Annotated in this window: 44 protein-coding genes and 1 pseudogene (1 of these 45 running past the window's edge); 14 read left to right on the forward strand and 31 right to left on the reverse strand. The window is 55.6% G+C overall.

Annotated elements, in window-relative coordinates; genetic code table 11:
• Positions 1-201 (reverse strand): hypothetical protein (locus F8N96_RS35595; RefSeq protein ID WP_224794153.1); only part of this gene is annotated, 201 nt, incomplete at its 3' end.
• Between the two features lie 174 nt (positions 202-375).
• Positions 376-1,584, reverse strand: a complete 1,209-nt coding sequence (locus F8N96_RS30830; RefSeq protein WP_150801017.1) for an MFS transporter — start codon at positions 1,582-1,584, stop codon at positions 376-378.
• Positions 1,585-1,678: 94 nt separating this feature from the next.
• On the opposite strand from F8N96_RS30830, the gene F8N96_RS30835 reads away from it, so the two are divergent.
• Positions 1,679-2,125: a winged helix-turn-helix transcriptional regulator gene (locus F8N96_RS30835; protein WP_150801018.1), complete on the forward strand. Its 447-nt coding sequence runs from the start codon at positions 1,679-1,681 to the stop codon at positions 2,123-2,125.
• Between the two features lie 179 nt (positions 2,126-2,304).
• Here the strand turns inward: F8N96_RS30835 and F8N96_RS30840 are convergent, their stop codons facing one another.
• Together F8N96_RS30840 and F8N96_RS30845 are read right to left on the reverse strand one after the other, a co-directional pair.
• Positions 2,305-3,456 (reverse strand): M14-type cytosolic carboxypeptidase, encoded by a 1,152-nt coding sequence (locus F8N96_RS30840; protein ID WP_150801019.1) that lies wholly within the window; start codon positions 3,454-3,456, stop codon positions 2,305-2,307.
• 485 nt (positions 3,457-3,941) lie between these two features.
• Positions 3,942-4,283 carry a DUF6124 family protein gene (locus F8N96_RS30845; protein ID WP_150801090.1) on the reverse strand — a complete coding sequence of 114 codons (342 nt, stop codon included), beginning with the start codon at positions 4,281-4,283 and terminating at the stop codon, positions 3,942-3,944.
• A 129-nt stretch (positions 4,284-4,412) separates the two neighbouring features.
• On the opposite strand from F8N96_RS30845, the gene F8N96_RS30850 reads away from it, so the two are divergent.
• Complete coding sequence (locus tag F8N96_RS30850) at positions 4,413-5,060, forward strand: LexA family protein (RefSeq protein ID WP_150801020.1); 648 nt, start codon at positions 4,413-4,415, stop codon at positions 5,058-5,060.
• A gap of 57 nt (positions 5,061-5,117) precedes the next feature.
• On the opposite strand, the gene F8N96_RS30855 is transcribed toward F8N96_RS30850, so the two are convergent.
• The 4 genes from F8N96_RS30855 to F8N96_RS30870 form a co-directional block, all read right to left on the reverse strand.
• The gene (locus tag F8N96_RS30855; RefSeq protein WP_150801021.1) at positions 5,118-7,073 is read right to left on the reverse strand and encodes an acetyl/propionyl/methylcrotonyl-CoA carboxylase subunit alpha; all 1,956 of its coding nucleotides are present in this window, start codon (positions 7,071-7,073) and stop codon (positions 5,118-5,120) included.
• The gene (locus tag F8N96_RS30860; RefSeq protein WP_150801022.1) at positions 7,073-7,888 is read right to left on the reverse strand and encodes a gamma-carboxygeranoyl-CoA hydratase; all 816 of its coding nucleotides are present in this window, start codon (positions 7,886-7,888) and stop codon (positions 7,073-7,075) included. The genes F8N96_RS30855 and F8N96_RS30860 overlap by 1 nt, the downstream gene beginning before the upstream one ends.
• 258 nt (positions 7,889-8,146) lie before the next feature.
• Positions 8,147-9,751, reverse strand: a complete 1,605-nt coding sequence (locus tag F8N96_RS30865; protein WP_064676707.1) for a carboxyl transferase domain-containing protein — start codon at positions 9,749-9,751, stop codon at positions 8,147-8,149.
• Between the two features lie 99 nt (positions 9,752-9,850).
• Positions 9,851-11,014 carry an isovaleryl-CoA dehydrogenase gene (locus F8N96_RS30870; protein WP_150765059.1) on the reverse strand — a complete coding sequence of 388 codons (1,164 nt, stop codon included), beginning with the start codon at positions 11,012-11,014 and terminating at the stop codon, positions 9,851-9,853.
• A 635-nt stretch (positions 11,015-11,649) separates the two neighbouring features.
• On the opposite strand from F8N96_RS30870, the gene F8N96_RS30880 reads away from it, so the two are divergent.
• A complete protein-coding gene (locus F8N96_RS30880; RefSeq protein WP_150801023.1) occupies positions 11,650-13,347 on the forward strand; it encodes an AMP-binding protein in 1,698 nt (565 codons plus the stop codon).
• A 938-nt stretch (positions 13,348-14,285) separates the two neighbouring features.
• Here the strand turns inward: F8N96_RS30880 and F8N96_RS30895 are convergent.
• From F8N96_RS30895 to F8N96_RS30920, 5 genes are all read right to left on the reverse strand, one after another.
• Positions 14,286-15,185, reverse strand: coding sequence for a hydroxymethylglutaryl-CoA lyase (locus F8N96_RS30895; protein WP_150801025.1), 900 nt, complete (start codon positions 15,183-15,185; stop codon positions 14,286-14,288).
• Positions 15,186-15,434: 249 nt separating this feature from the next.
• Positions 15,435-15,836: a MerR family transcriptional regulator gene (locus F8N96_RS30905; protein WP_150765062.1), complete on the reverse strand. Its 402-nt coding sequence runs from the start codon at positions 15,834-15,836 to the stop codon at positions 15,435-15,437.
• Positions 15,837-16,191: 355 nt separating this feature from the next.
• Positions 16,192-17,757 carry a methyl-accepting chemotaxis protein gene (locus tag F8N96_RS30915; RefSeq protein WP_150801027.1) on the reverse strand — a complete coding sequence of 522 codons (1,566 nt, stop codon included), beginning with the start codon at positions 17,755-17,757 and terminating at the stop codon, positions 16,192-16,194.
• Between the two features lie 828 nt (positions 17,758-18,585).
• Entirely contained in the window at positions 18,586-18,753 is a 168-nt protein-coding gene (locus F8N96_RS35170; protein WP_191635394.1) for a hypothetical protein, read from the reverse strand.
• 92 nt (positions 18,754-18,845) lie between these two features.
• Complete coding sequence (locus F8N96_RS30920; RefSeq protein ID WP_150801028.1) at positions 18,846-19,175, reverse strand: hypothetical protein; 330 nt, start codon at positions 19,173-19,175, stop codon at positions 18,846-18,848.
• Between the two features lie 716 nt (positions 19,176-19,891).
• Between F8N96_RS30920 and F8N96_RS30925 the strand changes: the two are divergent.
• The 8 genes and pseudogenes from F8N96_RS30925 to F8N96_RS30960 all read left to right on the forward strand — a co-directional run.
• Positions 19,892-22,159, forward strand: a pseudogene (locus tag F8N96_RS30925) (type VI secretion system Vgr family protein); the annotation flags it as partial.
• Positions 22,160-23,322: 1,163 nt separating this feature from the next.
• Positions 23,323-23,862, forward strand: coding sequence for a hypothetical protein (locus tag F8N96_RS30930; protein ID WP_150801030.1), 540 nt, complete (start codon positions 23,323-23,325; stop codon positions 23,860-23,862).
• 118 nt (positions 23,863-23,980) lie between these two features.
• Entirely contained in the window at positions 23,981-25,438 is a 1,458-nt protein-coding gene (locus tag F8N96_RS30935) for a hypothetical protein (protein WP_150801031.1), read from the forward strand.
• A gap of 1 nt (position 25,439) precedes the next feature.
• A complete protein-coding gene (locus tag F8N96_RS30940; RefSeq protein ID WP_191635395.1) occupies positions 25,440-26,495 on the forward strand; it encodes a type VI secretion protein ImpA in 1,056 nt (351 codons plus the stop codon).
• 1 nt (position 26,496) lies between these two features.
• A complete protein-coding gene (locus F8N96_RS30945; protein WP_150801032.1) occupies positions 26,497-27,543 on the forward strand; it encodes a type VI secretion protein ImpA in 1,047 nt (348 codons plus the stop codon).
• Positions 27,540-27,797: a PAAR domain-containing protein gene (locus tag F8N96_RS30950; protein ID WP_150801033.1), complete on the forward strand. Its 258-nt coding sequence runs from the start codon at positions 27,540-27,542 to the stop codon at positions 27,795-27,797. The genes F8N96_RS30945 and F8N96_RS30950 overlap by 4 nt, the downstream gene beginning before the upstream one ends.
• Positions 27,798-27,801: 4 nt before the next feature.
• Positions 27,802-29,040, forward strand: a complete 1,239-nt coding sequence (locus tag F8N96_RS30955; protein ID WP_150801034.1) for a hypothetical protein — start codon at positions 27,802-27,804, stop codon at positions 29,038-29,040.
• A gap of 7 nt (positions 29,041-29,047) precedes the next feature.
• Positions 29,048-32,416, forward strand: coding sequence for an ImcF-related family protein (locus tag F8N96_RS30960; RefSeq protein WP_150801035.1), 3,369 nt, complete (start codon positions 29,048-29,050; stop codon positions 32,414-32,416).
• 321 nt (positions 32,417-32,737) lie between these two features.
• On the opposite strand, the gene F8N96_RS30970 is transcribed toward F8N96_RS30960, so the two are convergent.
• From F8N96_RS30970 to F8N96_RS31060, 18 genes are all read right to left on the reverse strand, one after another.
• Positions 32,738-33,619: a MinD/ParA family protein gene (locus tag F8N96_RS30970; RefSeq protein WP_150801037.1), complete on the reverse strand. Its 882-nt coding sequence runs from the start codon at positions 33,617-33,619 to the stop codon at positions 32,738-32,740.
• A 426-nt stretch (positions 33,620-34,045) separates the two neighbouring features.
• Positions 34,046-34,885 (reverse strand): UTP--glucose-1-phosphate uridylyltransferase GalU, encoded by an 840-nt coding sequence (gene galU / locus F8N96_RS30975; protein WP_150765076.1) that lies wholly within the window; start codon positions 34,883-34,885, stop codon positions 34,046-34,048.
• A gap of 179 nt (positions 34,886-35,064) precedes the next feature.
• Positions 35,065-35,460, reverse strand: coding sequence for a VanZ family protein (locus tag F8N96_RS30980; RefSeq protein ID WP_150801038.1), 396 nt, complete (start codon positions 35,458-35,460; stop codon positions 35,065-35,067).
• Positions 35,457-37,556: a YjbH domain-containing protein gene (locus F8N96_RS30985; RefSeq protein WP_150801039.1), complete on the reverse strand. Its 2,100-nt coding sequence runs from the start codon at positions 37,554-37,556 to the stop codon at positions 35,457-35,459. The genes F8N96_RS30980 and F8N96_RS30985 overlap by 4 nt, the downstream gene beginning before the upstream one ends.
• On the reverse strand, positions 37,553-38,326 hold the full coding sequence (locus tag F8N96_RS30990; RefSeq protein ID WP_150801040.1) for a capsule biosynthesis GfcC family protein: 774 nt from the start codon (positions 38,324-38,326) through the stop codon (positions 37,553-37,555). Before F8N96_RS30990 ends, F8N96_RS30985 begins: the two co-directional genes overlap by 4 nt.
• Entirely contained in the window at positions 38,323-38,982 is a 660-nt protein-coding gene (locus tag F8N96_RS30995) for a YjbF family lipoprotein (RefSeq protein WP_150801041.1), read from the reverse strand. The genes F8N96_RS30990 and F8N96_RS30995 overlap by 4 nt, the downstream gene beginning before the upstream one ends.
• Positions 38,983-38,995: 13 nt before the next feature.
• Entirely contained in the window at positions 38,996-40,102 is a 1,107-nt protein-coding gene (locus tag F8N96_RS31000; RefSeq protein WP_150801091.1) for a polysaccharide biosynthesis/export family protein, read from the reverse strand.
• 1,682 nt (positions 40,103-41,784) lie between these two features.
• Positions 41,785-42,942 carry a glycosyltransferase family 4 protein gene (locus F8N96_RS31010; protein WP_150801043.1) on the reverse strand — a complete coding sequence of 386 codons (1,158 nt, stop codon included), beginning with the start codon at positions 42,940-42,942 and terminating at the stop codon, positions 41,785-41,787.
• A 12-nt stretch (positions 42,943-42,954) separates the two neighbouring features.
• Entirely contained in the window at positions 42,955-43,758 is an 804-nt protein-coding gene (locus tag F8N96_RS31015) for a glycosyltransferase (protein ID WP_150801044.1), read from the reverse strand.
• Positions 43,740-45,059 (reverse strand): O-antigen ligase family protein, encoded by a 1,320-nt coding sequence (locus F8N96_RS31020; RefSeq protein ID WP_150801045.1) that lies wholly within the window; start codon positions 45,057-45,059, stop codon positions 43,740-43,742. Before F8N96_RS31020 ends, F8N96_RS31015 begins: the two co-directional genes overlap by 19 nt.
• Complete coding sequence (locus F8N96_RS31025; RefSeq protein WP_150801046.1) at positions 45,046-46,152, reverse strand: CDP-glycerol glycerophosphotransferase family protein; 1,107 nt, start codon at positions 46,150-46,152, stop codon at positions 45,046-45,048. Before F8N96_RS31025 ends, F8N96_RS31020 begins: the two co-directional genes overlap by 14 nt.
• The gene (locus tag F8N96_RS31030) at positions 46,145-47,410 is read right to left on the reverse strand and encodes an oligosaccharide flippase family protein (RefSeq protein WP_150801047.1); all 1,266 of its coding nucleotides are present in this window, start codon (positions 47,408-47,410) and stop codon (positions 46,145-46,147) included. Before F8N96_RS31030 ends, F8N96_RS31025 begins: the two co-directional genes overlap by 8 nt.
• A gap of 1 nt (position 47,411) precedes the next feature.
• The gene (locus tag F8N96_RS31035) at positions 47,412-47,876 is read right to left on the reverse strand and encodes an adenylyltransferase/cytidyltransferase family protein (RefSeq protein ID WP_150801048.1); all 465 of its coding nucleotides are present in this window, start codon (positions 47,874-47,876) and stop codon (positions 47,412-47,414) included.
• A 314-nt stretch (positions 47,877-48,190) separates the two neighbouring features.
• Positions 48,191-49,558, reverse strand: coding sequence for an undecaprenyl-phosphate glucose phosphotransferase (locus F8N96_RS31040; RefSeq protein WP_150801092.1), 1,368 nt, complete (start codon positions 49,556-49,558; stop codon positions 48,191-48,193).
• 847 nt (positions 49,559-50,405) lie between these two features.
• Entirely contained in the window at positions 50,406-50,930 is a 525-nt protein-coding gene (rfaH, locus tag F8N96_RS31045) for a transcription/translation regulatory transformer protein RfaH (RefSeq protein WP_150801049.1), read from the reverse strand.
• Between the two features lie 54 nt (positions 50,931-50,984).
• Positions 50,985-53,219 carry a polysaccharide biosynthesis tyrosine autokinase gene (locus F8N96_RS31050; protein ID WP_150801050.1) on the reverse strand — a complete coding sequence of 745 codons (2,235 nt, stop codon included), beginning with the start codon at positions 53,217-53,219 and terminating at the stop codon, positions 50,985-50,987.
• Positions 53,220-53,243: 24 nt separating this feature from the next.
• On the reverse strand, positions 53,244-53,678 hold the full coding sequence (locus F8N96_RS31055) for a low molecular weight protein-tyrosine-phosphatase (protein WP_150801051.1): 435 nt from the start codon (positions 53,676-53,678) through the stop codon (positions 53,244-53,246).
• A 217-nt stretch (positions 53,679-53,895) separates the two neighbouring features.
• Positions 53,896-54,684 (reverse strand): CPBP family intramembrane glutamic endopeptidase, encoded by a 789-nt coding sequence (locus tag F8N96_RS31060; protein WP_150801052.1) that lies wholly within the window; start codon positions 54,682-54,684, stop codon positions 53,896-53,898.
• A 771-nt stretch (positions 54,685-55,455) separates the two neighbouring features.
• Between F8N96_RS31060 and rfbB the strand changes: the two genes are divergently transcribed.
• The 3 genes in view from rfbB to rfbA are tightly spaced (at most 1 nt apart) and all read left to right on the forward strand, a layout consistent with a single transcriptional unit that may run on beyond the window.
• A complete protein-coding gene (gene rfbB, locus F8N96_RS31065; RefSeq protein WP_191635398.1) occupies positions 55,456-56,526 on the forward strand; it encodes a dTDP-glucose 4,6-dehydratase in 1,071 nt (356 codons plus the stop codon).
• A 1-nt stretch (position 56,527) separates the two neighbouring features.
• Entirely contained in the window at positions 56,528-57,421 is an 894-nt protein-coding gene (rfbD, locus tag F8N96_RS31070; RefSeq protein ID WP_150801054.1) for a dTDP-4-dehydrorhamnose reductase, read from the forward strand.
• Positions 57,418-57,671, forward strand: partial view of a glucose-1-phosphate thymidylyltransferase RfbA gene (rfbA, locus tag F8N96_RS31075; RefSeq protein WP_150801055.1) — the 5' end (the start) only. It continues 640 nt past the right edge of the window; only the first 254 of its 894 coding nucleotides appear in the window; its start codon is at positions 57,418-57,420; its stop codon lies off the right edge, out of view. The genes rfbD and rfbA overlap by 4 nt, the downstream gene beginning before the upstream one ends.

A 57,671-nucleotide genomic window follows, 5' to 3' on the forward strand; every position in this document is an offset into this window, starting at 1 on the left:
TTTTCGAAACCCATCGTCGCCGTTGATGTAGGCCTCAACGGCTGTGATTTTGAACTGCACGGAATACTTGCCCATTGGAAACACCCCAAAAGTCAGGATCTGTGTCCAACTTTTGGGGGTCAGTTCATCATGTAGGAGCTGGCTTGCCAGCGAAAGCGGCCTCAAGTCATGCATCGCCCATGCAGACGCCTTCGCCGGCAAGCCGGCTCCTACAGGGTTTGGCGTTTTTCGCAATCCTTCTGTAGGCAGGTGACGGGGGGTGGCGTTGACCGCAATCCATCTGCACACGCTGATCATGTAGGAGCTGGCTTGCCAGCGAAAGCGGCCTCAAGTCATGCAGCGCCCATGCAGACGCCTTCGCCGGCAAGCCGGCTCCTACAGGGTTTGGCGTGACGCCACTTCCAGCGGTTGGTTTTTGGTGGCGAGGGTTCGCCACCAATAGATCAACGCCACGGCATTGATGCTTGCGCCCAGCAGGCACACGCCAAGCCATCCGCCCCAGGCGTACATCGCCGTCGAACCGATCGAGCCCAATGCACTGCCGATCGAATAAAACACCATATAGCCGGCAGTCAGTCGGCTCTGGGCTTCGGGGCGTATGCCGTAGATCATGCTTTGGCTGGTGACATGCACCGCCTGCAAACCCAGGTCCAGGGTAATCACCCCAAGCAGCAACGCCCACAACGAGGATTGGGTGAGGGCGATCGGCAGCCACGAGACCAGCATCAACAGCAGGGACAATCCGCTGGTCCATTGCCCCAGGCCACGATCAGCCAGGTGCCCGGCACGGGCGGCGGCCAGCGCGCCGGCGGCACCTGCCAGGCCGAACAAGCCGATTTGAGTATGGGACAACGACAGCGGCGGGGCACTCAGCGGCAGCACCATGGGCGTCCACAGCACCATGGCGCTGGCGAACGTCAGCAGCGCCAGCACCGCCCGTTGGCGCAGCACCGGTTCTTCCTTGAACAATGTAAACACCGAGCCGATCAACGCGCCGTAGGAACTGGCGGCTTGCGCCTGTTCCTGCCTGGGCAGCACGCGCAATAGCAGCAGCGCCATCACCAGGGTCAAACCGGCCGACAACAGATAAATCGAACGCCAACCGGCCAGATCAGCCATGCCCCCGGCCACCGTTCGGGCCAGCAGAATGCCGACCACGATGCCGCTGGTGACCACACCCACCACCCGTCCTCGCTGCGCCGGGATCGCCAGCGTGGCGGCATAGGCCACCAGCACTTGCGTGATAACGGCCAGCAGTCCGGTCAGGGTCATTCCCAGCAGCAGCCAGACGCTGTTCGGCGCCAACGCGATCATCAACAGTGCCAGCGCCGACAACAGCGTTTGCGTGACGATCAAGCGCCGGCGATTGAGCAGGTCCCCCAGCGGCACCAGCAGCAACAGACCGACGCCGTAACCGATCTGGGTTAGGGTCACGATGACGCCGAGGGTGGCAGGCTCCATGGCGAACGCCTCTCCCATCGCATCCAGCAGCGGTTGTGCGTAGTAGACATTACCGACGGCCAGGCCGCAGGCGAAGGCAAACAGCAACACCACGGCACTGCTCAATGGCTGGTCATGCTTCATCACAGATCTCCTTAAGTGGTTTCAAATTGAAACCAGTTGTACGGTAAGGAAACCAGTTTTATATTGCAACTACATAATTTGGGTGAACGCGAACATGGCCAAACGAACAAGCATGGAAGGCGTCGAATGCCCGGTTGCCCGCTCTGTGGAGGCCATTGGCGATGGCTGGTCGCTGCTGATCGTGCGCGATGCCTTTGACGGCATTCGCCGGTTCGGTGAGTTCCAGCGCAACCTGGGGATGGCCAGGAACATCCTGTCGGCGCGCTTGCGCATGCTGGTGGCCAACGGGATTCTCGATTTGGTGCCGGCGTCGGATGGCAGCGCGTATCAGGAGTACGTGCTGACCGAGAAGGGTAAGGGCCTGTTCCCGCTGATCATCGGATTGCGGCAATGGGGCGAGGCGTTTTTCTTCGAGGAGGGGGAGGCGCACTCGCGGTTGGTTGACCGCGAGCACGGTCAACCGCTGCGGACCCTGGAACCGCGTGCCGAGGACGGGCGTTTGTTGGGGCCAGAGGATTGCGTACGGATTGCGGCCCGATAAAAGTCAGTACTAATGTGGGAGCAAGCTTGCTCCCACATCTTTGATCAGCATTGATTACAGGTTTTGTGTCCGACATAAACCCTGGTAGGAGCTGGCTTGCCAGCGAAGGCGGCCTCAAGCCTTGCATCGCCCATGAAGACCCCTTCGCCAGCAAGCCGGCTCCTACAGGGTTCGGCGTTTCAGCGCAAGCTATCAACCATATCAGCCACGGTCGTCAGCACATCCTTGCCCAACTGCTTCGACCGTTTCCCCGACCACCCCGTCAGCGCATTCGGCGCATCATTGTTGTCCTTGAACGGCATTTCCAGCGTCAGCGACAAACAATCGTATTTCTCCCCGACGGCATTGCACGCCAAGGTCATATTGGCCTTGCCCGGCAGATCGCGGGTATAGCCATGCCTGGTCTGAAAATCCTTGGTCAGGTGCTTCAGATGGCTGCGGAAATGCTCTTCAAGTTTTTCGAGCCGCGGCGTGTAACCCGGGTTGCCTTCGCAACCGGCGGTGAACACATAGGGGATCTCTTCATCGCCATGAATGTCGAGGAACAGGTCGACCCCGTACTGCTCCATCTGCTGTTGCACGAACAACACTTCCGGGCTCAGTTCCTGGCTGGCGCTCTGCCAGGCGCGGTTCAGGTCCTGGCCCATGGCGTTGGTGCGCAAGTGACCGTGGAAGGCGCCATCCGGGTTCATGTTGGGCACCAGGTACAGGTCGGCGCTGGCGAGCAATTTCTGCAGCACCGGATCGTCCTGCCTTTCGAGGCGTTCGATCACGCCTTCCATGAACCACTCGGCCATGTGTTCGCCAGGGTGTTGCTGGGCAATGATCCACACCTTGCGCCGGCCTTCGGCGCCCGTGCCTTTGCGCAGTAGCTGGATGTCCCGCCCTTCGACGCTTTTGCCGGTAGCCAGCAGCTCGGTGCCGGCCTTGGTCAGCGCCTGCTCGATCAGCCAGTCATGGCGACCGCGGCTGTAGGGTTCGAAGTAGGCAAACCAGGCGTGGGTGGCGGTGGTTTCGAGGCTGAAACGCAGGCAATCGCCCTCGAAGATGGTCGGCACGCGGAACCAGTTGACGTGGTCATAGGACGCCACCGCCTGATAACCGTCCCAGGCCTTGTTGTAGGAAGATTTGCTGGCGTTGTTCAGGCGAAACCAGTGCTCCTGGCCGACATGCAGGCCGCTGGCCTTGAAGTGAAACCACTGGAAGTGCTGGCTGCGGGTGTCCGGGCGGATGGCCAGCAACGCGTGGAGCGGATTGCTGATATCGAGCACTTCAATGTTGCCGCTGTCGAAGTTGGCGCTGATGTCGAGAGAGGATTTGGCCACGGTCATAATCGATTCCTGAATATGATTTTTATGGCAAGTACTTTACACGCTGGGAAGGGAAAAACCGGGGGAAATTGCGGGCTGGAAGGGGGGGCGTCGTCCTTGACGCCGAGGCAGCTTAGAGACTGTGCGATTGATTCTCAAGTGCTATTTTTGATTAGTTTGGGCCAATGGTGCCGGGCTTCTCTTGCCAACGGATATTCTTTTGATATCATCCGCGCCATTCGGATTTGTAACACCAAAAGACTTCATTAGCCTGAAGATAAAGCCAGAAAAACTGGCAAAAAAAAGACCCGGCAAAAAGCCGGGTCAAAAACCGTGATTAGCCTGATGAGGAGAGTGTTCAGGAGACCGACCTAAGGTCCCTTGGACATTCGACTGATCTCGCGACCAGCTGCATGCAATAATAATCATTCTCGTTTGCAAGTCAAATGATTTTTGCTGCGCGATTGGAAAATTCTTTCCGGTCCTCCTCGAAAGCCTCCTCGTTTTCAACCGTTCTGAGCACACTCCAGGGACCGGTCCACCAGCGCCCTGGCCATGTCGATCATGTGCACCGTCGAAAAAGCCAGGTGCCGGTTGGTGCCCTGAAGGTTGTTGCCCGACTCGTAAGCGGTGGCGGCGGCACATCGCAGCAGGTCCGAGGCATGGACCAGCGCCTCTTCGCTGCTGATATTGCGGTTCACGTCAAAGAAGCGTTCTTCAACCACCTCCTCTGCAACAGCAGGTTTCAAGTAATAGTCCAACGCTCGCTGCGCGGCCGCAAAGCCTTCGGGCGAGGTGAGGGAGGTGTCGATCGGCAGGTCTGGCAGTTCATTGCCGGGGTGGGTCATGGTCATGGCTAGCTCCGTGATGGGTTCATATCCGTGAAACAATCCTAGTACAAAGTGTATTTGTGACGAGAATTTAAATACTACAAGTTGTGTTTTGATGACCGGAGGCACCCACGTATCGTGCCGCACATGGATAAATGGATTGAATTGGTCAAGGCCAAGATGAGTGAACTCAAAATCACTCAAGAGATACTCGCCGAGCGCGTCGGGATGTCCCAGGGGGGCATTGGCCATTGGCTGAACAAACGTCGCCAGCCCGGCGTCGATGACATGAACCGGGTGCTGCAGGCGCTGGGCCTGGACTTTCTCGAGGTGGCGCTGGTGATCCGCGAGCCGGACGCCTCGCAGGCCGACGGCCAGGACCTGGCGCAAAAGTACAACCCGTACTTCCGTTACCCGGTCAGTGGCTGGCGCGCCACCGCAGAGGTGCGCGACGGCGAGCCGGCGGTGTACGGCCAGCAACGTTTCGAACTGTCCGATTACCCGGCCCTGGGCGCGGCGTTCTGGCTACAGGTGACAGGCGATGCGATGACGGCACCCTCCGGCATCAGCATTGCCGAGGGCATGTTGATCCTGGTGGACCCGGCCGTGGAGGCGCTGCCCGGCAAGCTGGTGATCGCCCAGTGGCCCAACAGCGCCGAAGCCACGTTTCGCAAGCTGATCGAAGAGGGCGGGCAGCGTTACCTGGTCCCGCTCAATCCGACCTACCCCAAAGCCCTGTACACCCCGCAATGCCGCATCATCGGCGTCGTGGTCCAGGCGACCATCAGGTTCTGATCAGAGCGGTCCGCGCCAGGCCCAGGCCCAGGCCCAGGCGCAGCACCGATCTTCAGTTCAGGCTTCTTCCAGTTCCACCAGCGCACTGCCTTCGCTGACCATCTCGCCTTCCTGGCAATACAGCGCCTTGATCACCCCGGCATGGGGCGCACGGATGCTGTGTTCCATCTTCATCGCTTCCAGCACCACCAGTTGCGCCCCGGCTTCGACCGATTGCCCGGCCTCCACCAGCACCCGCACGATGCTGCCATTCATGGGCGCGGCAAGCCCGCCCTGATGGCTGTGGCTGGCTTCGACGGCACTGATCGGGTCGTAGGCCTCGATGCGGCGCAATTCGCCGGCCCATTGCAGGTACAGGCTGTCGCCCCGACGGATCGCCCGGTGCTGGCGGCGCACGCCGTTGTGCTCGGTCAGCAGCTGCTCGCCCTTGAGCTGCGCCGTGTGGGCATCGGCGCGGCCCAGGGTCAGGGCGCGGTCCTGGCCTTCGCAGCTCAGGTGCAGGGTGATCTCGGACGGCAAGCCGCAACGCAGACCGCTGTTGATCGCCCAAGGCGAAGCCGGGTCATCGGCGCGCGGAGCACCCGGCTGGCTTTGAGCCACGGCCTGGGCGGCGGCTTGCCAGAACTCCTCGCCAAGGTCCGCAGGGGCCGGCAGCAATTGCTCCTGATACCGCGGAATGAACCCGGTATCCAGTTCCGCCGCGGCAAACGCCGGATGGCCGACGATCCGGCGCAGGAAGTTGATGTTGGTCTTGAGCCCACCGATCGCAAACTCATCGAGCATGCTCAATAACCGCAGACGCGCCTGTTCACGGTCCTCGCCCCAGGCAATCAGCTTGCCGAGCATCGGATCATAGAACGGCGAGATTTCATCGCCTTCTTCCACACCACTGTCCACCCGACGTCCCGGACCGGGTGCGGATTCGCGGTACAGCTCCAGGCGCCCGGTGGCCGGCAGAAAATCATGGCTCGGGTCTTCGGCGTACAGCCGCACCTCAATCGCATGACCGAGCAGCGGCACCTGCTCCTGGGTCATCGGCAGCGCTTCGCCGCGCGCCACGCGAATCTGCCAGGCCACCAGGTCGAGGCCGGTGATGGCTTCGGTGACCGGGTGTTCGACTTGCAGGCGGGTGTTCATCTCCATAAAGAAGAACTCGCCGCGGGCATCCAGCAGGAACTCCACGGTGCCGGCACCGACATAGCCGATGGCCTGGGCCGAACGCACCGCGGCTTCGCCCATGGCGCGCCGCAGTTCCGGGCTCAGGCCCGGGGCGGGGGCTTCCTCGACGACTTTCTGGTGCCGACGTTGAATCGAGCAGTCCCGTTCATTGAGGTACAGGCAGTGGCCATGTTGATCGGCGAACACCTGGATTTCCACATGGCGTGGTTTGAGCAGGTATTTCTCCACCAGCATCCGCGAATCGCCGAACGACGATTGCGCTTCACGCTGGGCCGAGGCCAGCGCTTCGGCGAGCTGGCTGACGTCTTCGACCACCTTCATGCCTTTGCCGCCGCCGCCCGCCGTGGCCTTGAGCAGCACCGGGTAGCCGATGCGTTCGCAAGCGTCGCGGAAGGTCTCGAGGTCCTGGGCTTCGCCGTGATAACCCGGCACCAGCGGCACGCCCGCGGTTTCCATCAAGGCCTTGGCCGCGGATTTACTGCCCATGGCGTCGATGGCCGAGGCGGGTGGGCCGAGGAAGATCAAGCCGGCGGCTTCGATGGCGCGGGCGAACCCGGCGTTTTCGGACAGGAAGCCATACCCCGGATGGATCGCCTGGGCGCCACTGGCCTTGGCCGCGGCGATCAGTTTGTCGATCTGCAGGTAGCTGTCGGCGGCTTTGCTGCCGCCGAGGTCGACGCGGATATCCGCTTCGCGGCTATGGCGCGCGTCGCGGTCAGTGGCGCTGTGCACGGCGACGGTGGTCAGGCCCAGGGCCTTGGCGGTACGCATCACCCGGCAAGCGATCTCGCCGCGGTTGGCCACCAGCAGGGTGGTGAGGACAGGTGCGCTCATCAACGCGACTCCTTGGGGGTGGTGGCGGCTTGCCAGTTCGGCGCACGCTTTTGCAGAAAGGCCCGCAAGCCCTCCTGGCCTTCAGGGCTGACGCGGATGCGCGCGATCGCGTTTTCGGTGTAGCGGCGCAGCGCCGGGGTCAGCGCGCCGTTGCCGACTTCACGCAGCAAGTCCTTGCTGACGCGCATGGCCGCCGGGCTGTTGAGCAACAGGTTGTCGATCCACTGCTCAACGCTGTGTTCCAGCTCGGTGGCCGGATAGCTCTCCGACAACAAGCCGATCTCCCGCGCCCGTTGTCCGCCGAAGCGCTCGGCGGTCAGCGCATAACGGCGTGCCGCCCGTTCGCCGATGGCTTGCACCACGAACGGGCTGATCACCGCCGGGGCCAGGCCGATGCGCACTTCCGACAGGCAGAATTGCGCGTCATCGGCACCGATGGCCATGTCGCAGCAGCTGATCAGGCCCAACGCGCCGCCAAAGGCCGCGCCTTGCACCACCGCCAGGGTCGGGATTTTCAGCTTGGCCAGGTTGTACATCAACTCCGCCAGTTCCCGGGCGTCGTCGAGGTTGGTGTGGTAATCGAGCTCGGCCGATTGCTGCATCCAGGCCAGGTCGGCGCCGGCACTGAAGTGCTTGCCGCGCGCGCGCACCAGCAGAAAGCGCAGGCTGGCATCGCCCGAGACTTTGTCCAGGGCGAGGATCAGTTCGCGGATCATCTCGGCGTTGAAGGCGTTGTTCTTTTCTTCACGGCTGAGCCACAGGGTCGCAAAACCCCGCGGGTCGGTCAGCAGTTCCAGCGTATTGAAGTCGCTCATATTCGTCCGTCTCCACGGCACTTTGTAGGAGCTGGCTTGCCAGCGAAAGCGGTCTTAAGCCTTGCATCGCCCATGAAGACGCCTTCGCCGGCAAGCCGGCTCCTACAGGATCTCTGTAGGAGCGAGCTTGCTCGCGAAGGTCTCAAGGGCAACGCGTTCATTCAGAAAGCACGCGTTATCGTTAACGTCCATCGCGAGCAAGCTCGCTCCTACATAAGGTTCACATCATGATCAGATCAGATCAGAATCAGATCCAGATCACATCCGGAACACGCCGAAGCGGCTCGGTTCGATTGGCGCGTTCAACGACGCCGACAAGGCCAGGGCCAACACATCCCGGGTCTGCGCCGGGTCGATGACACCGTCGTCCCACAGTCGCGCGCTGGAATAGTAGGGATGCCCCTGTTCCTCATACTGATCGAGAATCGGCTGCTTGATCTCCGCTTCCTGCTCGGCACTGAAACCCTGGCCACTGCGCTCGGCCTGTTCGCGTTTCACCTGCACCAAAACACCCGCCGCTTGCTCGGCACCCATCACCCCGATCCGCGCATTCGGCCACATCCACAAAAAGCGCGGATCATAAGCCCGGCCACACATGCCGTAGTTACCGGCACCAAAACTGCCGCCAATGATCACCGTGAACTTCGGCACCTTGGCGCAGGCGACCGCGGTCACCAGTTTCGCGCCGTGCTTGGCAATGCCGCCGGCTTCGTATTTCTGCCCGACCATGAACCCGGTGATGTTCTGCAGGAACAGCAACGGAATTCCGCGCTGACACGCCAGCTCGATAAAGTGCGCGCCTTTCTGCGCGGCTTCGGCGAACAGGATGCCGTTGTTGGCGAGGATCGCGATCGGGTAACCGTGCAAGTGCGCAAAACCACACACCAGCGTCGTGCCGAACAGCGCCTTGAATTCATCGAACACCGAACCGTCCACCAGCCGCGCGATCACTTCACGCACATCGAACGGCTGCTTGGCGTCCGCCGACACCACGCCATACAACTCGTCGCTGGCGTAGAGCGGGGCGATCGGCGTGCGTTGCTGCACTTCGCCAAGCTTGCGCCAGTTGAGGTTGGCGATGCTGCGCCGGGCAATGGCCAGGGCGTGCTCGTCGCTCTCGGCGTAATGGTCGGCCACCCCGGAAATCTTGCAGTGCACATCGGCCCCGCCCAGGTCCTCGGCGCTGACCACTTCACCGGTCGCGGCTTTCACCAGCGGCGGCCCGGCGAGGAAAATCGTCGCCTGCTGACGCACCATGATCGCTTCGTCGGCCATCGCCGGCACATAGGCGCCACCGGCGGTGCACGAGCCCATCACCACCGCGATCTGCGGAATGCCCATGGCGCTCATGTTGGCCTGGTTGAAGAAGATCCGGCCGAAGTGCTCACGGTCGGGGAACACTTCATCCTGGCGCGGCAGGTTGGCGCCACCGGAGTCCACCAGGTAGATGCACGGCAGGCGGTTCTGCTGGGCGATGGTCTGGGCGCGCAGGTGTTTTTTCACGGTCAGCGGGTAATACGAGCCACCCTTCACCGTGGCATCGTTGGCGACGATCATGCATTCGACGCCTTCCACCCGGCCGATCCCGGCAATTACACCGGCAGCCGGCACGTCTTCGCCATACACCGCGTAGGCCGCCAGTTGGCTGATCTCGAGAAACGGCGAGCCCGGATCGAGCAGGCGATTGATCCGCTCACGGGGCAGCAATTTGCCCCGGGAGGTGTGGCGCTCCTGCGCCTTCGGGCCGCCACCTTGCTGCACCTGGGCGAGCAGGGTGTGCAGGGCGTCGACCTGTTTGAGCATGGCCGCGCTGTTGGCGGCGAACTCCGCCGAACGAGGGTTGAGCTGGGTATGCAAAATCATCGGGCTACTCCGTAGCAGCTTCAAGTTGCAAGCCACAAGTCAGAAGCAAGCGTGCAGTGCTCTTGCCGCTTGAAACTTGCCGCTTGCCGCTAACGAAATTTATTTCGTTTCGTTGAACAGTTCGCGACCGATCAGCATGCGCCGGATCTCACTGGTGCCCGCACCGATTTCGTACAGCTTGGCGTCGCGCAGCAGGCGCCCGGCAGGGAATTCGTTGATGTAGCCATTGCCACCGAGAATCTGGATCGCATCCAGGGCCATTCGGGTCGCGCATTCGGCGCTGTAGAGGATGACTCCGGCGGCGTCCTTGCGGGCGGTTTCGCCACGCTCGCACGCCTGGGCCACCGCATACAGGTAGGCGCGGCTGGCGTTGAGCTGGGTGTACATGTCGGCGACCTTGCCCTGGATCAGCTGGAACTCGCCGATGCTCTGGCCGAACTGCTTGCGGTCGTGGATGTACGGCACGATCAGGTCCATGCAGGCCTGCATGATCCCGGTCGGGCCGCCGGACAGCACCACGCGTTCGTAGTCGAGGCCGCTCATCAACACTTTCACGCCACCGTTGAGCACGCCGAGGATGTTCTCTTCCGGCACTTCCACGTCATCGAAGAACAGCTCGCAGGTGTTGGAACCGCGCATGCCCAGCTTGTCGAATTTGTTGCTGCGGCTGAAGCCTTTGGAATCACGCTCGACGATGAACGCAGTGATGCCATGCGGGCCCTTTTCCAGGTCGGTCTTGGCGTAGATCACGTAGGTGTTGGCGTCCGGACCGTTGGTGATCCAGGTCTTGCTGCCGTTGAGCACATAGTGATCGCCGCGCTTGTCGGCGCGCAGCTTCATCGACACCACGTCGGAGCCGGCATTCGGCTCGCTCATGGCCAGGGCGCCGATGTGCTCGCCGCTGATCAGCTTGGGCAGGTACTTGGTTTTCTGCTCGTGATTGCCGTTGCGGTTGATCTGGTTCACGCACAGGTTGGAGTGCGCGCCATAGGACAGCGCCACTGAGGCCGAGCCGCGGCTGATCTCTTCCATGATCACCACGTGCGCCAGGTAACCCAGGCCGGCGCCGCCGTACTCTTCCGGCACGGTGACCCCCAGCAGGCCCATGTCGCCGAACTTGCGCCACAGGTCCGCCGGGAACAGGTTGTCGATGTCGATCTGAGCGGCGCGCGGGGCGATCTCTTTGGCAACGAAGGCCTGAACCTGATCGCGCAGCATGTCGATGGTTTCACCGAGGGCAAAATTCAGGGATGGGTAGCTCATGGGTCACCTTTTGGCTTTTTTGTAGGGTAGGGGAGGGCCGTGATCCGGTTCTCACCTTTACGTTAACGTAAACCTGAGACGAATGGCTGTCAATCACCCTTTACGTTAACGTCAACTTAGGCGACATTATAGCCAGTTCAAGATGTAACCACGGACCACCCTGTAGGAGCTGGCTTGCCAGCGAAGGCGTCAGATCAGTCAACATCGATGTTGAATTTGCCGGCCTCTTCGCTGGCAAGCCAGCTCCTACAAGGGACGGTCCGCAGCTAAACCCTGTAGGAGCTGGCTTGCCAGCGAAGGCGTCAGATCAGTCAACATCGATGTTGAATTTGCCGGCCTCTTCGCTGGCAAGCCAGCTCCTACAAGGGACCGTCCGCAGCTGAACCCTGTAGGAGCTGGCTTGCCAGCGAAGGCGTTAGATCAGTCAACATCGATGTTGAACGTGCCGGCCATCTTCGCTGGCAAGCCAGCTCCTACAAGGGACCGTCCGCAGCTGAACCCTGTAGGAGCTGGCTTGCCAGCGAAGGCGTCCGATCAGTCGACATTGATGTTGGATTTGATGGCCTCTTCGCTGGCAAGCCAGCTCCTACAAGGGGACCGTAGCCAACCCATAAATAAAGACAATAGGGGTCGTCATGGATCAACCCACCGCAAGCCCGCAGCGCAGCTACACCCGCGGTTCCCAGGACAAAGCCTTGCTGGCGATGACCATCGGCCAGGCGTTCGACAACACCGTCGCGCAGTACCCGACCGGGGAGGCGCTGGTCGTGCGCCACCAGCAACTGCGCTACACCTGGCAGCAATTGGCCGACGCCGTGGACCTGCACGCCAGGGCGCTACTGGCCCTGGGCCTGCAAACCGGCGATCGCCTCGGCATCTGCGCCCCCAACTGCGCCCAATGGTGCATCAGCCAGTTCGCCAGCGCGAAAATCGGCGTGATCCTGGTCAACATCAACCCGGCGTACCGCAGTTCCGAACTGGAATACGTACTCAAGCAATCCGGCTGTCAATGGCTGGTCTGCGCCGGCGCCTTCAAAACCTCCAACTACCACGGCATGCTGCAAGGCCTGGTGCCGGAACTGGCGCAGCACGCCACCGGCCAATTGCACAGCGAACGCCTGCCGGACCTGCGCGGCGTGATCAGCCTCGACGCCCAGCCGCCAGCGGGTTTCCTGCCCTGGTCGCAGCTGACCGATCTGGCCGGCAGCGTATCCGCCGACCAGTTGCAAGAACGCCAGGACAGCCTGCATTTCGACCAGGCGGTGAACATCCAGTACACCTCCGGCACCACCGGCTTCCCCAAGGGCGCGACCCTCAGCCACTACAACATTCTCAACAACGGCTACATGGTCGGCGAAAGCCTCGGCCTGACCCACGCAGACCGGCTGGTGATCCCGGTGCCGCTGTATCACTGCTTCGGCATGGTCATGGGCAACCTGGGCTGCATGACTCACGGCAGCACCATGATCTACCCCAACGATGCCTTCGATCCGCTGCTGACCCTGACCACCGTCGCCGAAGAACAGGCCACCGCGCTCTACGGCGTCCCGACCATGTTCATCGCCCTGCTGGACCAACCCCAGCGTGCGGAATTCGACCTGTCGAGCCTGCGCACCGGAATCATGGCCGGGGCCACCTGCCCGATCGAAGTGATGCGCCGGGTCATCACCGACATGCACATGAGCGAAGTGCAGATCGCCTACGGCATGACGGAAACCAGCCCGGTGTCGTTGCAGACCGGCCCCTCGGACGACCTGGAGCTGCGCGTCACCACCGTCGGCCGCACCCAGCCGCAACTGGAAAGCAAAATCATCGACGAGGCGGGCAACCTGGTGCCCCGCGGCACCATCGGCGAACTCTGCACCCGCGGCTACAGCGTGATGCTCGGCTACTGGAACAACCCGCAAGGCACCGCGGAAGCCATCGACCAGGCCGGCTGGATGCACACCGGCGACCTGGCGAGCATGAACGACGAGGGCTACGTGTGCATCGCCGGCCGCAACAAGGACATGATCATCCGCGGCGGTGAAAACATTTACCCCCGGGAGCTGGAAGAATTTTTCTTCACCCACCCGGCCGTGGCCGACGTGCAAGTGATCGGCATCCCGTGCTCGCGCTACGGCGAAGAAATCGTCGCCTGGATCAAATTCCACCCCGGCCACAGCGCCACCGAGCAAGAACTCCAGGCCTGGTGCAAAGAACGCATCGCCCACTTCAAGACGCCGCGTCACTTCAAATTCGTCGAGGAGTTCCCAATGACCGTGACCGGCAAGATCCAGAAATTCCGCATGCGCGAAATCAGCATCGAAGAACTAAACATCAACAAAACCTGACACCCCCCTTGTAGGAGCCGGCTTGCCGGCGAAAGCGGTCTATCAGCCAACAACAACGTCGACTGACCCACCGCCTTCGCCAGCAAGCCGGCTCCTACAGTTGACCGAGGCTGCCCGGGAATCCACTGACCGCCGCAGCCCCCCTGTAGGAGCTGGCTTGCCAGCGAAGAGGCCGGCACATCCAACCACTAACCTGACAGACACACCGCTCCCGCCAGCAACCGGCTCCTGCAGGCTATCCCAGGATTCAGTGACTGTAGGAGCGAGCTTGCTCGCGATGGACGTTAACGATAACGAGTGCTGCCTGGGTAAACGCGGTGCGCTGACGTCCATCGCGAGCAAGCTCGCTCCTACAGTGGGGAAGGGGGGAAATCACAAACACCAGAAAGCACAAAGGGGAGCCGAAGCTCCCCTTTAATTTTGTCGTTACGTGCTCTTTTTTTATTATTGAGGGGCGGTCTGTTTTTGTTTTTAGCAACCGTGACCCTTTACCGCTGTTTTTATCGACCCCCATCCGGGATCAAGAGCAAACGTATTTTTTTGAGCGCTGATCTACTTTCTCGCCAAGCGATCCAACCAGTTCGGGAGCTACCTGAAGGTAGTTTTATTATTCTCTGCCCGGTTGCGGGTCACTCCGAAAAGCACCCTGAAAAGCACATCCTCTCCAAAAAAATCTGTTAGCTGCGTCTCTGCCGTGTTGTTTTTGTTATGTCAGAGTCGTTACGTCTTATTTTTATTAGGGTTGGAACGTTTTTTTTTGTTCTTGTTATGCCATAGAGATAGCAGGAGCCGTGCCAACTTTTAAAAATCCTTTAAAATCAATGAGTTAATATTTTTCGGGGATTTTCCCCTCGCCAAAATCCCCTGATTTGTTTCCGTGTTACTCGCTTGTCCCCCACATTCGGACGTTGCGGTAACACCCCGACACATCCGCCCACTCACTGCGCGCTACGCGCCCTGGCCACACGCGAACCGCTGGCGCGTCCCAGCACCGTGCTGATGTGCTGGCCTGCCACAATCAAAGCCTCGAGGTCGATACCGCTGTCGATGCCCAGGCCGTTGAGCAGGTACACCACGTCTTCGGTGGCCACGTTACCGCTGGCGCCCTTGGCATAGGGGCAGCCGCCAAGGCCGGCGATCGAGCTGTCGAACACCGCGACCCCTTCCAGCAGACTGGCGTAGATATTCGCCATGGCCTGGCCATAGGTGTCATGGAAGTGCCCGGCCAGTTTCTCCCGCGGCACATCGGCCGCCACCACCTCAATCAGCTTGCGGGTGGCACCGGCCGTCCCGGTGCCGATGGTGTCGCCCAGGGACACTTCATAGCAGCCCATGTCATACAGCTCGCGCGCGACCAGCGCCACTTGCTCCGGCGCGACGTTACCCTCATAAGGGCAGCCCAGCACACAGGACACATAACCCCGCACACTCACCCCGTGCTGCTTCGCCGCCTCCATGATCGGCACAAAACGCGCCAGGCTTTCACTGATCGAGCAATTGATATTGCGCTGGGAAAACGCCTCGGACGCCGCGGCAAACACCGCAACCTCCTTGACCCCGGCAGCCACCGCATCCTCAAACCCGCGAAGATTGGGCGCGAGCGCGGCATAGGTCACCCCGGGCTTGCGCTGGATCTGCGCAAAGACCTCGGCAGACCCGGCCATCTGCGGCACCCACTTGGGCGAAACAAAACTGCCGACCTCGATATAGCTCACCCCGGCGGCAGTCAGCGCGTCGACCAACCGCACCTTGTCCGCGACACTGATGGGCTGGGCTTCATTTTGCAGACCGTCGCGAGGGCCGACTTCGACCAGGCGTACGTGAGTAGGTAGAGACATAAGAAATGTACCTGTCAGTAAGGGATCGTTCCCATGCTCTGCGTGGGAATGCCTCAATGGACGCTCTGCGTCCGCTCTTGATGTGTGACGCGCAGCGTCACGGGCTGCGTTCCCACGCGGAACGTGGGAACAATCAAAAAATCCTGTAGGAGCCGGCTTGCCGGCGAAGGCGTCAGGTCAGTCGACATCAATGTTGAATGTGCCGGCCTATTCGCTGGCAAGCCAGCTCCTACAGGGGATTGTGTGGACCTATTGAACGGCCCGCTGACTCTCGATCGTCTGCTCCAACGCCTGGATACATCGTTCCTGCGCCGTATCCAACTCCAGCTTCATCTGCTCGATGTCCAGCATCTGCTGCTCAAGCTGCTCCCGACGCTCAGCGATTTTGTTCAGCATCGTCTGCAGCTGTTTCTGATTGCCACCGGTAGGATCGTAAAGCTCAATCAACTCACGGCATTCCGCCAGCGAAAAACCAATCCGCTTGCCCCGCAAAATCAGCTTCAAGCTGACCTTGTCCCGCGGCGAATAGATACGTTCCTGCCCACGCCGCTCAGGGCTGAGCAGCCCTTGCTCTTCATAAAAGCGAATGGCCCGGGTGGTGATGTCGAGCTCGCGGGCGAGGTCGGAGATGCTATAGGTCTGGCTGCTCATGGAAGCGCTCGAAAAAGGTCATGGCGCTAAGCTAATGGCAGGTTGACGTTTACGTCAAGGGGCGCATGCCTTTCAACACATCACACCCAGGCATCCACCGACCTGCGGCGCAAGAACCCGCCTGCGTGCCCCCCTGTAGGAGCTGGCTTGCCAGCGAAGAGGCCAGCACATTCAACATTGATGTCGACTGACCTGACGCCTTCGCTGCGGTGCGGCGATCCGACAAGCCAGCTCCTACAGGGGGGTAAGCCCACACCGCAGCATTTGGCAGCCGCTGAAAGATGTATAGATACCAATGCGCATCAAAAACAAACCCGGGCGCATCAGCGCCCGGGTTTTTACCTAGAGAAGACGATCAGCGATTAAACCGCTCCACCAACGAATACTGAGTATTCGCCGTCTTCGTCAGCTCTTCACTCAACAACGCCGAATGCTGCGCCTGCACCGAAGTCTGGTCCGCCAAATGCGAGATGTTACTGATGTTACGGCTGATCTCTTCAGCCACCGCACTTTGCTCTTCCGTCGCCGCCGCAATCTGCGTGGCCATGTCGGTGATATGGGCCACCGCCTCACTGATCCCCACCAACGCCTGGTCCGCTTCCAGCACCCGCGCCACACCTTCCTCAGCCTGGCGATGCCCGGCCTCCATGGTCTGCACCGCAGCGCTCGCAGTCTGCTGCAGCTTGGCGATCAGCGCATGAATCTGCCCAGTAGACTCACTGGTACGCTGCGCCAATTGCCGCACTTCATCCGCCACCACCGCAAACCCGCGACCCATCTCACCGGCACGCGCCGCTTCAATAGCCGCGTTCAACGCCAACAGGTTGGTCTGGTCGGCAATGCCTTTGATCACATCCACCACACCGCCAATTTCGGTGCTGTCCTTGGCCAGCTGAGTCACGGTCAACCCAGTCTCACCGACCACCGTCGACAGACGCTGAATGGCTTCGCGAGTTTCCCCAGCGATATCCCGCCCACGACCGGTCAAGCGATTGGCCTCCTGAGTCGCATCCGCCGTGCGCTGTACATGGCTGGCAACTTCCTGCGTGGTGGCAGCCATCTGGTTGACCGCCGTCGCCACCTGCTCGGTTTCCACCCGCTGACGTTCCAGACCGGTGGAGCTGTTATGCGCCAGGGTGTCGGACTGTTTCGCTTGCTCGGTCAGGTGCTCGGCAGTGTCCTGCAGACGGGTCAGGCAGGTTTTCAGGCGAGCTTCCTGACTCAGAATCGACATCTCCAACCGCGCCTGAGCGCCGCGACTGTCGGTGTACATCTGCGCAATCAACGGGTCCGACGTGGTCTGCTCGGCCAGGCGCAACAACCGCTTGAGCCCACGCTGCTGCCAGCGCAACCCCATCAGCCCCAACGGCACCGACAGCCCGGCAGCAAGGGCAAAGCCCCATTGCGAATTCAGCGACGCACCGATCAGGAAACTCAACTGGCTGACCAGAATGAACGGCAACCAATCCTGCAGCACCGGCAGCCATTTATCCGAGGAAGGCACGGCCGACTTGCCCTGGTTGAGGCGCTGGTAAAGCGCTTCGGCACGGCGAATCTGCTCAGCCGTAGGCTTGACCCGCACCGACTCGTAACCAATCACCTGCCGGCCTTCGGAAACCGGCGTGACATAAGCGTTGACCCAGTAATGGTCACCGCTCTTGCAGCGATTCTTGATAATGCCCATCCAGGGCAAACCTTGTTTCAGCGTGGCCCACATGTGCGCGAATACCGCAGCAGGCACGTCGGGGTGACGCACCTGATTATGCGGCGCATGGATCAGCTCCTCACGAGTAAACCCGCTGATCTCGACGAAGGCGTCGTTGCAGTAGGTAATCACGCCCTTGGCATCGGTGGTGGAAATCAACCGTTGCTGAGCCGGGAAGGTCCGTTCGCGTTGAGTAATGGGCTGGTTGTTACGCATGGCTATATTCAGTCCGTGAGGCTTTGACAGGGTGTCGGCGGGGGCGCGGATTTGTTGAGCTTTTATTTTTCAACAGAAGATGGGGACACCGATCGCTCATGTTCTGCATGGCAAGCTGATCGCCGCCCCGACTCCCACAGACATACCCCGATCTAATGTAGGAGCTGGCTTGCCAGCGAAGGCGGCGCCAAAGCCAACCCAATTCCCGCAGACGTACCCCGATCAAAATGTAGGAGCTGGCTTGCCAGCGAAAGCGACGCCCCAGCCAACCCAATTCCCGCAGACGTACCCCGATCAAATGTAGGAGCTGGCTTGCCAGCGAAAGCGGCGCCAAAGCCAACCCAATTCCCGCAGACGTACCCCGATCAAAATGTAGGAGCTGGCTTGCCAGCGAAAGCGACGCCCCAGCCAACCCAATTCCCGCAGACGTACCCCGATCAAATGTAGGAGCTGGCTTGCCAGCGAAAGCGGCGCCAAAGCCAACCCAATTCCCGCAGACGTACCCCGATCAAAATGTAGGAGCTGGCTTGCCAGCGAAAGCGACGCCCCAGCCAACCCAATTCCCGCAGACGTACCCCGATCAAATGTAGGAGCTGGCTTGCCAGCGAAAGCGGCGCCACAGCCAACCCAATTCCCGCAGATGTACCCCGATCAAATGTAGGAGCTGGCTTGCCAGCGAAAGCGGCGCCACAGCCAACCCAATTCCCGCAGACGTACCCCGATCAAATGTAGGAGCTGGCTTGCCAGCGAAAGCGGCGCCACAGCCAACCCAATTCCCGCAGATGTACCCCAATCTAATGGTAGGTCGGCTCTCTTCAGAATGATGCTTCAAGCGCAGGCGCCAGCCATGACGCCTACAGGCTCCATATCCTTGCCTTTCAGCACTGCGGCTTTCATGAACCGACGCTGATTAGCAGATGTCGAGCCACCCAGACGCATAGCGTCGGCGGTAAATTTAGCTACCTGCAAAGGTTTTGCGTTCTGCGTCTTTTGCATGGAGTGGACACCTGTAAAGGCTACTTGATTGCGCGCTGGCGTCGCTTCGCAAGGCAATGAAGAGGAAAGAATGAAGGGAGCAACCCCCCATTCTAAACACCCGCCGAAGCCCGCGGCCGCAACCGCCGCCCAATCACCTCCAGCACATCACACCCATCCCGCAATGGAACGGCGCAGAGCAAGGCGAAGTCACTGAGAATGAACGACTCGCACTCGATCGAACCGCGCATGGACAGGTTTTCCAGCACCTGGGTCACGGCCTGAATCCGATGGTTAGCCGCGTCGACCAAGACATCCAATGGCGCCTGGGTATCGACGAAGAGGGTGGGCATGTCGCTGCAATTATTGGTGAGCGCCTTGAAGCGATTTTCGGGGTGAGGGGTTGGTTTTATGTAGGGTGAGTCTGAAGCACTTGATGTCATTTTTTAACGGCCCTGGAGAGTGAGTTCAGCTGCCAACGACTTTTCCTGAAGGGTAGGGTGGCAGCCGTACGCGGGAGTAGGAAACTGAGGAAATACACCAAACCCAGCCACGTCGAAACGTGCCCCGCGCACGGCCGCCGCGACGATTTACAGACACGAATCAAGTGCCGAAATCAAACGACAGCGCCGGTGCGCGGTGTATTTCCAAGGGTTCCTACACCCTGCCACCACATTGGCGGCGACAGCGAAAAGACTACCCATGCAGCACACGTCGCACCAGTTCATGCAAACCGCTAAAACTTGAAGGAAATCTCCGACGACGACGTCCAGAAATTTCACTTGGCCATAGGCCCCTCTACACGAACAAATCTCGCTCTCACAAATCGATGCAGCCCTTTAGAAACAAGGCTTCCCCACGATTGAGGGCAAAGCGGTCACAAATTTCATCAGGTTCAACCCTGACGATTTCGAACCAACCTCCACACGCAAAACAAGGCGCGGGGCACTGTACGTAGAATCAGTGAGAAAAGAAGTCAGGAAAGGTCGGCGTAGCGAGTAGGAAAATTCGCTCAAGTTTAAAACCGACGCTTCCTACGCACTCATCAGAAGTGTCTTATTTCCAACTAAGTCAACTTCACCAAAGCTTCCATCCCCCAGGATCAGGGTGGAAGCAAAGCCCTTCCTCTCGTCAACATTCAGACCAGGAAGGCCTGACCATGCCCAACCCTATACGCACTTTCTTCGACCACAGCCGCCACAAACTCAGCGTCTACAACTTCGACGCGACCCTCGACGTCCTGGCCTTCCACGGCGAAGAACAACTGAGCCAGCCGTTCCACTACGTCATCGAATTCACCTGCAGCGAACAGGACATCGCCGCCGACCAGCTGCTCAACCGCGACGCCCGGTTCAGCCTGCACGCCCCGCCGCGCCAGCACAGCTTTCTGACCCGGGACCTCCCGATCAAACCGCTGCGCACCCTGCACGGCGTGGTCACCGGGTTCAAACGCCTGTCCGGCTCCGTCAACGAAGCCCGCTACGAAATCACCCTGCAACCGCGCCTGGCCTTGCTCGCCCGTGGCCAGCAGTTCCGCCTCTATCAACACCAGTCCGTGCCGGAAATCGTCGAACACATCCTGCGCAGCCGCCACGATTTTCGCGGCGAGGATTTTTTCTTCAAGCTCACGCGCAAGTACCCGAAACGCCTGCAAGTCATGCAATACGGTGAAAGCGACCTGGCCTTCATCGCCCGCCTGCTGGCCGAGGTCGGCATCTGGTACCGCTTCACCGGCGACGAGCGCCTGCACCTCGACGTCGTCGAATTCCACGACGACCAGCTGCATTACCAGTCCGGCATCCAGCTGCCTTGCCACTCACCGGCCGGCCTGAGCAGCAGCGAGCAGGACGGCGTGTGGGCCTTGCAAACCCAACACCAGGTAGTCGAACGCCAGGTCAATATCCGCACCTACCAGCACCGCGACGCCTACGCCCACCTGGACGGCGAGATCGATCATACTCGCGGCGCGACCACCACCTACGGCGAGGCCTATCACTACGCCGAACCCTACACCGCCCTCGGCGACCGCTACCAATTCTACGAAGACCTGCCACCGGAAACCGGCTACTTCTACGCCCGCCTGCAACACGAACGCTACCTCAACGACCAGACCCGCCTCAGCGGCACCAGCAGCAGCGCGACCCTGGCCCCCGGCCAAGTGCTGGAAATCACCGGCGACGCGCCCCAGGCCTTCGCCCGCGGCACGGTGATCACCCACCTCAGCACCCGCGCCGCCCGCGATGCCAGCTTCGAGGCCCGGTTCCAGGCCATCCCCTATTCGGAAAGCGTGTGCTTCCGTCCACCGCTGCTGGCCAAACCGCAGATCGCCGGCACCCTCCCGGCCCGGGTCAGCAACCCGCAAAAAAACGACCCCTACGCCGAAATCGACGTCGAAGGGCGCTACTGCGTGCAGTTCCTGTTCGACCGCGACACCTGGAAACCCGGCCAGGAAAGCATGTGGCTACGCCTGGCCCGGCCCTACGCCGGCGACACCCACGGCCTGCATTTGCCACTGATCGCCGGCACCGAAGTCGCGGTGGCCTTCGAACAGGGCGACCCGGACCGTCCCTACATCGCCCACGCCCTGCACGACAGCGAACACCGGGACCACGTGACCCTGCGTGCACGCAATTACAAGCGCAACGTGCTGCGAACGCCGGCCAATAACAAGCTGCGGATGGAGGACACAAGGGGCAAAGAGCACGTCAAGCTGAGTACCGAGCACAGTGGCAAAAGCCAGCTGAATCTTGGGCATTTGGTCGATGCCGAGCAGCAGAGGCGGGGTGAAGGGTTTGAGTTGCGCACCGATGGCTGGGGTGCGATTCGGGCGGGGAAGGGGTTGTTGATCAGTGCTGATGAACAGCCGAAAGCGCAGGGCGAAACGCTCGGCATGAATGAAGCTCTGGCGCAACTGGAAGAGGCATTACAACGTGTGCAAAGGTTGGCCCGTAACGCCGTAGTGGCAGGGGGGCTGGAGGCGGATGAGACCGTGCCCAAGCAGCTGAAGGCCGCGTTGGGGCAATTGAAAGAGGCCGGCTTGCTTGTCTCGGCCCCTGCCGGCGTGGCGCTGGTTACGCCAGCGCATATGCAGTTGGCGGCTGGTCAGACCCTTAGCGCAGTGAGCAACAACACTGACTTTAGTGCGCTCAAGCGTTTTACGGTGACGGCGGGTCAAGCCATTGGCCTGTTCGCGCAAAAGCTCGGGTTGAAGTTAATTGCCAACCAAGGCGCTGTGTCGATCCAGGCACAGAACGACCGCCTTGAACTGTTGGCCAGGCAAGGTCTGGACATCAGCAGCACCGAGGACGAAATCCGCATCACTGCGAAAAAGAAAATCACCCTCAACGTTGGCAGCAACTACATCACCCTCGATCCCTATCGCATCGAGATAGGGTCACCGGGTGAAGTCGAGATCAAGTCTCCACACTTCGATTACGTCCCGTCGGCGGGCAGATTGAAAACTGCGCTCTCCCCGCTGGCTGAACCGTTGGCCGACGTGCCTAACAAACTTCTGTTGAACTTTTACGATGCCGCGGCCAAGCCCATTACAGATGTGCCTTATACCCTGACGTTTGACAATGGCCTGGTGCTGCAAGGGACACTGGACGAGCACGGCCATGCCCAGCACAGCCCTGTTCCGGATAAACCGGCGCGTGTGCAGTACCAACTTCCTGAACCTGAACCGGATCAGCCTTGGCCTTCCTATGACTTGTTACTGCAACAGTGTCCGATTGGAGAGCATGACGAGCAACTTCGTTTGGTCGGTCCGGATGGTGAGTCGGCAAGTCATCTTAAATATTCGGCCACTTTGGCTGACGGCCGTATTATTGAGGGTATGACTGATGTCCGAGGGTATACGCAGCGTTTTGTGACCTTGCAGCCAATTCAATTTACTTCCTTGACACTCCTTCCACCGGAGGGGGGCGAGGTATTCTGTTGCGCCGCGAAGAATGCCCAAGCCCCACTGGTGATTGATCTGACATCCAGCAACATCGCCACTAATGCCACCGATGTGGGCACATCATCTCGAACTGTACCGCTTCCCAAAGGAAAAAAGCGTTCCTTGACCGCAGACGAAATATCCATGGCCAGAACTGTGTTTAAAAATGCTGTCGATTATAGCAAGGTCAAAGTGCATCGCGGCGGCTGGTGGTTATTCTTTGGTCAACAAAATACAGCCGTCACGCCTAATGGTGAAATGTATTACCCGGAAAGCACGAAGTACTATAGAGATGATTTTGCCAATACTAACGATGATAGGGATAAAGCCTTGTTCATGCATGAGATAACTCATGTGTGGCAGTACCAGCTTGGTTATCCAGTGAAGAAGTATGGGCTGACGGTGAGTGCTCAGGGGGCGGCGGCATACGAATACACCTTGAAGAGTAATGGGGAGTTGTCCGATTACAATATGGAACAGCAAGCTGAAATTGTTTCGGATTACTTTATTATTTGTGTGCTCGGAAATCCTCGTGGGGTGTGGAATCAACGTAACTATACCCAAAGCCCTCAGCTTCTGGTCTCGACACTTCAGGACTTTCTGGAGAATCCTGCCAGCAAAGCAAATCTTCCTGCTTGAAGGAAAAGTCTATGAAGATCTTAGCTTTTTTATTGATTGGGTTGAATTTTATATTTTTGGAGTCTGCTGAGGCGACGTCATTTGGACGCAGGGAAAGTGCGACTATTTCTTCGGTTAATAGTAGGCCGGCCATTTGTCTGCCAAATGATACAGGGGAAGTATTTTTGGTCGGCTGGATATCATTGATGCAAAGTTATGTGCGAAATGCCGGCGCTTGGGGGGTTGCACTTAAATCGGGTGCTAAACCATTAGAGCTGTTGCCGGGTGGATGTGTAGTGTTTGGCGTCGTGCCAGAGGGGTACGAGCTGGATGACTATAAAGTAAAGACTCATCCATTGAAGCTTGAAGTAAATAACACCTATATATTTAGTTTGATTGACGCTTCTCGGCCAAGGGATAGCTATACAGCTGTTTTTTGTATCGGTAACACTGCGAGTGGAACTGTGGAGTACCTTCAATATACTCGTTTGGCAGATGGTAGTGAGCTTGTCCCCCCTTGCGATGGTAGGCGTAATGGAAATGCTGCGAAACATTTTTCACCTGATAATTAACAACGAGTGGTACATGCAAGATATGTAGTTTGAGTCGTGCTCGAAAGCACGTGCCATCCCGGAACAGTTACGTACACCTTGTATTGGTAATTTTCTTATCGTTAAACATGGATGCCGCATGAATTCGGAACTGCAAAACGCCTTGGCGTTCTACGAGCCTGCTCCACAGGACGCTTACTCAGGCGTCGAGGGGAAATGGCTCTGGCTGTGGGAAGTGCTACAGGGGGATTTCCACGAGAATCCGACCACCGCACAAACTGTCACGGGAACGTTGATTTTCATGATTCCTTTGGTCGATCAGATTGGTGATGTGCGCGACCTGATTGCCAATTGCCAAAAAATCAACAAGGACAGCAGTGATGCTTGGGGTTGGGTATCGTTGATATTAACGCTTATCGGGTTGTTTCCTACAGTGGGGTCGTTGCTGAAAGGCTGTCTTAAAATTATCGTTTTTTCTGTTCGGAAATACCTTTTCAAAGCCCTGAAGCCTGCGCCGCGTATAGATGGGGCTGTGCTTGATCAGGCGATGCTTTTATTAAATCGTTACTTAGATTACCCAGCAGTAAGGAAAGTCCTTGCTTCAATGAAGGTTTACAATCCATGTCATTATTTAGCTGGAAAATTGACTGAGTTAAACAGGAGTCTGTCTGTACAGGGACTGCTGGCACGACTGGATGAACTAATGCAGGTCACGCGTCAGTTGTTTGATTCCGTCATGAGTTTCGGGCCGAATGCATTGGGGGCCCGGATAGAACGACTCTGGACAATCATAGTGGATGTCAGAAACAAGGCTGATGAAGGCCTGGCAAAGGCATTGCGCCCGGCGCAGGACTATCTGGACCAGATCATCAATCGGCTACGGGTCGAAGGGGACAATGCCTACCGCGCGCGACCAGGAAACAATTCACATGTGTTGGGACAGCGCGAGGTCGCTGAGTTGGAGTTGATTAAACAGAAAAAAGTGGATTGGGTTGATGAAGTAGAGAGTTTAAGATATCCGGCTTTGCAACAATTTCCACCAGATGCTTTCAAGGATATTGCCAAGGGCTGGCCAGATATCAGCGATACCTCTAAGAACAAAGCATTGGTGGGTAGGTTTGAAACCTTCGATATATCAATGCAAGCATCTACTGTTTCGCCGGGTGAACGACTTTTTCGAGTGGTGGATCCCAGTTCCGGTGATAACAGTATTTTCTGGCTTCGCGAAGCGGAATTTGACGCGCTGAAGTCGAAAAGCCAATGGCGAAGTGAACTAGCGGTTTGGAAACAATGGAATGAGAACGGTGAATTTGTGGTCTATACCGTGCCGCCGGGGCAACCGCTCAAAGTCTGGGAGGGGCGCGCGGGGACCCAGGAGTTTCCACGCGAACCGAAATACAAACTGCAGGGAGGTCGGCAGCAGATAGCTCTGAATCCTGATGATCTTACTCCTAAATATATCTCTCCCAGGCAGAAAACCAATTGGGGATATGACGATGGTACTGGCGATACGAACCTTGATCCTTTCAAGCCATACCTGGGCTTGCCGGAATTAACCCATAAATGGTTTGTACCGAACGTAAAAAAGGAGCTTTGAAATGGCAGTTTTACATCCACTTGAATGTTATCTGCTGGAAAGCTTCAGCGCCCCCGAGCACTTCGCGGCCACCCGCGATGCCATCATCGACTGGATTGACGCCCACGAAGCGGCCTACGCCCGCTTGCAATTCCAACTCGATCCACGCCAGCGCAACAAACCGCAATGGCAGCAAGGTGATGTGGTCTGGGGCAGCCGCGTGTTGCCCAATATCCGTCCTGATAGAGACTTCTACATCAAAGCCTATATTCATCGGGTGAACAATGACCCGCTGGCATTCAAGGCCGGCCGCTCCATGAAGTCCAATAATCGAGGCATGAGTGAGTTCTGGGATGGTTGGATGTTGGAGCAAGAACGACAGTGCATATCGCTTTTACGAGACGAGGCGACTAAGTTGGATAAACGATTAGGGGCCACTGTCGGGGGACATTGGGATGAAGGTCATTTGACTTATAACGGACAAGACCGGGTCTTTCGATTGACTGAGTTGCCTCAGCGTATTCCGCGCTACGAACTGGATTTAAGCGTGCGTATTGAAAAGGATGAGCGCCCCAAACATATTGGTATTTATTTGCCGGATGTGGATTTTGCAGCTGCACACTTACTGTATCCCACCGAATGGACTGAGGGAGGACAACAAGTTCGGCGTGGGGTAAGGCGTAGTACATGGGTCAATCCTGATACTGGCAAGCGTGATTACGACTGGAATGAAAGTGAGTTGGTCGAAACTGGTTGGACACTGATCCGCCGCGTAGAAGACGAATTCATCGACGTACCTGAACGAGGCTTCTTCCCCAAGGGTGAACCGGACGAACTGTACACCTGGCCCGAGCGCGAAGCGCAGTTCATCAGACAGGATAATGTTTTTATCACGGCGCTGTCGGGAGAGCCTGCAAGCCACACCGGTAAATGGTCGATTTTCGGCCGTAAGGGCTTTGAATACCTTGACCTGAAAAAAGGCCAGCGCTTGCCGCATAAGGACGAGCAGTCGGTGAAGTGGACTCTGATCGCACGAGCTGATGGCGGGTCGTGTACCGAGCCTAAGGGGAAGTCTTGAAATGGCCGTTTTGCATCCGCTTGAATGCTATCTGCTGGAAAGCTACAGCTCCCCCGAGCACTTCGCGGCTACCCGCGATGCAATCATCGACTGGATTGACGCCCACGGAAAGGCCTACGCTCGCTCGCAACACCAACTCGACCCGCGCCAGCGCAACAAACCGCAATGGCAGCAAGGCGATGTCGTCTGGGGAAGCCGCGTGCTGCCCAATATCCGTCCAGATCGGGATTTTTACATCAAAGCCTATATTCAGCGGGTCAACAATGACCCGCTGGCATTCAAGGCAGGTCACGCCATGAACTCCAACAACCATGGAATTAGAGAGCTCTGGGACGGGTGGATGACCGAGGAAGAACAACAGCGCATCTCGCTAACGCAAGATCGGGCTACGAAGCTGGACTCTCGGTTAGGAGCAACAACCCAGGGGGAGTGGCGTGAAGGTAACTTGACCTATACCGGCCAAGGCGGTCTGTATGAGGTGGCAGAACTACCCCGACGCATCCCTCGCTATGAATTGGATACCAGTGTACGGATCGAGAAAGACGAGGCAGCTACGCAGATAGGGATCTATCTACCGGATGTGGATTTCGCAGCAGCTCGCCTGTTATATCCCATCAAATTCGAGGGTGGTGTCAGGGTCTTTCAAGGAATCAGACGTCACGAATATGTCTGCGAGACCACAGGCAAGCGTGATTATAGCTGGAAGGAAAACCAATGGACTGAAACCGGTTGGACACTGATCCGCCGCGTAGAAGACGAATTCATCGATGTACCCGAACGAGGCTTCTTCCCCAAAGGTGAACCGGACGAACTGTACACCTGGCCCGAGCGCGAAGCGCAGTTCATCAGACGGGATAGTGTCTTTATCACGGCTATGTCGGGAGAGCCCGCAAGCCACACCGGCAAATGGTCGATCTTCGGCCGTAAGGGCTTTGAATATCTCGACCTGAAAAAAGGCCAGCGCCTTCCGCACAAGGACGAGCAGTCCGTGAAGTGGACGTTGATCCAGCGTGCCGATGGTGGCTCATGCACGGAGGCACATCCATGAAAGGAATTATCAGAATCGGCGACAGCACCACCAACGGCGGTGCTGTGCTATCAGGCGCCACGGGGATGCGCTTTGGCGGTATCGGCGTGGCCCGTCAAGGTGATCCGGTCCGGTGCGGTAAACACGGTCCGACAATAATTAGCGAGGGGCATCCTACCTTTCGTAACAACGGCATCCCCGTCGCCTTTCATGGGCATGTGTGCGCCTGTGGCTGTGCCTTGGTTTCGTCCTTGCCCAACGCGACGGCGAGCTGATTTTATGCCGGTCAAATTGTACGAGGTACCGCCTGAACTGACCCCGCCACCGGCCCCCCGTGTATGGCGTTGGCTGGTTTTGCTGCCGGTGTTACTGCTGCTGGGTCTCGGGCTGACGTTGTGGTTGGGAGGTGACGCCTTGACTCAGCGTCCGCGCCTGCTTTGGCAGATCGGGCTTGGGGCACCCATGGCGATCTGGTTTGTCCTGGGCTTGATCCGTGCATTGGTGTATCTCGGCCAATTGAGCGTGACTGACGGCTGGAACGACGAGCGTGAAGCGGACCTGGTTCAGAAAATGCGTCAGGGGCGTCGCTCGCAGCAAGTGCTGGCGGTGAGTTTGCATACCGCATTGCGGGAACCGGGAGCGCACGATGGCGAGGCGCAGCGGGAAGTTTTGCTCGACGCGCACAAGGCCTTACGTGTCCAGGCTGCCTGGCAACCCTGTGAAGAGGGCATTCGCCACAGTCGCTTGGCGGTCGAACAGGGCGAAATGCCTGAGGCGGTGCTGCGCAGGGTATTGCGGCAAGTATTAAGTGATCTCGCCCGGGTGCTGCAAGCGCTGCCCGAGGACAAGCCGCTGGCTTTGTTGCTGGAAATGGACACCATCGTTTCCGAGGAAAACCTCAACGGACTGTGGCAGGACGTCTGGTCCGAGTCCGGTATACGCCAGACGGTCACACGACTTGAAGGCCGCGGGCTGGCAGCGGTGGATGGCTGGCTGGATCAGCGTATCCGCGAACAGACGCTGTTGCTGGTGGTGGCGTTTCAGGTTGCGCCGGCGCAAGCGGAAGATACAGCCGAAGCGGTGGTGGGTTTGCTCTTGGGTAACCGCCTGACGCAAACCACGCTGGAGCCGCTGGCTTATCTGCATCGTCCGGAACCGGTGCGCACGCCGACCTCCGAAGGTGTGCTCTATGCCACTCACCAAGCCCTCGACTGGGTCCCGGTGGAGGCGGCGTCGATTCGGCATGCCTGGTGCGTCGGAAGCGATGCCCAGCGTGCTTCGGCGATCACCACGGCGATCAGCGACGTCGCGATGCCGTTGAAGGTTGAACAGGGGTTGCACGACCTCGACTCCATTCTGGGCAATCCAGGTTGCGCGACACCCTGGGTAGCGATTGCTGCCGCAGTGGAGTCGATCCGCGACGAGGGGGAGCCACACTTCATTTTCAGTGGGGATAGCACCGCCGACGCATGGTTGTGGTGCTCGGCCGTCATGCCCCCCTCTCCGAATCAGGAATAAATAGCTGATGCGCAATAGTCGTTCGATAGGGTTGTGGATAGCGCTCGTGGTCATTGTGTTCGGAGTGAGCCTGTGTCTGCTGATCGGGTGGCGACCCGAGTGGTTGGGGATCCAGCCGGAGACGACAGAGCAAACGCTGGGGTGGTGGGGCACGATCAGTCTGATCTTGCTGGTGTTGGCACTGGCCGGTGGTTACTTGTTGATGGGCCTGAAGATGGGACGCGTCTCTTTTCGGCAGCAGAAAGGAGATGACCGCGCCATTTCGGCTCCTGCGCCTGCCACTGAAAACAAGGCGGACTCCTTTTCGGAATCGACGCTACGAGATCATCTCTACCGCAATCACGGTCCCTTCTGGCGCCGCAGAGTCCGCCTACTGCTAGTCGTCGGCGAACCTGACCAGATCCGGGCCATCGCACCGGAACTTACCCAAAAAAACTGGATGGAAGGCCAAGACACCGTCCTGATCTGGGGCGGCAGCGTGCAGGGCAATGTGGAGGACGCGCCCTTTGCCCAGTACCGCCGCCTGAACCGCTGGCGGGGCCTCGACGGCGTGATCTGGGCCCTCAACAAAGACCAGTCCAGCGACGCCGCCGCAATGGGCGCCGGCGTGCGCTACCTGCAATCCCTGGCCCGCCACCTGCACTGGCAGCTGCCGCTGTACCTGTGGCAGGTTTGCTACAGTGAGTGGCCGCAGCCCAAGCGCACGACCCAGCCGGTCGGTTGCCTGCTGCCCGCCCGCGCCACCGCCGTGGACCTGGAAACCGCCCTTGACCAGCTGATCCTGCCCTTGCGCCAATCAGGCTGGGCGCAAATCAAAACCGACATGAAACACGACTTCCTGCTGCGCCTGTCGCGCGATCTGCAGGCCGAAGGCATTGCCCGCTGGCGCCAGGCGCTCGCGCCGCTGTTCGGCGAATTCGCCCGCGGTCTGCCGCTGCGCGGGCTGTGGTTCAGCCTGCCATTGCCTGAACACCAGGACCACGCGGCGCACCATTGGCCGATCGACCCGGCCTGGCAGGGCGTGCTCGAGGACAAGGCCGTGCACAGTCACCGTTTGCGCCGGCACCCCCTGCGCATCGGCTCGGCGGTGGTGATAGGCCTGGCGCTGGTGTGGGGCGCCGGCCTGCTGCTGTCCTTCGCCACCCAGCGCGTGCAGATTGCCCAGGTGCAAAGCGCGCTGGTAGCCCTCGAACAAGCCGGGCAGGGCGACGCCCAACTGCTGGCCCTCAACGACCTGATGCGCGAACTGGCGCGCCTGGACTACCGCGCCGAACACGGCGCCCCCTGGTACCAGCGCTTCGGCCTGAACCAGAACCAGAACCTGCTGGAAAAAGTCCAACCGATCTATGTCGAAGCCAACCAGCGCCTGCTGCGCGACCCGGCCGTCGCCAACCTGCAGGCCAAACTCACCGCCCTGATCAAACTGCCCCCGGGCAGCCCCGAACGCGCCCAACGCGCGCGGCAGGCCTACGACCAGCTCAAGGCCTACCTGATGCTGGCGCACCCGGAAAAAACCGATGCGGCGTTCCTGACCAAGACGCTGATCGACGCCGAACCCACCCGCGCCGGAATAGCGCCAGGTGTATGGCAAGGCCTGTCACCAAACCTGTGGCAGTTCTACACCGAGCACCTGGCGGCGCACCCCGAGTGGCGCATCGAGGCCAACCCCAAGCTGGTCGCCCAAGCCCGGCAAGTACTGCTCGGCCAGCTGGGCCAGCGCAATGCCGAAACCAGCCTCTATCAACAGGTGTTAGCGGGGGCGGCCAACCATGCCCCGGCCTTGAGCCTGGCGCAGATGGTCGGCGACACCGAGGCCGGCGCGCTGTTCAGCAGCAAGGCCAGCGTCCCCGGCGTGTTCACCCGCCAGGCCTGGGAAGGGCAGGTGCGCCAGGCCATCGATGCCATCGCCGACGCGCGGCGCGAGGAAATCGACTGGGTGCTCAGCGACCACCCCGCCGAGCTCGATGCCGACCTGACCCCGGACGTGCTGCGGGCGCGCCTCACGCAACGCTACTTCGAGGACTACGCCAGCGCCTGGCTGGATTTTCTCAACCGCCTGCGCTGGCAGCCGGCCGCTAGCCTGGGCGAAGTGATCGATCAACTGACGCTGATGAGCGACGTGCGCCAGTCGCCGCTGATCGCGCTGATGAACACCCTGGCCTACCAGGGCCAGGCCGGCGTGCGCGGCCAGGCGTTGGCCGAGTCGCTGATGCAGTCCGCGCAGAAGCTGGTCGGCCAGGCCCCGGTGCCGGCGATCGACCAGCAGCTGCAGGGGCCAAGCGGTCCACTGGACGCCACCTTCGGCCCGTTGCTGGCGCTGCTGGGCAAAGACGCTGAAGGCAGCGGCGACAGTGACCGCTTGAGCCTGCAGGCCTTCCTCAACCGTGTCACCCGGGTGCGCCTGAAACTGCAGCAAGTGCACAACGCGCCCGACCCGCAGGCCATGACCCAGGCCTTGGCGCAGAGCGTGTTCCAGGGCAAGAACGTCGAACTCACCGACACCCAGGCCTACGGCAGCCTGCTCGCCGCGAGCCTCGGCGCGGAGTGGGGCCAGGTCGGCGAAACGCTGTTGGTGCAGCCGCTGGACCAGGCCTGGCAGCGGGTGCTGCAACCCTCGGCGGCGGGCCTCAACCGCCAGTGGCAACGCGCGATCGTCAGCGACTGGCACAGCGCCTTCGCCGGCCGTTTCCCCTTCGCCGCCACCAGCAGCGACGCCTCCTTGCCGATGCTGGGGCAGATGATCCGCGCCGACTCCGGGCGCATCGACCAGTTCCTGCAGCAGCAACTGGGTGGCGTATTGCGCCGGGAAGGCAGCCGCTGGGTGGCCGATCCGCGGCACAGCCAGGGCTTGCGGTTCAACCCGCAATTCCTCAGCGCGATCAACCAGCTCAGCCACCTGGCCGACGTGCTCTACACCGACGGCGGCATGGGCCTGAGTTTCGAACTGCGCGGCAAAGCGGTGCGCGACGTGGTGCAAACCACCTTCGTGCTCAATGGCGAGAAACACGAATACTTCAACCAGAAGGAAAGCTGGCAGCGCTTCAGCTGGCCCGGCTTCAGCAGCCACCCGGGTACCAGCCTGACCTGGACCAGCGTGCAGGCCAGTGAACGGCTGTTCGGTGACTACGAAGGCACCTGGGGCCTGATCCGCCTGCTGGAAAAAGCCCGGGTCACCCCGCTGAACGACAGCGACAGCCTGCACCGCCTGCAGCTCAAGGCCCCGGACGGCCTGGAGCTGACCTGGAACCTGCGCACGGAGCTGGGCGCGGGGCCGTTGGCGCTGCTGAAGTTGCGGGGGTTCACCTTGCCCCAGCAGATCTTTCTCAGTGAAAGCGAGGGGGCGGTGCCTGGTGCGCAGAAGAGGAGGGGCAAATGAATGTTCCGCCAGAAAAAACCAGCGCAGCACTGATCAACTTCTATCCTGAACGTGTCTAGTCCTGAAATAGATTTACACCTGTTTCACCGCATCGGGCGTTTTGTATTTCAAGGACAAGTGCGGGCGCTCCTGGTTGTAGATCAGGATCGCCTGGCCCAGGCCTTTCATGTCGGTCCCCGATCGGCATTAATAAAATGGAGATCGAATTGCTTGAGCACCCGTTTGTCTTGGCATGCCTATTCGTCGCTGGAATGTCGTGGATCGCTGTTACGGTCCTGGTGGTGCATCCATGAGGGCGGTGTCCCTATGAGCTATTCCAGGTTACCAGCCATAAGCTGATGTCCCCATCGCACCGCTCATACTGTCTAGCGAGGGCTGTCTACTTCTCGAACTTTTTATGCGCAGCTCAAGGAAGAACTCCACATGCCCTCTGGGACTGCCCGGCAATGGCCAAGCGTCGACCTTTAGGGCGATTGCCTGAAAGGCTTGAGCACACTTGGAGCGAGGAAAATTTTCGTAGATGGCCCGCTGCTTCTGCACGGCCTTGCGCACGTTCTCGTCGTATGGCACCGCACCGACGTATTGCAAGGTGACATCGTCGAGGAAGTGCTCAGTGACTTTGCTCAACTTGGCAAACAAGTTGCGTCCTTCCTGCGGGCTCTGCGCCATATTTGCCAGTACCCGGAAGTGGTTCATTCCGTAATCACGATTAAACAGTTTGATCAGCGCGTAGGCATCAGTGATCGAGGTCGGCTCGTCACAGACCACCAGCAACACTTCCTGCGCCGCCCGGACAAAGCTGACCACTGAACTACCGATGCCCGCAGCGGTATCAATCACCAGCACATCGAGACTGTCACCGATTTCACTGAAGGCCTGTATCAGGCCTGCGTGCTGCGCTGGAGACAAATTTACCATGCTCTGGAGGCCTGAAGCCGCGGGGACGATTCGCACCCCGCCCGGCCCCCGCATCAGTACGTCGGATAGAGTACAGCGGCCTTCGATTAAATCGGCAAGCGTGTACCGCGGTAAAAGTCCCAATAGGGCATCGATATTCGCCAGGCCAAGATCGCCATCCAGCAATACGACTCGCCTTCCAAGTTCCGCCAACGCCAATGACAGATTCACAGCCACAGTTGTCTTGCCAACGCCACCCTTACCACCGGTTACGGCGATAACCTGTACAGCATGCACACCATCCATGTTATTGACTTCCTTCCCTGTGCAACGTGTGCGAGTAGTCGCTAACTAGTCCCTGGTACGCGATGGTAACTGAAAAGTGCAGGCACATGGCCCCTAGCTATCACAGGGCCATCGGCTCGATGTGACACGCTCAGGTCGGCCAATTGTTTTCCTGTAGCGCCAGGCGTCGACTTCAGGGCTTCCGCCTCGTCTGGGCATACGCTGTTCCCGATCAGCCGCACCGGGTCGGTCTTGCTGGTGTGGAGTCGGTTGAGGTTTGTCTTGGCCAACCGCTGATCTGGCTTAGCGAGTGCGCGGTGTTGCCAACACGATGAGCCGGGGGGACGATCTTGCGCTTGCCGGCGGCGGAACCGTTCTTTTTTTCTGAACGCACATAAAAAAGCCACCTGCGAAGGTGGCTTTTCAATACAAGCAGCTCAGGACCTATCAGTAAGCCTTGCCAGTCTTGTAGAAGTTCTCGAAGCAGAAGTTAGTCGCGTCGATATAGCCTTCGGCGCCACCGCAGTCAAAGCGCTTGCCCTTGAACTTGTAGGCCATCACGCAGCCGTTTTGCGCCTGCTTCATCAGGGCGTCGGTGATCTGGATTTCGCCGCCCTTGCCTGGTTCGGTATCTTCGAGCAGGTCGAAGATGTCCGGGGTCAGGATGTAGCGACCGATGATCGCCAGGTTCGACGGCGCGTCTTCCGGCTTTGGCTTCTCGACCATGCTGTGCACACGATAGATGTCGTCGCGGATCATTTCGCCGGCGATCACGCCGTACTTGTGGGTTTCCTGCGGATCGACTTCCTGGATGGCGACGATCGAGCAGCGGAACTGCTTGTACAGCTTGACCATCTGGGTCAGTACGCCGTCACCGTCGAGGTTGACGCACAAGTCATCCGCCAGGACCACGGCGAAAGCTTCGTCGCCAATCAGTGGGCGGCCGGTCAGGATCGCATGGCCCAGGCCTTTCATTTCGGTCTGGCGCGTGTAGGAGAACGAGCAGTTGTCGAGCAGCTTGCGGATGCCGACCAGGTATTTTTCCTTGTCGGTGCCCTGGATCTGGTGTTCCAGCTCGTAGCTGATGTCGAAGTGATCTTCCAGCGCGCGCTTACCGCGACCGGTGACGATGGAGATTTCGGTCAGCCCGGCGTCCAGTGCTTCTTCGACGCCGTACTGGATCAGTGGCTTGTTTACCACCGGCAGCATTTCCTTGGGCATGGCTTTGGTCGCTGGGAGGAAGCGAGTGCCGTAACCGGCTGCTGGGAACAGGCATTTTTTGATCATGTGAATCCTTGATTGGGTGGTGCATCCATATTTTCGGCGCAGTCTAAGCAGGCAGAGGACTTCTTAACAACGCCCGTTTCTTGCTCGCCGCCGCTTACCGTTAGCAAAAATGCCATGCTTGATACATGACTTTTTTTGAGGGCGCAGAGCGACCAAGCCTTGGGCGTTGGCTTACCTAATCAGCTAACGCCCGGCGACGTCATCTGAGAAGCTTTCTTGAGCTTCCTACGCTGATATCCACGACACGCCAGAATAACCACCATCCCACACAAAACCCCCAGCGCATTAGCCTCCATGTCACCCAGGGACGCAGTGCGTAGCGGCAGCAAACTCTGCTCCAGCTCAATTAACATCGAACCCACCAGCGGCAAAAGCAGCAACCAGATCAGCCGAGTCCTGGGGAACGCCAAAAAGGCGCTCACCGTCAGACAAAAGAACCCCGCCCAGTGATGCAGCTTGTCCTGATTCTCAAACACCTGCGGCACCGGCTCACCGCGCATACCGGCGAAACACAACACCAGCAGGATCACGAAAAACGCCAGCTTGGGCAGGATACGCAGAATTCGCTGCTTCATTCGGTGACCTTGTAGAAGTTGTTGTGGAACAGGTCGATGTTGCGCCGCTCCGTCAGAGAATACAGCGAGTAGCTGCGAGCCATGGCAGCGCCACCGTCTCGGGTCAGCGGTGACCAGGCCAGCGAGGCTCGGCGGGTGGTGGAACTTGACATCAATTCATCGAAGGGAATCGAGAAGTAAATGCCCTTGCCGAAACTACCCTCGCCATATTCTTCCTTGGTCGCGTCGGTAACCGTCACCCAACCACCGAACCGCACACCATTGCTGAACTCACGGGACAGGTCCAGAGTGACCCCCAAATCCTTGGCCAGGTAGCGCCCGACACTGAGCGCGCCGAGGATGTCCTGGAACGAACTGCGGTAGTAAAGAGTGGCATGCCCGGTGATTGTACTGTAATCACGCAGTCCGAAGCCTTGATCGAAATCGCGCTGCTTGACCCAGTTCATGTCCACGCCTACGGCCCAGCGCTCGCCCATCGGACGATACAGCGCTTCACCGCCGACACCGGCGTACATCGACTCCAGATAACCGCCGTAGAGCATGCCGTAGAGATCCTGGTCCAGCTGTTTGACCTTATTCACTTGGAAGGTCGGCATCGTGACTTCCGAGGTCGTCATGTACTGACGCAGGTCGGTACGCACACGGGGCAGGCCGCTGGGGGCGTCGTACTTGAACTTGTCGAAGTTGTTCGCCAGGTTGGCGCTCAGAGTGCCGCTCCACCATAAATCAGGCTGGAATCGATACTCCGCATTCAGGTCTGCACTGAACTGGTACAACAGGAACCCGTCGGGGCCACCGACGTTCTGTTTGTAACCCAGGCCCAGGCCATAGGTGAACGGATCCGGTTTCTGCGCGAACAGGGTCTTTTCCTGATGGGGTACGGGAACGTTCTGCTCGGTAACCCGGCGCAAGTCTTCCACCGGTCGGTCTTCCTGAACCACTTCACGGAAAGTGTCCCGCGGAAGGCTGACTTCCTGGATAGGCAAGCTATAGCGCGTGTCGACCAGGGTGAACCAGTCGATCTTGTCGTTGACGCTGTTATCGAGAATGCGCGAGGCGCGGCCGACGGCTTTCGGGGTGTGGAAATAGCGGCCCTGTTCGCCGTAGACGATCAGTTCGGAATCGCGTTGGGTGATGCGCGAGACGGTATAGCCTGCGTTGTTCTGCAAACGCTTGGCGACACCGGCCCATTGAACGTCGGTGGGCGCGGTTCTTGGTTTGACATCCGGCACAGGTTCGGGCTTCGGATCGAAGCTTTTGGTTGGTGCTTTGCGGGTGGCGAAGTTGGTGTGCAGAGTGATGCCGAACATTGCGGTGTTGCCGCGTTCCCAGGCAGCGTGGAGGTCGACCGAGTCTGTGGCCTTGAATACCAGCCCGAGGTTAATCGGTGAGTCCTGGACCTGGTTGTTGCTCAGGGGCTCATGCTTGTAGTCGTTACCTTCGTATTCCAGCTTGAGCGACAACGGGTCCCAAGGGGTTTGGTAAGTCACGCCGCCGAAGAAGGAGGGGGAGCCACGGAAGTAGCTGTTTGCGTTGAAGTCACCTGCGTTTGCTACGTCACTGTCCGGCGTCGGCCGATCGTTAAATTTATCATCCACCAGACCCAATGGGTTGCTGATATCGCCACGATTACCTATGTAGCCCCATGCCAGACCGACACTGAGATCGAAATTGCCTAATCGTTTGTTGCCAACAAAATACTCACTCGAAAACAGGCCAGTACCGCCAATATCCCGTGCCCCCACTGCTACCTGCGGAATCCAATGGCTCTCTTCGAGCAGGCGTACCTTGGCGTCAATCGCTTTGTCTTTATAGCTCTGATCACCACTGAAGGATTCTTGGCCGTAGTTGCGGTTACTGATCGACGTATAGCGGAAGGCTCCCTCAAACCAGTCGAATGGCTGAAACGACACGCTATAGCGACTGTAGGGATCAGTACGGCTGGCAGTTAAAGACAATTCACCCGCGGGTGCCATGCGTGCGCTAGGGGTCTGCAATAACCCTACCCCACCAAAGTCACTCTGGGTAAAGCGCGGCTCGGCGACTGCCCAAGCGCTGCAACCGAGCAACAGGCAAGGGATCAAGTGAAACTTCATGGCTTCACCTCCAGCAGCGGCTGGGTGGCGATGAAAGCGGCTAGCTCGATATTCAGATCAGGCGTAGGGTCGCCCTGAGCGCTATTGCGTACGGGCACATAAATGCGTGCTCCCGGAGCTGGTGGGACGGATTTGGTTTCGTTCCAAAGCGCGATGCCTTCATGGAAAACGCGGCCATCCGGCTGGATGACAAAGAGCTGATCAGCGTCGGCGCCAGGATCGCGCGGACAGCTTTTCAGATAGCTGATGGCCGACTGCAAAGGCTGGTAAGCCAGCTCGCATTCACCCAGCACCGCCCCCACAACTCTTACTGTAGAAGGACGAGTAGGGTACAGAAGCACATCACCATTGCTCAGGTAGGGATTGTCCTGACGGTTCAATTCAACACGCACCGGATCTAGCTGAGCCACCCTGCGCCCGGTTACAGGCATCGCTTGCACTTTATCGCTGAGGCGCGCGGCCAGCGCGGCCAACTCGGTCTCGTCATCTTGAAGCGCATTGCTTCTCACGGTTGCAAGATCGAAGAGTACGCCCAACTTGAGGCGCTCCTGCGCGCTGCGCAACGGGACATGCAACCACGCAGCACCGAGTAGATAAGCCTTCGGATTAATCTGGGCTGGCAGCAAAACTTCATGCAGGCGCATGCCTTCCTGGAACGAATAGCGCCCGGGTTTGGCGGCATCGCCCTGCACAGTGACCAGCGAGTCAGCATTAACGGCAAACGTCATGAACAGGCTGCAGCAAAGCAGCCAGGAGGAACGAAAAATCATTGCACTACCGGCTTATTCGGGCGCACTTGAACAATGCGTAGGGGCAATTCGGGGGTCAGGTGCTGCACACTGGCCATGATGAAGCCGTCGGCAGGGTCGACCCAGTACTGGTTACGCGCGGTAAAGCCCAGGCCGTCCATTGCAATCTCTTCGTCCACTCGCAGTAACTCCACGTCGCGGTCGAGAATATGTACGGTTTCCAGACCTTTTTTCTCGAAGCGGCTGGTGAGGATCACACCCATTCGATAACCATCGGTGAAGTCCACCTGGCGACGGGTTTGCAGTCCATCGGCAATGCGGTGCAGACCGGTCTTGAAGGGTGACTCGCCCTCAAAGCGGGTGCCGTCGAGGTTGTCGTTGAAACCGACACTGCGGATGGCAAGGCCATCCTCAAGCATCAGGATCTGGCGACTTGAGGCCATCCAGAATCCAACACCATCCTGCAGACGTACCAACGCCATCACGGCTTCACCCGTAGGGGCTGCAATGGTGATCTGGTAATACGGAGTCGCATCCACCTGTTCGCGGGTGAGTTCCAGGGGCTCAGGTCCTTCGAAAGCGGCCTTGAGTGTGTCCATGGAAGCGGTCATCAACGGGTTGCAGGCGCTCACCAGCAAGGAGGCCACGGATAGAGTGGCCAGTCGCAGAAATTTCACAAGAATTCCAGTTCTAGTTGGTGTTGCCCAAGTCGTCTTGGATACCCGCACCAACACTCAGCAGATTAGCCGTAGGGAAAACCTGGCTGATAAAGCGGTTCCAGCGGGTGACATCGGCAGGGCCGACATAAACCACGTCCTGTGGCTGCAACTTGAAGTGCTGGGCCAGGGCGAACGCTGAAGGCGACTTCAGATCGATTTGGAAAACCTTGACCGGCTCATCCGCGAGATTTTCTACACCGCGGATCACATATACCTCTTTGCCGCTGGAAGTCTCCTGACGCAAGCCGCCAACACTGCCGAGGGCATCGGTGAGGTTCATGTTGCTTCCCTTGAAGACGAGGGCGCGTGTCGCGACAACTTCACCCAGTACGTAGATCTTCTTCTGGTCGTTGTAGGGCAGGTGCAGTTGGTCGCCATCCTTGAGGTACAGGGTGTGCAGGTTGGAGTTTTTACGATTGAGCGCATCGAGATCGATGACATATTCATGACCGTCGCGCTTGAGCACGAGCCCGGAAATATCAGCGGTGCCGACCTGCACCGAACCTTGACCAACTGCATCCAAAAGACTCAGCGGTGTATTGGTTATAGGTAGCTGACCAGTCTTGCCAAATGCGCCAGAGAGAACAACCTTCTGGCTGACAAAACGCAGGATACTCACATCCACCTGGGGTTCGGCGACAACTTTGGACAGGCGCGAAGCGATGATCGAACGTAGATCTTCGATGGTTTTACCGGCAGCTTCGATGTTTCCCACATAGGGATAGAAGAGCGATCCATCAGGGCGAACCAGACGTCCATTCGCTTCAATTTGCTGTTGGGGACCGGAGGGTGCGGTCAGCTCCGGATGGTCCCACACAGTGATGTAGACGAGGTCGCCGGCACCAATCCTATACTCGGTGGGTTGGTAGCGCAGCAGCTCGGGCGCGACTACGTTCGAATGATCTGCTGCCGACTCGATAGCCACCAGTTTCGGTGTAATAGGTATCAACTCGATCCGGCTGCTTTCTGGAGAACCTTCTCGTACCAGATTGCCCGTGTCCATGTGCTGACCAGGGGAAAATATACAGCCTTGCAGGGTCAGGCCAACCAGCATGGCCAAGGGAAGCGCGCGATTCATTGTCGAAATTTGCTCGAAGGGAATAGGCAAAACAAAACCTCCCAGCAGAGCTGGGAGGCTAGTGTATCGAACTTTAAGCGGGGAGCTGTTACCTGGTGGTGCCAGTAGTACCAGTAGTGCCCGAGGTGCCACCACCAGTAGTGCCAGGGGTACCGTCGTTGCCACCACCACCACTGCTGTTGGAGGCCGCGACGCCGACAGCGACAAGACCCGCACCAATGGCCAGACCAGTGCCAACTGTTACGGCACCTGCGATTGGGGTCGACAGGGACAGACCCGAGGTTGCCCCAGGCGCTGTAGCAGTTGTAGCAGGAGCGTTAGGACCTTTAGGAGCTTTAGGACCTGTTTCAGCAGCCATCAAAGGCAGACTGATGGAGGTAATGAGGGCAAAGGCCAATAGCTTTTTCATGATCATGCTCCTTGAAAGGATAATCCTTGAGGGTTATTGGGTAAGGGTATTGCAGGAAGTGACAATTTTGCAAGCTAGAAATGGTGTAGGCGACTAATATTGTTGGCGTAAGCAGTGATCGATCGGCCTTCGGAAACAGCATGTGCAAATCTTGAATCGCGAAGCATGAATGACAACCCTCCAAGAAGCACAAATTTTGATGGTTGTGGGCTCATTATGCACCGGGCAGCTACGATTTGCCAAAAACCTCGACCTTGCGGATACTATCTACATCAACAATGTATCATGTCCAGCAACACCCAAGTAAGCTTTGAAAGCAGTGGCATTAGGTTGTAATGTAAGAAATATCCGATTTAATCAACGCTAGATAGATGTTCTGAAAAACTTTCCCTTTCTGAATTGGGAAATTCAATGGTGTTGTTTGTTACATAAAAATGTGCTTTGTGACGACTGATAATGATGCCGCGATCTTTGATTGAAAACAGATTTAAAAGTATCGAAATTGGAAATAAGAGATAATTAAAATTTCGCGTGTCAGTTCAATTGTCTGTGAGCGCTTGTCATATGTATTAAAAATATCAGAGTGGTTAGAATGTATAGAGTAAGGAGCATTCTAACGGTTTATTCGTTTAGTAGGTTTGAGATTGTATAATGGCTATTTGGTGCGCCACCGGCTTACCACGGATTATGCATCATTTAATATGTTCATTTCACATGCCTGCATTTTTCATTTTGTCTGGGTTTCTGTTCAGTACGAAAACGTTTAATACCTCAGGGGTCGCGACAAACTTAAATGTTTTCCAAAAATTGGATTTTTATATCGCCCAGCTGGCTAGCAATTTGTTCGGGAGAAAAAATGCTCTCGTAACAGAAGGCCCACCAATTTGAACAATTCTCCCTTGGGCAATAACTTCTTGCGGAGGCAACAGGCCGCTCACCGTGAACGCGTTTTGCTCTGAACGTTACCTATGCTGTAGGTCCATCGCTTGCCTTATCTCGGCGCAATTGTCATATATTGTCGAGGGGGTTCGCCTCAGCATTCGGACCAGGCTGAGTCAAACCCTATCTGTATCGTGGCGCGTTCTTCAATACTGAGTTCTGTATAGAACATAGCAGCATTTTACCGAATCGGTCGGGTGTTCCACGGCACTTGCGTCAAAGGATGATTTTTGTTAAATCATGGAATTAACTGGTTAATTCAGTGTATTGACTATCGCAAAGTAAGAGGCCACAACGTATTGACTTGTAGCAGTTTTACTAAGTCAGCCAATTTTCAAGATAAAGTACCTAGAATTGCAGATTCAATATTTTGCGCATAAGAGTCAGAAGAGTATGATTTTAGAAAGGTTTCGCGAGATGATTCTTGAATGCGTGTTAACAGTTTTTTATCTGTGATAAGCCTTTCTAGGGCATTTGCTAAAGATTCCGAATCCTTAGGCGTAAAAAGCAAACCGGATTCACCATTGCTAATTATTTCAGCTGGGCCACCATGGTTAGAAGCGACTACGGGTTTTTTCGCTGCCCATGACTCAATTACGACCATGCCGAAAGATTCTGGATGTATAGAGGGTAATACCGTTATATCCGTATTTGCCCAGATTTTGGATTTATCTGAAATGAATCCTGTGAAAGTAAAAAAGCTAACCAAGTTAAGTTTTTCGATTTTTTCCTGTAAGTAATCAACTCGTTTTTCATCTCCAGGCACTGGCGCACCTATAAATAAAAAGTGAACTTTTTCCAGTACGCATCGGGGCAGCTTTGCTGCAGCATCTACAAGTAGCTCTTGTCCTTTTAGCTCGCTGATTCTACCAATTAAAGAAATTCGAATTTTATCGTTGCTTACAATGCTTTCTTCATCTCTTGGTAATACGTCAATAATGTCGGGCGTTCCATTAAGTACCACTTTTTTTTCAGGACGAAACGGTAATGGCAGTAAACTCATAGCCTTGGCTGTGGCATTTGAGTTGTAGATTACGGTGTCGCTAAAAAGGGTAAGCGCCAATCTAAATAAATAATTTGCTGGGCGTGGCGATTGGATTATTTCGTGGACATGCCAGATATGTTTTTTTCTAAAAAATATCTTTAAAAGCATTCCATCAATTATTGCAAGAGTGTTCGAGTATACTACGTCAAAATCACCTATTTTGATCATTCGATAGTAGTTTATTGTTTTTCTTACTCTTTTCGCTACTCCTATCAAGCCGTAAAGTGAAAAGTCCGCACGTCGAACTTTTAAAGGCTTATGGATCAATGTTTTGACGCCGTCAATTTTGCTTAGTTCTGAAACCAAAGGTCCATTGTCAGGGACTACGACTGTATAATAAATTTTTTCGCTAGTTGTTGCTTTGAGAAAATTTAATAAAGTTACGTCTGATCCATATAGTTCTGAGGATTGATGAACTATAAGTATATTAATTGCGGGAATGGTCATATATTTTTCGCATTAAAAAGCATTGGACCGAATTTTTTTGAGAGTGTTGAAATATTCGCCGCGCCATTTCAATGCGAACAGAATCGCACTTTTTATATTCCAATAGCTATATTTTGAAAAAACTGCTCTGCTTTTTTGTTGTAAGTCATGCTTGATTCCCTCCATAGGAATGCCTACCACTTTTTTTCCACGGAAGTGCGCGGTCAAGCAGATGTCAGGGTCTTCGCAGTAAAGTCTGTATCGCTCATCCAAAACGCCAGAACCAGTGTTAAGCTCATGGCTTACATATAGGAAGGCTCCGAGCGCCCACTCTATGGAGTAATTGCTGTCGAGCAACTCGTGAGTTGTATGATTTCCAGGGTCAGGAATTTTTGCATTTATTCTTTTGTTAATGAATTGATACGGAGTTGGGAATTTTCGCCAAGATGATTGGGGGGTGCCATTTGGATAAGTAAGAGAAGGGGCAGCAACTCCGATGTTCTCAATACTGCTCGCAATAGAGACAAATTTGTGAAATGCCTGTGCAGAGAAAGAGCAGTCTGGGTTTACGAGGATTATCGGAAGGTTATGTAAGTTGTAATAATGAATTAAATCATTGTTGTTTTTTGAGAACCCTTCAAGTGTATTTTTGCTTAGCAAATTAAAGTCGTGCTTGCCCGCGATCAGTTTTTGCAGTTCTTCGTTTGTTCCGTCACTGGACGCAGCATCACATATGTATTTTTTAATATGCGGGAGACTAATACAGGACTCAATCAAAGGGCCTAAGAACTGCTTATGGTTGTGTGTAACGATCAAGATTACTGGTTGCTGAGACATATTTTAGCTCTTTTAGTATTTTCGATACTGGTGATATTGCTTGGTATGCTAACGCGCAATCGGACGTTGTTGTTCATGAGCGCAGCCACAAAAAATGCTATACAAATAAATGTAAACCGATTGGACAGAACTTCCGTAGTAAATGACATGATCGCCCAAAATAATGGAATTGCAATCAGTAACTTGTCTCTAGGAAATTTGGGTGATATGCCTTTAACTAGTGATAAGATCAATACCATATAGAGGAGAAAACCCTGAACACCAAAATTTGCAAGAATCGTTAAATATTGCGAGTCGGAATCAATAAAATTAACTGTGGTATTTGCATTTGCAAATGAAACGAAGTCCGCGCCATGACCAAATGGGTTTTCCTTCACTTTAGAAAATATCTCATCATATTTTAAAAAGCGTGCTTTCAGAGTACCTAAGCTAAGGCGCTCATTCATAACAACACTGTCAGTTTTAATTATACTGCTTAAGTTGAAGGTTGAGACCTGTGTGAAAGAAATAGATATTAAGCTAATCGTAACAAACGCTAAAATCCGCGGAATCGATTTTTGTTTTATTTTTGACGTGGATTTCGCAATGGCTACCGAGATTATAAATGCAATCAGCGCGGAAGATTTTAACGGTAAAAATGAAAGAGCAAGTGTTGTCGTTAAGATGCAACGATTGAGTAAAATGGATTTTAAAGGACGAAGGTACAGAGAAAACGCGCCAAAAATATAGTATGCGCTTAGATATCCTGGATCTTCAAAGGTTGCAAATGGGCGAAAACGGCGATCTTCACCCACATTTCCAATATATAATGAAGACCAACTATCTGCTGCCCAAGCCTGCTCAAAAGGAAGTATGCCGAATGCCGCATGTATTAACGTATGTAGACTAACTACGGGCAAGGTTATCAAAAAAACGTTGCGGAATATGCGAATTAAGTCTGTACCATTGCGTGAAAAATATGCAAGTACAGGAATTAAAAGAAGGGTGTAATAGGTGTGGATTAAGCTAACCAGCATTTTGCTGTTTGGGATGTTTATCAAGCACACCAATATTGCGTTTAATAGGAATAGATAATAAAGGGTAGATATGCTGCCAAGTTTTGGAAGTTTAAAGTTTCTCTTGAGCATAATTAAAAAGAACGCGCTAATTACCATTACTGGGAATAATGATATATAGCTAAAATATATCTGATCGCGCCCTGCTATACTTAGGTAGATCCTTTTAACTGCTCCTAGAAAAACCTGGTCAATTAATATTAGTGATAATAGCAGCTCTAATCTATTGATTTTAAAGTAGCGCACTTAATTCTTCTTTCGAGAGTTCTTGATTTAGTATAAAAGTAAAAGGATTTGTTTTTAGTTCCTTCAGTTCGATTATCGATTTGCGGGAAAGCTCTATTGGCTGAAGAATTAAGTTGCTTGGGTTTATGTCTGATTTGTTTAAGTAAAGTGAATATGTCTCGGAGTATTTTTCTAGTCCGTCCCATAATAGTAAGGTGGGCTTTTTAAATTCTAGAAAATCAAATACTATAGATGAGTAGTCAGTTATCAGTAGGTCGGCCTGCAAAAATATTTCATATATATTGGGGTTTGTTGTAACGTTGATGATGTTGGGATGTAGCTCTTCGGTATTAAGTTTTTTACCTCGAGATGGATGCCCTCGAAATAGTATCGCAACGTTGTTTTTTTCTAGCCAAAGGCGGACCTCCGGTGAGCGTAGGAGTGCGAATTCGCTCATATACTCCCTAAAAGTGGGGGCGTAGAGGATTACAAAGGCGTACTTGGAGTAGGTATTTGGATTTAGGATGTTATGAGATGGGCCTGGTGGTGATTTTTCAATTATCTTGCAAGTTGGAATCCGCCAACATTGTTCAATTATTTTTGAATGTGCTGAATCATATGAAAATACATAGTCCCATCTAGAGTAAGGAATTTCCAAACCTTTCTTTGATTTTTCTTCAATCCAGTTGCGTTCGACAGGACTGTCATACCCGATTTTCTTAATCGGCCGACCATGCCACAGGTTAATTGCTTTAATCCAACTATATGTAACTGGACTTATATCAGTTGTGTCATGCGTAAAAATGTATGCTTTTGAGTGAAACGTTATTGCCCACCACTTTAAGCTATATTTGTAAATTAAATTATTTGGTGCGAGTTTTTTTAGTTCTTGTAGTTCGCTATCGTTGTTGCATACCCAATATATGTTAGTGTTATATATAGGGTCGTTAAGTAGTAAGGAAAATAAATTCCGACTATAGCCTGAGTATTTTCTAAATCCACATCCGAAAACGATGTACTTTTTTTTCGATAACGGCTGAAGGGCTGAGGTCGCCACCACTAAGCAGTGCCGAATTTTATGTAAAATAAACTTCCCTGATGATAATTTATACATTTTGTTTGATTTTTAATAGGGGATTGTTGGGGTGACCTTTGATCAGTTTGATCGAGGCCTTGCTTCGATAAATTAAAACAAATATTTCGGTTGCTAAAACTGTAAGGGCGATATGCCAGCCCAAGTGAAAGTCTAGAATATAACAAGTTATTAGGAGGAGAAGCTGAAGAAGGCCTGCATAAATCACACTTATATTAGCCGATTTCGAGTCGCCAAGTGCCCCTAGTAGTGGGTAGCCCAATAGAATAGACGGAGCTGAAAAAAGAAAAGTAGCCATAAATAATAAAAGAATGGAGTATGAGTTAGTAAATCCAGGCCCAAAAATTAAAGATATTATCCAAGGACCTGCAAAGGTGCCTACTATTAGTGCCACAAAGCTGGCGGCGACCACTGCTTTTAATATTTTTAGAAGTAGAGAAAAATTTTGATGTTTAGCCATGTGGGGGTAAAGGGCTTGAGATAGTGGGCTAAATAGTGCTTGGGCTCCCTTGTAAAGTTGCTCGGCTGCAGAATAGTAAGCTACTTGAGTTGAAGATGAAAAAAGGCCCAAAAAAATTGCACCACCTGCGGTATAAGTTGCTACTGCTGCTCTAGACCAGAAAAACTCAGTCGATTCTCTGAATGTGTCTTTAACAAAATGCCAGCCGCACCATTTTGGATAATACCCCAATCGTAGCATCATTCCAATACCTATGGTCGCGGCTATTATACTGGCAACGCCATTTGCAACGGCGACTAGGTAGTGGTCATCTGGAGTCGAAACTAGCCATATTACTAGTACAAGATATAGTATTCTCGACACTACTGTGTACGCAGTGATGCAGGCCATTTTCTCGATGCCTTGAAAAAACCAGATTGGCTGCAGAGTTTGGCCAGCTATGGGGATCAAAAGTAGCCAAAAGAAAGTGTGGTAATGATCGTACTTATCTTGACCGAGAATGAAAGTTGTAAGTAATACTGCAACCGGTATTAGCAGTAAAATCTTGCATGTCATTACTGCGCTTATTATTTTTTGGAGTTCAGTTTTATTATTTTGCTGTTTCGCAATTTTATAAGTCGCTGACAAGCCGAAACCATAGTCAGTAATAATGCATGCTATTTGTACAATCGCCAAGCCAAAGGCTACGACGCCATACAAAGATACTCCTAGAATCCGAGTTAAATATGGGATCAATAGAAAGGGGAGCACGTAGTTTGCAATTTGAATTGCTAATAGTGCCCCGGTATTGCTAAAAAGAACGGAGGAGGGTTTCCTCATGTTATTCAAAGCGCTCAACGATAGACGAAATAATATCGAGTGCTTGCTTTAATTCGGTGACATGCGATTTATCTAGGACTTTTAGAATCTGCTTAATATCGGTGCTGGAGATATTAGGTGTGCGTGGGAGATAAACTACTTCGCAGAACTCTTTTAGTTCATCAAATTTTCCTTCCCAATCGTGCCCCATTCCAAATGTTGTAACGTTATATTGAGATATGTCACGAGTTTTTTGATCCCATGTTGCTTCTGGGATTGCTAGATCGACGCATTTAATATTGCGTACTATTTCGAGTCGATCTCCGAATGGTACGATCGTTTGTTTGTTTTTTCCGGCATTAAATTCATCTGTGGACACCCCAACTATGAGGTAATCACCATACTCTTTTAGGCGTTGGAGTAGGTTTAGATGTCCAATATGAAAAAGGTCAAATGTTCCGTATGTGATCACGATTTTTTTGTTCATGGAAATCCCTTGATTTCGCTATTGGTTCAAAATTGGAAAACTATAGCGTCACGAAAAAACTATCCCGCTGTCGCTTTTTTGTAATCTCTTTGCGATTAAATAGAATGACGGTTGCGGAAGCTGAATGCAACGCGGTCATTGAATTGAAGAGGAGGCTCCATGTTGCAGCCCGACCACTTGCGTTATCATTTCAATCGGATGTTTTTAGTAAAGGCGTTTGTGCGGAGGAATGTTCAGCGAATAGGCGAGTTATCCAATACTGCTTGCATATGAGTCGATAAATTAGTGCTCAGGGCAAAGTCGTTTATAATGCTTTAATATATGTTTTTCGATAATAGTGTGAGAGGCGTTTTAATCAAAATTTTCATATCGAGCCAGAGCGACCAATTATTAATGTATGCCAGATCTAATTCTACCCGCTGTTCCATTTTGTCTAAAGTTTCAGTCTCTCCACGAAAGCCGCTTATTTGAGCTAAGCCGGTTATCCCTGGTTTTATGCGGTGCCGAGCCATATAGGCATCGATTTTTCCAGTGTAATAGTCATTGTGAGCTACAGCATGAGGGCGAGGCCCAACCAGAGACATTCGACCTTGAAGGGCATTGAACAGTTGTGGTAATTCGTCGATAGAGGTACGTCGAATAAACTTCCCTACGCGTGTAATACGAGGGTCGCCTCGACTGGCTTGCTTTACTTCTTGGTCTTGATGCACGCGCATGGAGCGAAATTTCCATACTTTAATGATCTTACCATTCCAGCCATGGCGTTTTTGCTTGAAGAGCACGGGCCCAGGTGATGACAATTTCACGGCGATGGCGGTGCCCAGCAGTATTGGGCTGAGCAGGATGATGGCGATCAGAGCGACTGTGCGATCCAGCACGGCTTTGGAAAGCGCCGCGGTAGGATAGGAGGTTAACGGACTCTCATTGAGGTGGATCGCAGGAAGTCCTTCGATTTCGGATACCGAGTGGTTAAGCAGGATCAGACTTCGAAGGTCGGGAATCCAGATCACGTCGACACTGGAGTCCAGCAGATCGATATAGAGATCTTCGATCTTTTCGGCTTCTGTAAGTGGTAGTGCGATGTAGAGGCGCCGAATGCGATGAGTCGCGATCAGGTCGCGTAGGTGAGCGAGACTGCCAAGAATTGGGTACGAGCTGTCGCTTGGTAACGGCAGGTCGTCCGCAGCTACTAGACCCATTAACGGCTCTTTTTTCTGCCTTGCCAGTTTGTCCGCGAGGTCGAGTGCTAGTTCGCCAGTTCCGACAATCAACGAGGTTCGAGCCGCTTGAAGTTTCTGCTGGTAGCGCCTGGCAAGATTGTGAAGCGGCACGTAAAGGCAAGCCTGCAATACGAAGCCGGACAAGGCCAGGGTGATGATCACTTCTCGGGAATACAGCTCGCTAGTCTTCGTGATGAACGCCATCACCACCAAACCTGAGAGTAGAGTCAACCAGCCGGCAAGCAGGCGACTAAGCCCGGCGAGGTAACCATGCTGCTTATGATAAACCTGCATCATGGAGTAGGCCGGTACTGAACCGAGTAACATAAATGCTGCAAGCATGCGGTATTGGGTATCGACTTCCCCTGTTTTCATCACAGCCAGTGCACATAGCAGGAGGATGAGTACGGAGATTGCGGCCAGCCATTGGGCCCAGAAAGTCAGGCTGCGGCCTGCTGGCATTGTGGTGCTGCGCTTGCGAATCAAGATAAAGTCCCTCGCGTTGGAATGGGCATAGCCTTCCAGGCTGTGCCCGCTGTGAGGAGGAATTACCTCCATGCAGCTGGAGTTACTGTTTGAGCCTGAGGCACAAACCGGTCGTTGTCGTGGCGTTCCCCGTATCCGTGGCAGGGGACGCACTTGCCTTGGCCAATATCAAGGTTTTGGGCACGCTACCGCCCCAGGATTCACCGTTGGTTTCCTGAGAACGTGCGCCGTGGGTGCGACGTGAGCCGTATGCACAAGCGCTGGCAATTTTAGGGAGAAAGGATCAATCAGGCAGGGCCGAGTCTATGCTCGGTTAACAGCGCGCAGAGGAGATAAGTCTTTCCTTGACTGCTGCACAACAGGAGGTCTGTGCAATGGCATCCCGCCGAAATGAGTTGTTTTCTCAGCCGACGGCGCATTTTACTGATTTGGTAGGAAAAGTGAAGGCAAATACAGTCTTCACTGAAAGATCCTACATACGGGACTGTGTGTTTTGAGTAGTGAGTCACGGATTTGGTGAGAGGAATGACTGGGGGGCTTGGACTTTTATATTGGTAATTGAGGGTTCAAGCGGTACAGATGCGGGTTTTGATTCGGGGTGGTGCGACTGCGATGGTATTTGGCTATGACGTTTGTGCTATGTGGATTTTCGGAGGGGCTGGGATGTGGGTTTCATAGGCAGGTTAATTTTTGCGATGTGGGTCGGGCGGTGTGGCTTAAGGTTGATCGCTATTGCCAGCAAATCGGCTCCTACGGGTGGGGCGGGTGCGGGCGGTAAGGCGGGATGTGACGGGGATGGTTGATGTGGGTGTATTTTTTTGTTTTAGAGGCCGTGGTGTGGGTCAGTTTTTTCTATGGAGCTGATCGGGATGCTTAGGGTGTGTTCGCGATGCAGGAGGTGCAGGAGGATTACGATCCGTTCGGCGCCGTCGCGGGAGAGGAAGATGGCCTCGAGTTCTTTGTAGCTGCCGCTGTTGATTCGCACGCGGTCTCCGGGCTCAAGCGTTTCGGATTCTGGCGGTTTTTCGTTGAGTCGTTGTTTGAGTTGGTCGATGAGTTCGTCTGCTACGGCGATAGGCTGTTTGCCGAACGTCACCAGTTGGTTCACTCCGCGAGTTGAGCGGATGGGGTGCCAATTATCGTTCAGTTGGTCGAGCTGGATAAACAGGTAGCCAGGGAATAATGACTCTACGGAGGTGGTGCGGCGGCCGCGCTGGATGCGTTCGACATGATGGGTGGGCCGGTAGCACTTGAAGGCTTGGCGCGTCAGGTTTTCCTCGGCGCGAGAGTCTTGCCGTGGTTTGCACTGGATCAGGTACCAGCGGGGTGGCGGGTGCTGGAGTGGCATGCAGGGGCTCTCATGGGTCGATCAGGGCAGCGGCGCTACCCTGATATTCCGGTGTTATTTGTCTGAAGCGTATTCGTACTGGTAGTAGCTGTAGTTGCCATAACCATAGGCAGACGCCTTGCGTTCCACTGCGTTGAATATCGCGCCTTTGATGACAATGCCGTTTTGTTCGAAGCGGCGCTTGGTTACTAGGATTTCCTTGGCGGCATTGACGCCGAAACGGGTCACGATCAGGCTTGTACCCGCCTGACGACCGACCAGGGCGGCATCGGTAACCGCGAGGATCGGCGGGGTGTCAATGATGACCAGATCGTATTGGTCGCTGACGTTTTTCAGAAACTGGGTGAAGTTGCTGTGCATCAGCAATTCCGACGGATTCGGTGGGATCTGACCGCGGGTGATGACGTGCAGATTGTCCACTTCAGTCGCGTGTGTTGCGGTGCTCAGGTCGATTTTGTTGGCCAGTAGGTCAGACAAGCCATTACTTACGTCCAGGCGGAACAGTTTGTTTAGATAGCCTTTGCGCATGTCGGCGTCGACCAGCAATACCTTTTGCCCGGTCTGCGCGATGATGGCCGCCAGGTTGCCCGAGACGAAGGATTTGCCCACTGCCGGACTCGGACCGGAGATCATCAGGATGTTGTTCTTGGCCTCCAGGGTCGCGAAGTGCAGGCTGGTACGCAGGCTGCGTAACGATTCCACGGCAAGATCTGCGGGATTGTTCACCGCCAACAGCAGAGAGCCAGTACTGGTGCGGCTGCTACCCTTGACATTGCTTTCAATAAGGGATTGTCCCTTACTGAGCGGGATCGACGCGTAAACCGGGATGCCTAGTTGTTCAATGGCCTCTGGATCTTCGATGCCGCGGTTCAACGCTTTACGGATCAATACGTAAGCCACTGCAATCAATCCACCGAGCAGGGTGGCGATCAGCACGATCAGTGGTTTTTTCGGTTTGACCGGTTTCTCGATGTTCGCATCCGCCGAATCGATGATGCGCACGTTGCCCACCGTACCCGCTCGGACAATGTCCAGCTCCTGGGTTTTGTTCAGCAGTTGGGTGTAGATTTCGGTTGTGACTTGCATATCGCGGGCCAGGCGTAATAGTTCCTGCTGGGTTTCGGGCAGGTTCTTGATCTTCTTTTCCAGTGTGCGTTTTTGTTGATCGAGTTGACCCATCTGGGTGATCAACGCCTGATAGGCCGGATGTTCGCGGGTGAAGCGGTGTTCCATTTCTGCTTGCTTGAGTTTCAGTTCGGATATCAGGGTTTCCAGAGCTACGATCTGATCGAGCACGGCTTTGGTTTCGATGGTGATGTCCACCGAGCGGGCGCTGGTCTGGTACGCGTTGAGCTGGCCTTCGGCTTTTTCCAGCTGCTTGCGCACATCTGGTAACTGGGTCCGCAGGAACTCAAGACTTTGCGCGGCCTCGGCGGAGTTGCGCTGAACATTCTGCAATACATAGAGGCGGGTGATTTCATCCAGTACGTTGTTGGCCCGCGCGGGATTATCACTTTCCAGCGACAGCGCGATGATGCCGGATTCCTTGCCGCGTTCTGCGGCGGACACATCTTCCTGATACTGCAAAATAGAATTGAGGCGGCGCTGTTTGGTGACGCTGAATAGCGAACCTGTATTCGCATTAAGGGTGGCGACTTGCACCTTGAAGCCATTTCGTTCCAGTTTTTCGCCAACCTGGCCATTGATGAGAGCTTCTTCGTCATCATTGAGCAAGGTGAAAGCGCCAGCACCTTCCGCGCGTAGTGTTAGCGCTTTACCCAGGTAATCATCGGGCACTTCCAACTGAAAGATGTCGAGTATTTCCCCGCCCCATGTATAGCTGTTCAAACCAAACAATGGAGAGGCCAGCTCGTTTGGGCTGGTTGGCTGAAAGCGTCGGCTCAGGAATTGGCCGATCAGAGGGAAGTAGTTAGGCTCTATGATTATGTCGAGCTTGAGGTTCTCTACAGCCTTGCCCAGCACTGCACGAGATTTGAGCAGCTCGATTTCAGTCACCGCCGGGGAGGTAGTACCGAACATTTCGCTCATTTCACCCATGCCGCCAAGCGCAGCCATGCCGCCTTTCTTTTCTTCTACCTGGACAAGGGCATTCGCTTGGTAGATTGGCGTTGATAACAGAGCGACTGCAACGCCGATTGCGCAAAACAGCGTGGTGATGCCGATGATGATCCACTTGCTATCGATCAAGGTGCCGAGTAGCGCGAGCAGATCGATATCATCATCGTCGTCGCGGTGTTCCTGAATGGGTACGCTGTTTGGGCTCGTCATGCGGGGTACTTTTACAAGAGGTGATTATAATTTTTGCGACCAGCTGTCGACGCCTTGCGCCATCAGTTGGTAGACGTGATCAAAGGCGACTTTTTGCTGGCGGTAGGGGTCGGAAATTTCCTGGTTGTTCTGCCACTTGCCCAGTAGGAACGTCTTGCCGCGTACTTCCGGAGCCATTTCGACAATCCGGTCTACATGGCGTTTTTCCATGGTGAGGATCACGTCGGCTTGTTGCAGATGTTCGCGAGTCAGTTGCCGAGCCTTGTGGTCCGGGTGATCGCCGCCATGCTCGCGCAGTACTTCCAGCGCGGTCTTGTCCATGGGTTTGTCCACGAGTGCGCCGAGGCCCGCCGAACTGACGTCGATGCCGCGATGGTCCAGTCTGCTCTTAAGCAGGGCTTCGACGGTGGGGCTGCGGCAGATGTTGCCGATGCATACGACCAGGATTTTATTGAACATAGGGCTGCGATGGTTGCGATATCGAGGGTGATGACCGCACAGGCAGCAGGAGGAGGGGGACGGAATTCCTTTCCAACGCAACAGTACGGCTTTCTCCGGTGCATTGCTGCTGCCGGGGCCATTTCAAAAGCGTGCACTCTAGTGCCGTAGGGGGGTAGGGTCAAGGCTCGGCTGTTACTTTCTGTCAATTGGGTGTTTGCCTTCGTCGGCAGTATTATTATGCCAGCATCGGATAAGTGAACAGGCCGAAGTGCAGCAAATTCAAACCAAAGTGCGTGGCGACTGCGGCGGCCAATCCGGCATAGCGGTAGGCCAGACCGTAGCCGACACCGGCCAGAGTCGCGAGGCAGACCCATTGCCAGCCTGCGCCCCAGTGGGCCAGGCCGAACAGTAGCGCTGCGAGTAGCAGGGCGAGGTGTTCGCCGTAGGGCAGGTGTTTGAGTCGCTGGGTGAGACCGCCTTGTATATAGCCGCGGAACAGGGCTTCTTCGACCAGGGTGACCAGCAGCAGGTTGTTGAGGAGCCAGAGTCGGGCGACGTCGGGCCATTTGGGTGACCATTCGATGATGCCGAGCAGGCAGGCGCTGGCGAGGGTGAGCAGGGCGGTCAGGCTGAGGGTGATGGCGCTGGTTTTGAGGGTTTGGGTGAGTGAGCGTTGGGCGATGATCCAGGGGCAGGCGAGGATGAGCCAGAAGCCGATCAGGGGTTTGTCGAGGTTCAGGTACATCGAGAAGGGGATGGCGTTTTCGCTGAAGCGTTGTGGCGGGATGACTTGGGCGTTGTGGAAGCCTGGCAGGTAGTGGAGGGCCAGAGTTAGGGCCAGGAGGACGAATAGGGTGTGGCCCAGGTAGCGGGCGTAGGGGTGGTTTTGTGGTTGGATGGTGATGCCGGCTAGCAGGAGAAGGGTGAGGGGGAGAGCTGCCGGGAGGGAGAGTTGGCCGTGGGTGAGTGCGAGGACGTAGCCGGCGGTGAGTAGCGTCAGGTACGGCCAGTGCAGTCGGAGCATGGGTCTTCCTTGATGGGGCTTGGCTTTAGGTGGGCATTTAGGCAGATGTGGGGGGAGTGGGCAATGGAGGTGTGTTTTTGTCACGTAATCCGCTCATTAACATCCTCAGGCAGCGTTTGTTTGAAAGGCCTGTAGATTACTTCGCGCAGGCTACAACGCCTTGCGCCATTGCCTACGGTTACGCCAGAATCCGCCGGCTTGTGCGACTTGGGCTTGGGCTTGGGCTCTATCGTTGCCGGTCGCTGAATAACAGCCTGAATAACAGAGTAGGGGTTTGGTAGCCCCGGAACATCGTAAGGTGCCAAGCATCATGATGCGCAACGTTTGTTCGAATCTGCATTATGGTGGTCATGCTCAGGGCGCCTTCGGGCGCGCCGGTTTCCTTACGTCCCGGTCGGTTACTGTCAAATCCGGTGGCCTGGAGAATACGGTTGTGTTCTCCGGCCGCGGCTCCGATAAGTAGGCTGGAAGCATGTTAGAGGGCAATTGCTATTCGCGTGGCAGCATGGCATTGGAGGGTGAGCTGAAAATCTTGAAAACCGCGGTTCTGACGACCCGTTCACTCATGGTCTGCGCAAACTTCAGAAGCGAGCTGACTTCTACAAGCAAGTGGAAGCAGATTTGATATCGCGGTGTACCGCCATGACGGCGTTCTGGACCTTGCATGGCGAAATCAAGACGATACCATCCGACAGGCGAAAGCCCGTATCAGGGTAAGCATCAATGACGGATAGCATAAGTGATGCGTTATTTAAATTTAAGGAGATAAAGTTGAAAATATTAGTGACCGGTGGCGCTGGATTCATTGGTTCGGCAGTTGTCCGGCATATCATCGCCAACACCAAGGATTCGGTGGTCAATCTGGATAAGTTGACCTATGCCGGTAATCTGGAATCACTGGGTGAAAGCGCCAAAAGTGACCGATATGCCTTTGAACGTGTCGATATTTGCGACGCCGCTCAGCTGCAGCGTGTGTTTGATGAGCATCGACCCGATGCGGTTATGCACCTTGCCGCAGAGTCCCATGTTGACCGCTCCATCAGTGGTCCTTCGGATTTCATTCAGACTAATATCGTCGGCACTTATACGCTGTTGGAAGCGGTACGGCAGTACTGGAAAAGCCTAGACGTGTCAGCGCAAGAGAGTTTTCGGTTCCATCACATTTCCACCGATGAAGTTTACGGTGATCTTGACGGTCCTGAAGACCTTTTCACCGAACAGACTCCTTACCAGCCGAGTTCTCCTTATTCCGCGAGCAAGGCAAGCTCGGACCATCTCGTCAGAGCCTGGAGCAGAACTTACGGTCTCCCGGCGATTGTGACCAATTGCTCAAACAACTACGGTCCATGCCATTTCCCTGAAAAGCTGATCCCGTTGGTTATCTTGAATGCGCTGGAAGGCAAGCCTTTGCCTATCTATGGTAAGGGTGATCAGGTTCGTGACTGGCTGTACGTAGACGACCATGCCCGTGCACTTTATAAAGTAGTGACCGAAGGCGAAGTCGGCGAGACCTACAACATCGGTGGCCATAACGAGAAGAAAAACCTCGAAGTAGTCCATACCGTATGCGCGCTGCTGGATGAGCTAAGTCCAGAATCCCCATATCGCCCGCACGCCAAGCTCATCACCTACGTCCAAGATCGCCCAGGGCACGATCAGCGCTATGCCATTGATGCCGGCAAGGTTCAGCGCGAACTGGGCTGGACCCCTGAAGAAACGTTTGAATCGGGTATTCGCAAGACAGTTGAGTGGTACCTGAACAATCAGCCTTGGGTCGAGCACGTCAAGAGCGGCAGTTACCAGCAATGGATCGATCAAAACTATGCTGAACGACAGGCCTGATATGAAAGTATTGCTTCTGGGTAAAAATGGACAGGTTGGCTGGGCGCTTCAACGTTCCCTCGCAACGTTAGGAGATGTCGTGGCTCTCGATCGCCACGTCGACAATGGTCTGTGCGGTGATCTTGCTGACCTTCAGAGTTTGCGGAAAACCATTCAACGCATAGCTCCCGACATCATCGTCAATGCGGCCGCCTATACTGCAGTGGATAAGGCTGAGTCCGATAAAGACTTGGCCTTGCAAATCAATACAACGGCGGTCCAGGTCATCGCCGAAGAGGCAAAAAAACTGGGCTGCTGGTTTGTGCACTTTTCCACGGATTACGTGTTCGATGGAACCGGAACGGCAGCCTGGCAGGAAAACGACGCGGTATCTCCAGTCAACTACTATGGCATGACCAAGTTGATGGGGGAGCAGGCCATTGTCCTATCGGGCTGCAATTACCTTATTTTCCGTACCTGTTGGGTATATGGAGCACGGGGCAGCAACTTCGCTAAAACGATGCTGCGGCTCGCCACCGATCGCCCTGAGCTTAACGTCATCGCAGACCAGATCGGGGCGCCGACCGGCGCTGATTTGATAGCAGACGTAACCGCGGTATCCCTTAGAACGGCGCTGGCTGAGCCTGCGGTTGCAGGTATTTATCACTTGGCGGCCGACGGGTTTACTTCGTGGCATGAGTACGCAAACCTGGTCATTGACTATGGCAAAGCGAGTGGCATGCCTTTACTAGCGCAGGCTGTTAATCCGATTTCAACGGCGCAATTTCCGACCCCTGCGCGTCGGCCATTGAATTCCCGGCTTGATACCGAGAAACTGCGCAAGACTTTTTCCATCCACTTGCCAGATTGGCGCAGTGGTGTGACCCGGATGTTAAAGGAAGTGTTAGAGAAATGACGGTCATCAAACGCAAAGGCATCATTCTGGCAGGCGGTTCTGGTACGCGCCTGCACCCGTTGACGTTGGGCGTGTCGAAACAGATGCTTCCAATTTTTGACAAGCCGATGATCTTCTACCCGCTGTCCGTGCTGATGCTTGCCGGTATGCGGGAAATTTTGATTATCTCTACCCCGGAAGATTTGCCTTGCTTCAAAAAGCTGCTGGGCGACGGGAGTCAGTACGGCATCGAATTGACTTACGCCGAACA

Origin of the sequence: Pseudomonas fluorescens (assembly GCF_902497855.1) — a bacterium.
In the GTDB taxonomy this organism is placed as follows: Bacteria; Pseudomonadota; Gammaproteobacteria; order Pseudomonadales; family Pseudomonadaceae; genus Aquipseudomonas; species Aquipseudomonas fluorescens_BI.

What these genes read in the sequence shown, in the direction of transcription:
- F8N96_RS30830 (WP_150801017.1), bottom strand. Translation starts at nt 1,584, where the DNA reads ATGAAGCATGACCAGCCATTGAGCAGTGCCGTGGTGTTGCTGTTTGCC.
- F8N96_RS30835 (WP_150801018.1), top strand. Translation starts at nt 1,679, where the DNA reads ATGGCCAAACGAACAAGCATGGAAGGCGTCGAATGCCCGGTTGCCCGC.
- F8N96_RS30840 (WP_150801019.1), bottom strand. Translation starts at nt 3,456, where the DNA reads ATGACCGTGGCCAAATCCTCTCTCGACATCAGCGCCAACTTCGACAGC.
- F8N96_RS30845 (WP_150801090.1), bottom strand. Translation starts at nt 4,283, where the DNA reads ATGACCCACCCCGGCAATGAACTGCCAGACCTGCCGATCGACACCTCC.
- F8N96_RS30850 (WP_150801020.1), top strand. Translation starts at nt 4,413, where the DNA reads ATGGATAAATGGATTGAATTGGTCAAGGCCAAGATGAGTGAACTCAAA.
- F8N96_RS30855 (WP_150801021.1), bottom strand. Translation starts at nt 7,073, where the DNA reads ATGAGCGCACCTGTCCTCACCACCCTGCTGGTGGCCAACCGCGGCGAG.
- F8N96_RS30860 (WP_150801022.1), bottom strand. Translation starts at nt 7,888, where the DNA reads ATGAGCGACTTCAATACGCTGGAACTGCTGACCGACCCGCGGGGTTTT.
- F8N96_RS30865 (WP_064676707.1), bottom strand. Translation starts at nt 9,751, where the DNA reads ATGATTTTGCATACCCAGCTCAACCCTCGTTCGGCGGAGTTCGCCGCC.
- F8N96_RS30870 (WP_150765059.1), bottom strand. Translation starts at nt 11,014, where the DNA reads ATGAGCTACCCATCCCTGAATTTTGCCCTCGGTGAAACCATCGACATG.
- F8N96_RS30880 (WP_150801023.1), top strand. Translation starts at nt 11,650, where the DNA reads ATGGATCAACCCACCGCAAGCCCGCAGCGCAGCTACACCCGCGGTTCC.
- F8N96_RS30895 (WP_150801025.1), bottom strand. Translation starts at nt 15,185, where the DNA reads ATGTCTCTACCTACTCACGTACGCCTGGTCGAAGTCGGCCCTCGCGAC.
- F8N96_RS30905 (WP_150765062.1), bottom strand. Translation starts at nt 15,836, where the DNA reads ATGAGCAGCCAGACCTATAGCATCTCCGACCTCGCCCGCGAGCTCGAC.
- F8N96_RS30915 (WP_150801027.1), bottom strand. Translation starts at nt 17,757, where the DNA reads ATGCGTAACAACCAGCCCATTACTCAACGCGAACGGACCTTCCCGGCT.
- F8N96_RS35170 (WP_191635394.1), bottom strand. Translation starts at nt 18,753, where the DNA reads ATGCAAAAGACGCAGAACGCAAAACCTTTGCAGGTAGCTAAATTTACC.
- F8N96_RS30920 (WP_150801028.1), bottom strand. Translation starts at nt 19,175, where the DNA reads ATGACATCAAGTGCTTCAGACTCACCCTACATAAAACCAACCCCTCAC.
- F8N96_RS30930 (WP_150801030.1), top strand. Translation starts at nt 23,323, where the DNA reads ATGAAGATCTTAGCTTTTTTATTGATTGGGTTGAATTTTATATTTTTG.
- F8N96_RS30935 (WP_150801031.1), top strand. Translation starts at nt 23,981, where the DNA reads ATGAATTCGGAACTGCAAAACGCCTTGGCGTTCTACGAGCCTGCTCCA.
- F8N96_RS30940 (WP_191635395.1), top strand. Translation starts at nt 25,440, where the DNA reads ATGGCAGTTTTACATCCACTTGAATGTTATCTGCTGGAAAGCTTCAGC.
- F8N96_RS30945 (WP_150801032.1), top strand. Translation starts at nt 26,497, where the DNA reads ATGGCCGTTTTGCATCCGCTTGAATGCTATCTGCTGGAAAGCTACAGC.
- F8N96_RS30950 (WP_150801033.1), top strand. Translation starts at nt 27,540, where the DNA reads ATGAAAGGAATTATCAGAATCGGCGACAGCACCACCAACGGCGGTGCT.
- F8N96_RS30955 (WP_150801034.1), top strand. Translation starts at nt 27,802, where the DNA reads ATGCCGGTCAAATTGTACGAGGTACCGCCTGAACTGACCCCGCCACCG.
- F8N96_RS30960 (WP_150801035.1), top strand. Translation starts at nt 29,048, where the DNA reads ATGCGCAATAGTCGTTCGATAGGGTTGTGGATAGCGCTCGTGGTCATT.
- F8N96_RS30970 (WP_150801037.1), bottom strand. Translation starts at nt 33,619, where the DNA reads ATGGATGGTGTGCATGCTGTACAGGTTATCGCCGTAACCGGTGGTAAG.
- galU (WP_150765076.1), bottom strand. Translation starts at nt 34,885, where the DNA reads ATGATCAAAAAATGCCTGTTCCCAGCAGCCGGTTACGGCACTCGCTTC.
- F8N96_RS30980 (WP_150801038.1), bottom strand. Translation starts at nt 35,460, where the DNA reads ATGAAGCAGCGAATTCTGCGTATCCTGCCCAAGCTGGCGTTTTTCGTG.
- F8N96_RS30985 (WP_150801039.1), bottom strand. Translation starts at nt 37,556, where the DNA reads ATGAAGTTTCACTTGATCCCTTGCCTGTTGCTCGGTTGCAGCGCTTGG.
- F8N96_RS30990 (WP_150801040.1), bottom strand. Translation starts at nt 38,326, where the DNA reads ATGATTTTTCGTTCCTCCTGGCTGCTTTGCTGCAGCCTGTTCATGACG.
- F8N96_RS31000 (WP_150801091.1), bottom strand. Translation starts at nt 40,102, where the DNA reads ATGAATCGCGCGCTTCCCTTGGCCATGCTGGTTGGCCTGACCCTGCAA.
- F8N96_RS31010 (WP_150801043.1), bottom strand. Translation starts at nt 42,942, where the DNA reads ATGACCATTCCCGCAATTAATATACTTATAGTTCATCAATCCTCAGAA.
- F8N96_RS31015 (WP_150801044.1), bottom strand. Translation starts at nt 43,758, where the DNA reads ATGTCTCAGCAACCAGTAATCTTGATCGTTACACACAACCATAAGCAG.
- F8N96_RS31025 (WP_150801046.1), bottom strand. Translation starts at nt 46,152, where the DNA reads ATGTATAAATTATCATCAGGGAAGTTTATTTTACATAAAATTCGGCAC.
- F8N96_RS31030 (WP_150801047.1), bottom strand. Translation starts at nt 47,410, where the DNA reads ATGAGGAAACCCTCCTCCGTTCTTTTTAGCAATACCGGGGCACTATTA.
- F8N96_RS31035 (WP_150801048.1), bottom strand. Translation starts at nt 47,876, where the DNA reads ATGAACAAAAAAATCGTGATCACATACGGAACATTTGACCTTTTTCAT.
- F8N96_RS31040 (WP_150801092.1), bottom strand. Translation starts at nt 49,558, where the DNA reads ATGCCAGCAGGCCGCAGCCTGACTTTCTGGGCCCAATGGCTGGCCGCA.
- rfaH (WP_150801049.1), bottom strand. Translation starts at nt 50,930, where the DNA reads ATGCCACTCCAGCACCCGCCACCCCGCTGGTACCTGATCCAGTGCAAA.
- F8N96_RS31050 (WP_150801050.1), bottom strand. Translation starts at nt 53,219, where the DNA reads ATGACGAGCCCAAACAGCGTACCCATTCAGGAACACCGCGACGACGAT.
- F8N96_RS31055 (WP_150801051.1), bottom strand. Translation starts at nt 53,678, where the DNA reads ATGTTCAATAAAATCCTGGTCGTATGCATCGGCAACATCTGCCGCAGC.
- F8N96_RS31060 (WP_150801052.1), bottom strand. Translation starts at nt 54,684, where the DNA reads ATGCTCCGACTGCACTGGCCGTACCTGACGCTACTCACCGCCGGCTAC.
- rfbD (WP_150801054.1), top strand. Translation starts at nt 56,528, where the DNA reads ATGAAAGTATTGCTTCTGGGTAAAAATGGACAGGTTGGCTGGGCGCTT.